This window comes from Methanobrevibacter millerae, from assembly GCF_900103415.1.
GTDB lineage: Archaea > Methanobacteriota > Methanobacteria > Methanobacteriales > Methanobacteriaceae > Methanocatella > Methanocatella millerae.
This window is the reverse complement of sequence record NZ_FMXB01000013.1, coordinates 1-57671: the sequence shown is the minus strand read 5'-3', so window position 1 is coordinate 57671 and position 57671 is coordinate 1. Positions and strand designations below refer to the sequence as shown.

At 36.0% G+C, this 57671-nt stretch carries 47 protein-coding genes; 12 read left to right on the top strand and 35 right to left on the bottom strand.

The window, feature by feature from the left end; genetic code table 11:
• Nucleotides 1-71: 71 nt before the first annotated feature.
• Nucleotides 72-857 (top strand): acyltransferase, encoded by a 786-nt coding sequence (locus F3G70_RS08255; RefSeq protein WP_149732234.1) that lies wholly within the window; start codon nt 72-74, stop codon nt 855-857.
• Here F3G70_RS08255 and F3G70_RS08250 read toward each other — a convergent pair.
• Both F3G70_RS08250 and F3G70_RS08245 read right to left on the bottom strand, forming a co-directional pair.
• Nucleotides 854-1660: an acyltransferase gene (locus F3G70_RS08250; RefSeq protein ID WP_149732233.1), complete on the bottom strand. Its 807-nt coding sequence runs from the start codon at nt 1658-1660 to the stop codon at nt 854-856. The genes F3G70_RS08255 and F3G70_RS08250 overlap by 4 nt on opposite strands.
• 44 nt (nt 1661-1704) lie before the next feature.
• Nucleotides 1705-2793, bottom strand: a complete 1089-nt coding sequence (locus F3G70_RS08245; RefSeq protein ID WP_149732232.1) for an FkbM family methyltransferase — start codon at nt 2791-2793, stop codon at nt 1705-1707.
• Nucleotides 2794-2977: 184 nt separating this feature from the next.
• Between F3G70_RS08245 and F3G70_RS08240 the strand changes: the two genes are divergently transcribed.
• Nucleotides 2978-4444, top strand: a complete 1467-nt coding sequence (locus F3G70_RS08240; RefSeq protein ID WP_149732231.1) for a glycosyltransferase family 39 protein — start codon at nt 2978-2980, stop codon at nt 4442-4444.
• Nucleotides 4445-4696: 252 nt separating this feature from the next.
• On the opposite strand, the gene F3G70_RS08235 is transcribed toward F3G70_RS08240, so the two are convergent.
• Nucleotides 4697-5155 (bottom strand): hypothetical protein, encoded by a 459-nt coding sequence (locus F3G70_RS08235; RefSeq protein ID WP_149732230.1) that lies wholly within the window; start codon nt 5153-5155, stop codon nt 4697-4699.
• 211 nt (nt 5156-5366) lie between these two features.
• Between F3G70_RS08235 and F3G70_RS08230 the strand changes: the two genes are divergently transcribed.
• Nucleotides 5367-5867, top strand: coding sequence for a hypothetical protein (locus F3G70_RS08230; protein ID WP_149732229.1), 501 nt, complete (start codon nt 5367-5369; stop codon nt 5865-5867).
• Between the two features lie 5 nt (nt 5868-5872).
• Here F3G70_RS08230 and F3G70_RS08225 read toward each other — a convergent pair whose 3' ends face one another.
• The 6 genes from F3G70_RS08225 to rplJ all read right to left on the bottom strand — a co-directional run bounded on the left by F3G70_RS08225 (nt 5873) and on the right by rplJ (nt 16764).
• Nucleotides 5873-6889, bottom strand: coding sequence for a glycosyltransferase family 2 protein (locus F3G70_RS08225; RefSeq protein WP_149732228.1), 1017 nt, complete (start codon nt 6887-6889; stop codon nt 5873-5875).
• Between the two features lie 16 nt (nt 6890-6905).
• Nucleotides 6906-9539 carry a CDP-glycerol:glycerophosphate glycerophosphotransferase gene (locus F3G70_RS08220; protein WP_149732227.1) on the bottom strand — a complete coding sequence of 878 codons (2634 nt, stop codon included), beginning with the start codon at nt 9537-9539 and terminating at the stop codon, nt 6906-6908.
• 13 nt (nt 9540-9552) lie between these two features.
• Entirely contained in the window at nt 9553-13695 is a 4143-nt protein-coding gene (locus F3G70_RS08215) for a glycosyltransferase (RefSeq protein WP_149732226.1), read from the bottom strand.
• 10 nt (nt 13696-13705) lie between these two features.
• Entirely contained in the window at nt 13706-15424 is a 1719-nt protein-coding gene (locus tag F3G70_RS08210) for an ABC transporter ATP-binding protein (RefSeq protein ID WP_223166046.1), read from the bottom strand.
• A 13-nt stretch (nt 15425-15437) separates the two neighbouring features.
• The gene (locus F3G70_RS08205) at nt 15438-16205 is read right to left on the bottom strand and encodes an ABC transporter permease (RefSeq protein ID WP_149732225.1); all 768 of its coding nucleotides are present in this window, start codon (nt 16203-16205) and stop codon (nt 15438-15440) included.
• Between the two features lie 76 nt (nt 16206-16281).
• The gene (gene rplJ / locus F3G70_RS08200; protein WP_149732224.1) at nt 16282-16764 is read right to left on the bottom strand and encodes a 50S ribosomal protein L16; all 483 of its coding nucleotides are present in this window, start codon (nt 16762-16764) and stop codon (nt 16282-16284) included.
• A gap of 172 nt (nt 16765-16936) precedes the next feature.
• Between rplJ and F3G70_RS08195 the strand changes: the two genes are divergently transcribed.
• From F3G70_RS08195 to F3G70_RS08175, 5 genes are all read left to right on the top strand, one after another.
• Nucleotides 16937-20206, top strand: coding sequence for a right-handed parallel beta-helix repeat-containing protein (locus F3G70_RS08195; protein ID WP_149732223.1), 3270 nt, complete (start codon nt 16937-16939; stop codon nt 20204-20206).
• Between the two features lie 171 nt (nt 20207-20377).
• Nucleotides 20378-28600, top strand: a complete 8223-nt coding sequence (locus F3G70_RS08190; RefSeq protein WP_149732222.1) for an Ig-like domain repeat protein — start codon at nt 20378-20380, stop codon at nt 28598-28600.
• 203 nt (nt 28601-28803) lie between these two features.
• Nucleotides 28804-30021 (top strand): class I SAM-dependent methyltransferase, encoded by a 1218-nt coding sequence (locus F3G70_RS08185; RefSeq protein WP_149732221.1) that lies wholly within the window; start codon nt 28804-28806, stop codon nt 30019-30021.
• A gap of 116 nt (nt 30022-30137) precedes the next feature.
• On the top strand, nt 30138-30371 hold the full coding sequence (locus F3G70_RS08180; protein WP_149732220.1) for a KEOPS complex subunit Pcc1: 234 nt from the start codon (nt 30138-30140) through the stop codon (nt 30369-30371).
• A 68-nt stretch (nt 30372-30439) separates the two neighbouring features.
• Nucleotides 30440-31465: an ATPase gene (locus F3G70_RS08175; protein ID WP_149732219.1), complete on the top strand. Its 1026-nt coding sequence runs from the start codon at nt 30440-30442 to the stop codon at nt 31463-31465.
• On the opposite strand, the gene F3G70_RS08170 is transcribed toward F3G70_RS08175, so the two are convergent.
• Nucleotides 31454-32521: a nucleotidyltransferase family protein gene (locus F3G70_RS08170; RefSeq protein WP_149732218.1), complete on the bottom strand. Its 1068-nt coding sequence runs from the start codon at nt 32519-32521 to the stop codon at nt 31454-31456. The two genes, F3G70_RS08175 and F3G70_RS08170, sit on opposite strands and share 12 nt — an antisense overlap.
• Before the next feature lie 40 nt (nt 32522-32561).
• On the opposite strand from F3G70_RS08170, the gene F3G70_RS08165 reads away from it, so the two are divergent.
• Nucleotides 32562-33803: a dihydroorotase gene (locus F3G70_RS08165; protein WP_149732217.1), complete on the top strand. Its 1242-nt coding sequence runs from the start codon at nt 32562-32564 to the stop codon at nt 33801-33803.
• Between the two features lie 136 nt (nt 33804-33939).
• Here the strand turns inward: F3G70_RS08165 and F3G70_RS08160 are convergent, their stop codons facing one another.
• From F3G70_RS08160 to mcrB, 22 genes are all read right to left on the bottom strand, one after another.
• Complete coding sequence (locus tag F3G70_RS08160) at nt 33940-35178, bottom strand: 4Fe-4S binding protein (RefSeq protein ID WP_149732216.1); 1239 nt, start codon at nt 35176-35178, stop codon at nt 33940-33942.
• 20 nt (nt 35179-35198) lie between these two features.
• Complete coding sequence (locus F3G70_RS08155) at nt 35199-36626, bottom strand: Ni/Fe hydrogenase subunit alpha (RefSeq protein WP_149732215.1); 1428 nt, start codon at nt 36624-36626, stop codon at nt 35199-35201.
• A gap of 1 nt (nt 36627) precedes the next feature.
• A complete protein-coding gene (locus tag F3G70_RS08150; RefSeq protein WP_149732214.1) occupies nt 36628-37554 on the bottom strand; it encodes an NADH-quinone oxidoreductase subunit B family protein in 927 nt (308 codons plus the stop codon).
• 16 nt (nt 37555-37570) lie between these two features.
• Complete coding sequence (locus F3G70_RS08145; RefSeq protein ID WP_149732213.1) at nt 37571-37996, bottom strand: hydrogenase iron-sulfur subunit; 426 nt, start codon at nt 37994-37996, stop codon at nt 37571-37573.
• A gap of 310 nt (nt 37997-38306) precedes the next feature.
• Nucleotides 38307-39557 (bottom strand): SufB/SufD family protein, encoded by a 1251-nt coding sequence (locus tag F3G70_RS08140; RefSeq protein WP_149732212.1) that lies wholly within the window; start codon nt 39555-39557, stop codon nt 38307-38309.
• On the bottom strand, nt 39526-40281 hold the full coding sequence (locus F3G70_RS08135) for an ABC transporter ATP-binding protein (RefSeq protein ID WP_149732211.1): 756 nt from the start codon (nt 40279-40281) through the stop codon (nt 39526-39528). The genes F3G70_RS08140 and F3G70_RS08135 overlap by 32 nt, the downstream gene beginning before the upstream one ends.
• Nucleotides 40282-40389: 108 nt before the next feature.
• A complete protein-coding gene (locus F3G70_RS08130) occupies nt 40390-40656 on the bottom strand; it encodes a PRC-barrel domain-containing protein (protein WP_058739988.1) in 267 nt (88 codons plus the stop codon).
• Between the two features lie 41 nt (nt 40657-40697).
• Nucleotides 40698-41306 (bottom strand): NTP transferase domain-containing protein, encoded by a 609-nt coding sequence (locus tag F3G70_RS08125; RefSeq protein ID WP_149732210.1) that lies wholly within the window; start codon nt 41304-41306, stop codon nt 40698-40700.
• 10 nt (nt 41307-41316) lie between these two features.
• The gene (locus F3G70_RS08120) at nt 41317-42786 is read right to left on the bottom strand and encodes a methanogenesis marker 14 protein (protein ID WP_149732209.1); all 1470 of its coding nucleotides are present in this window, start codon (nt 42784-42786) and stop codon (nt 41317-41319) included.
• A 135-nt stretch (nt 42787-42921) separates the two neighbouring features.
• Nucleotides 42922-43854, bottom strand: coding sequence for a tetrahydromethanopterin S-methyltransferase subunit H (gene mtrH / locus F3G70_RS08115; protein ID WP_149732208.1), 933 nt, complete (start codon nt 43852-43854; stop codon nt 42922-42924).
• A 12-nt stretch (nt 43855-43866) separates the two neighbouring features.
• Nucleotides 43867-44121 (bottom strand): tetrahydromethanopterin S-methyltransferase subunit MtrG, encoded by a 255-nt coding sequence (mtrG, locus tag F3G70_RS08110; protein ID WP_149732207.1) that lies wholly within the window; start codon nt 44119-44121, stop codon nt 43867-43869.
• Nucleotides 44122-44132: 11 nt separating this feature from the next.
• Complete coding sequence (locus F3G70_RS08105) at nt 44133-44339, bottom strand: tetrahydromethanopterin S-methyltransferase subunit F (protein ID WP_149732206.1); 207 nt, start codon at nt 44337-44339, stop codon at nt 44133-44135.
• A gap of 13 nt (nt 44340-44352) precedes the next feature.
• Nucleotides 44353-45066, bottom strand: coding sequence for a tetrahydromethanopterin S-methyltransferase subunit A (mtrA, locus tag F3G70_RS08100; RefSeq protein WP_149732205.1), 714 nt, complete (start codon nt 45064-45066; stop codon nt 44353-44355).
• Complete coding sequence (gene mtrB / locus F3G70_RS08095) at nt 45067-45384, bottom strand: tetrahydromethanopterin S-methyltransferase subunit MtrB (protein ID WP_149732204.1); 318 nt, start codon at nt 45382-45384, stop codon at nt 45067-45069. It lies immediately after the preceding gene.
• 12 nt (nt 45385-45396) lie between these two features.
• On the bottom strand, nt 45397-46212 hold the full coding sequence (gene mtrC, locus F3G70_RS08090) for a tetrahydromethanopterin S-methyltransferase subunit MtrC (RefSeq protein WP_149732203.1): 816 nt from the start codon (nt 46210-46212) through the stop codon (nt 45397-45399).
• A gap of 1 nt (nt 46213) precedes the next feature.
• Nucleotides 46214-46915, bottom strand: a complete 702-nt coding sequence (gene mtrD / locus F3G70_RS08085) for a tetrahydromethanopterin S-methyltransferase subunit D (protein WP_149732202.1) — start codon at nt 46913-46915, stop codon at nt 46214-46216.
• Between the two features lie 12 nt (nt 46916-46927).
• Nucleotides 46928-47944, bottom strand: coding sequence for a tetrahydromethanopterin S-methyltransferase subunit E (gene mtrE, locus F3G70_RS08080; protein ID WP_149732201.1), 1017 nt, complete (start codon nt 47942-47944; stop codon nt 46928-46930).
• Between the two features lie 271 nt (nt 47945-48215).
• Nucleotides 48216-49871, bottom strand: a complete 1656-nt coding sequence (gene mcrA, locus F3G70_RS08075) for a coenzyme-B sulfoethylthiotransferase subunit alpha (RefSeq protein WP_149732200.1) — start codon at nt 49869-49871, stop codon at nt 48216-48218.
• 6 nt (nt 49872-49877) lie between these two features.
• Nucleotides 49878-50636, bottom strand: a complete 759-nt coding sequence (gene mcrG, locus F3G70_RS08070; protein ID WP_149732199.1) for a coenzyme-B sulfoethylthiotransferase subunit gamma — start codon at nt 50634-50636, stop codon at nt 49878-49880.
• Between the two features lie 2 nt (nt 50637-50638).
• Nucleotides 50639-51238: a methyl-coenzyme M reductase I operon protein C gene (gene mcrC, locus F3G70_RS08065; RefSeq protein WP_149732198.1), complete on the bottom strand. Its 600-nt coding sequence runs from the start codon at nt 51236-51238 to the stop codon at nt 50639-50641.
• A 6-nt stretch (nt 51239-51244) separates the two neighbouring features.
• The gene (gene mcrD, locus F3G70_RS08060) at nt 51245-51694 is read right to left on the bottom strand and encodes a methyl-coenzyme M reductase operon protein D (RefSeq protein WP_149732197.1); all 450 of its coding nucleotides are present in this window, start codon (nt 51692-51694) and stop codon (nt 51245-51247) included.
• A gap of 33 nt (nt 51695-51727) precedes the next feature.
• Nucleotides 51728-53059: a coenzyme-B sulfoethylthiotransferase subunit beta gene (gene mcrB / locus F3G70_RS08055; RefSeq protein ID WP_149732196.1), complete on the bottom strand. Its 1332-nt coding sequence runs from the start codon at nt 53057-53059 to the stop codon at nt 51728-51730.
• 471 nt (nt 53060-53530) lie between these two features.
• Here mcrB and mmp10 point away from each other — a divergent pair, with 471 nt between their 5' ends.
• Nucleotides 53531-54775: a methyl coenzyme M reductase-arginine methyltransferase Mmp10 gene (gene mmp10 / locus F3G70_RS08050; RefSeq protein WP_149732195.1), complete on the top strand. Its 1245-nt coding sequence runs from the start codon at nt 53531-53533 to the stop codon at nt 54773-54775.
• A gap of 14 nt (nt 54776-54789) precedes the next feature.
• On the opposite strand, the gene F3G70_RS08045 is transcribed toward mmp10, so the two are convergent.
• Both F3G70_RS08045 and F3G70_RS08040 read right to left on the bottom strand, forming a co-directional pair.
• Nucleotides 54790-55707, bottom strand: coding sequence for a methanogenesis marker 7 protein (locus F3G70_RS08045; protein WP_149732194.1), 918 nt, complete (start codon nt 55705-55707; stop codon nt 54790-54792).
• A gap of 50 nt (nt 55708-55757) precedes the next feature.
• Entirely contained in the window at nt 55758-56279 is a 522-nt protein-coding gene (locus F3G70_RS08040; protein WP_149732193.1) for a hypothetical protein, read from the bottom strand.
• 35 nt (nt 56280-56314) lie between these two features.
• Between F3G70_RS08040 and comB the strand changes: the two genes are divergently transcribed.
• On the top strand, nt 56315-57001 hold the full coding sequence (gene comB / locus F3G70_RS08035) for a 2-phosphosulfolactate phosphatase (RefSeq protein WP_149732192.1): 687 nt from the start codon (nt 56315-56317) through the stop codon (nt 56999-57001).
• Nucleotides 56998-57381 (top strand): HAD family hydrolase, encoded by a 384-nt coding sequence (locus F3G70_RS08030; RefSeq protein WP_149732191.1) that lies wholly within the window; start codon nt 56998-57000, stop codon nt 57379-57381. Before comB ends, F3G70_RS08030 begins: the two co-directional genes overlap by 4 nt.
• A gap of 22 nt (nt 57382-57403) precedes the next feature.
• On the opposite strand, the gene F3G70_RS08025 is transcribed toward F3G70_RS08030, so the two are convergent.
• On the bottom strand, nt 57404-57671 hold a 268-nt coding region (locus F3G70_RS08025; protein WP_149732190.1), incomplete at its 5' end, for a zinc ribbon domain-containing protein.

Here is a 57671-nt window from a genome sequence, read left to right as displayed (position 1 = left end):
TCTTAATTCGTTGAATGATTATATTAATTTCTTAAGAGTAAAAAAAATAATAATATTAAGAAGGGGAAAAAATGAAAATAATAAAAGAAGATGAAAAAAATAACAAAATTTTTTATAACTCACCTGAATTAATAAATAGTGAAATTATATTTAATGGAGAAAATAATATTTTAATATGTGAAGAAAATGTTGTTTTAAATGGAAGTACTTTACTTTTTAATGGGAATAACTCAATTGTATACCTTTCTTCAAATTATAATCATTATCAGCTATTTGTTAATATTTTTAATAATTCAGTTTTATTCATTGATGAAAATAATTATTTCAATTCAAAATTATATATGATTTTATCTGAAGAAAAAAGCGTATTTATAGGGAAAGATTGTTTATTTGCTCATGGAATCTGGATTCGTTTAGCAGATCCACATTTAATTTACGATATGGCCACAATGGAAAGAATAAATCTAACTGAAGATGTTTACATAGGGGATCATGTTTGGATAGCTCAAGAAGCATTGATTTTAAGAGGAGCAGAAATAGGATCTGGAAGCATCATTGGTGCAAAAAGTGTTATGAGTGGTAAAAAAATAGAATCTAACTCAAGTTGGGCAGGCAATCCTCCACAACAGATTAAAAGAAACATATTTTTCGACGGTAGGACTGTTCATAGATACACAAAAAAAGAAACAGAAGAATCAATGAATTATACTAGCGATCAATGGATTTATTCAAATATAAATTCTGGAAGTGGATTTGAACAAATAAAAGAGATTACTAGTACCGAAAATATGGATTTAAAAATTAATAAAATTTTAGAATTAAGAAATAATAAAAATAAAAATAGGTTTTATATTTAAATTGAAAACCTATTATGTCTTTTATTTTGAATAAACAATTTTTGCACGAAATCTAATTTTTCATTTACATCAAATCTAGATAATAAACCATCTACTTTTTTAATATCTAATGTTTCACCATCAACAACATCATATAAGAAAACCCTACTACTATATGTATCAAAAGTACGTGAATCTTCCTTTGTGAAGTTTGCAACATAATCCTTTGTGAAAAATACATTTTCTTTTATGAGTTTTGCAGGATTTCCTTGATAAATACTATTAGATTTTAATATTGAATTAGATGCAATATAAGAATTATTTTCAATAACAGAACCAGAACCTATAATAACGCCTTTATCAACATAAATTTGGTGGCCTAACCAGACATGATCCCCGATAATAACGCTTGAACCTTTATTAAATCTAGCTTTGCTTTCTTCATCATAAATAATATGTGCATCACCCGTTCGGATATTAGTATTGCTTCCAATACTGCAATCTTCACCAATTATTAAATTCTGATGTTCCTGTACATTAAGATTGATTGGTGGAATCAAATCATTATTTTTACCTATGTAAATTACTGAATCATGAACTACTTGCATATTTAAAGAATAATTCCCTTTACAACTGGATAAATAAATTAACGAATCGTTTCCCTTAAATACTATATTACAATTAACTAAATTAACATTATTTTCGCAGAACAAAATATTATTTTTACCTGCAAAAGTAATTTTGGAGCGTTCCATTTTAGGATTGCCATTGATTTTATTATCATTTAATGATGAAATTTCATCTCTATTACTTACAGTTTCCATAATATCACATTTATAGATTTATCAAATATCATTTATAATTTTTATTAATATGGCCTGCATTCCAAAACGGTATCCGCAAAGAATGTCCATGGCCTTTCTTTTGATATTTTAAAATTATAACCCAAATCTAATTTTTCAATCCAAGGCTTGATTTCAAAAAAATCACTAGGATTATGGTAAATACTTAAAATTAATAGAGGTTTTTGTGATTTAATAGTTTCAATAGCACCTTTTAGCAATCTCTGTTCAGTACCTTCAACATCGACTTTAATAAAACCCACATTTAGATTATTTTCTTCAACATATTTATCAATGGTCAGTGTTTCAACAGTGAATGATTTATCATAACGCCTAAAACTTTCATCTGAAGTTATTCCCTGAACATTATCCCCTGAAAGATATATTTTTTCCTCACCATTTTTATCGCTTAAAGAAGCTTTTACCGGGACAATATTTTTAACATCATTAAGTTTAATATTTTCAAGCATCTTATTAAATGATTCTTCAAATGGCTCAAAAGCATGAACATTAGATATCGTTAATTTAGTAAACGCCAATGATGAATCGCCAATATAAGCACCGGCATCGATGATATCTTTATTTCCAATATATTGCAAATCTTCACCTGTTAAAAAATCATACATAAAGCAATGTTTATTATAGCTTTGATCTGTGAATTTAAAACCGCAAATTTCATTACCTGAAACATTTTTATTTGAAAATTCAATATACTCATCCTGGAGTTTTAATTCTTCATCAGTGAAAAACGTATCAGTATAATTAATTAAATAGGTAGCATTAGCTCTTAAATATAATTGAATAGCTTGTTTTCTAGAATCTTCTGGAAGATTTTTTAAAAAATCATTAAATTTTAATGGGAAATCTTCACGAAATGAATAATTATAAAAACTCCTATTACAAAAACTAGCTGCAAGAGATTCTAAACGCTTTAAATTAGAAAAATATTTATATTCTTCATTTAACTTGTTGTATTCATCTTTTAATTTAGAATTTTCTTTTGAAATAGCTTCATATTTTTGTTTGTACTTTTCATATTCTTCTTTGTAAAAATTATAGCTATTACTTTTTGATAAAATTTTATTTTTAAAAGTCATGAATTTCAAATTTCCCATTAACTAATTATTAATAATATTTGTTATTAAAATTATAAAAGTTATTCGCATACCCAATTAATAATAATCGAATTTATTTAATGAAAATACTCCAAATCATCTATAATATTAGTTCATATATCTAAAAATACTAAAAATCAAAAACAAGAAAAAACTTATATTATATATAAACAAAACTAATAATATGACAATTAATAAAGAATATAAAGATATTATTGGTACAATTTTCCTAGCATTGAGCATCGTAATGCTAGGATATATGTTAATATCGCCATTCAATCAAATGATTATTCATATTGATGAATATTTTACACTTAGTGTTCTTCATTTTCCAATAACTGATTTGGCTTATGTTATTTCTCATGATGTCCATCCACCACTTCATTATTTACTTCTAAAAGTAGTTACAGATATTTTAACAATTTTGGGGCTTGAATCCAATAAAATTTTCATATATAAATTAATGTCAATTGTGCCCTATGCAATAATTCTTATTATATCTGCTACAAAAATAAAAAATGAGTATGGATATTTAACTGCAGGTTTATTTGCTTTTTCAATGGCGGTTATGAGTGAATTTTTAGTGTATTATTCAATAATAAGAATGTACAGTTGGGCGATGTTATTTGTAATCTTAACATTTATCTATTTAAAAGATGTTATGGATAAAAATGACACAAAATCTTGGGCGCTGCTTACAATCTTTTCTGTTTTAGCAGCATACACACATTATTTTGCCGCAATTCCAATTGTATGTATTTATGTATGTTTATTTGTTTATCTATTTATGAACGATAAAGAAAAACTTAAATACTGGATAATTTCAGCAATTGCGGGAATAATTTTATTCACCCCATGGCTCATATCTTTAATAAGCCAAGTATCATTTGTTAGTGAAGGATATTGGATTCCGGAGTTAACCATAAAGAATTTAATAGGCTTTTTGGGATATTTTGTTACTTCTTCTAGAAATCTTATTACTTGCATATTCTCAATAGTGATATTTGCTGTTTTCATACTTTATTCACTAAGAAAATTTGGTGATATGGACAGGACAGATAAGTTTTATATATTATGTGGCATTATAGCATATTTCGGGACAATAGTTATCGGAACAAGTGTTTCAATCGTAAGACCAATAATGGTAGATAGATACTTACTACCTTCCGCAGCCGTATTATGGTTTGTGATTTCATTCATAATAGGTAAAATTGATGCTAAAAAGGAATTCATAATTTCGTTTGCATTGGTTTTATTATTGTTGTTGGCAGGAATATCACAAATAAGTTCATCTAATGAATTTTGGGCCACAAATAATATGGATAAAGAAGCATTTTTTGATCAGATAAGTCAAGACAATAATTCAATTGTAATTAATGATGCACGTAACAGAATGTTTTACATGGAGTATTCAAATTGCACAGAAATGTATCTACTTAATCCACCAAGCGAACTCTACGGATATAATCTGAGTGAACTTCATGACACATATGAGTTTAAAGAGATATCGAAAGATGAAATTCCTAAATTGATTGAAGACAATCAAGATAAGAATATCTACATTATAACTAAAAATTCAAAATTCGATAAACATATTAAAACAAAACCTCTTATAGAGACAAAAAATGTTTGTTTCTTAAAAGTTTTGTGATAAAAAACAATACTCTCAAATATAGGTTATAAACCTATATTCTTTTATTTTTAAATTAGATTTAAAACCATTAATTTGCTCATTTTCTTAATACAATAACTATTAGAAAAACATTATTATATTAACAACAGGTTATTTAGGAATATTCAAAATAGGCCCTATTTTAAACAAAGAATATTTAGGAAACTATTGATTAAGTTAATATAAAATTGAAAATGAAAAAAAATAGAAGATACATCAAATAAAAAAAATTTAATTTTTTACTGATGAATCTATTAAATAATGAGCAATATCATCTATTTTAAATGTTTCTTTCCAAGTGAAAAATGTATATGTTTTGTCGCCATATACAAACCAATAATGGCTTGAATTAGTACTGCTAACAGCTTTATAAACAAAAATATCATTAGTTGTGAAATTTGATACAGCAACAGATCTATTTTTCGAATCACATTCATTCACAAAATCTTTAACATGATTGGAAATATTCGTATCATTATAAAAATCAAAATAAATTGAATCTAATCCATTAGTTGTTTTTGGAAATCCTTGTTTAACAAAACCCACATATTTATAACCTTCAGGAAGTTTAAAATTAATTTCACCTACTTGAAGAGACTCTTCTTGATTAAAAATACCTGCATATGTCAAAAATACAAAAGAAAATACAATTATGCAAACAATAATCAAAATTAAAGATTTCTTTTCCATAAAGTCACCTCATATAAATATTATTAATTAACTTCTATTTAAATAATGTGGAGAACATCAATTAAATAATTTAACTGATTTAAAATTTTTTATAAAGGAAAATTTTTGAAAATAGGAAAGAATAGAAATATTAAATAATCTAAAAATAAAAAATTATAATTAAAATCGTATCATATAAATAAATATAACTTTTTTATAAATAGGTGTTTCAATGAAAGAATCAACTTATAGTGATAAAACAAACAATTCAAAAGAGAATATCCTTAAAGAATATATAATAAATCTTGAGTCACTAATTAAAAAAGAAAAAGAAGATAAAACCAGAATAAATAAACAATTAAACAAATACCAATCAATAAATGAAAGATTGGATAAAGAAAATAAAAAAATTGAAAAAAAAATTATTGAAACAGAATCAAAATTAACTAATTTAAAAAAAGATTATGATATTTTATTAAATGAAAGAGATGACCTTAATAAAAAAGTAATAGATAAAACTCAAGAAAATACTGCATTAAACACGAAACTCAATCAGCTTAAAACACAACAACATGAAACAAATATAAAATATGATATGTTAAAATGCTCATACAAAAATCTAAAAGAAAATAATAATACTCTAAAAAATAAAGAAAAAGAAATTTTATCTTCTAAAAGTTGGAAAATTACATCACCCCTAAGGAAAATCAGCAATATGAATAAAAAGAAATAATCATATTAGATAGAAATATTTTTTCCATCAAAAACAATATTCATTTTATTAAATTCTCCATAATCATCAGAACATAAAACATGCACATAATATGTTTGATATAGAAAAATCAAAGATTTAAATTCATCAATAGATAAATCAAAAGACTCATAAAAATATTTTATTTTTTCAAAAAACTCTTCTTTATATTTTTCATCTGTGCCCCTAAGTTTTCTTTCAAAACTAACAAATGAATAATTGATAAATGTCATTTTAAATTCATCCATCAAATTATTTTTCAACAAAAATTCACGAACTTCCATCATTACATTAAACCATGTTGATTCATATTTACCCCAGCGATAAGATGTTTGTAATGACGGCTGGCCTACTTTAATATAATGATAGAAAACATGAGGATAGTATGCAATTTTATTGGCAGACAATATTGTTTTAAAATGAAAAACAACGTCATTATAAATTTTATATGTGGAAAACTTTATATTATTATCCTTTAAAAAGGAAGTTTTGTAAAATTTAGACCAAATTACGCCCAAACTTGGATCCACAACTTTTTCATGAATAAATTTTCTATCAAACACAAAAGAATTATAATCCTGATTAAACTCATCCTCAGAGAAATACTTAAATAACTCTTTTTTATTGTCTTTATGATACCAAATTACATCAAATAGAACCAAATCCACATCCAAGTGTTTTGCATGATTATACAATTTTTCACACATGTCCTTTTCAATCCAATCATCAGAATCTAAGAAAACAATATATTCGCCATTAGCATTTTCAATGCCTTTATTTCTTGCAGCACCAGCACCAAGATTTTCCTGATGAAATATCTTAAATCTTTCATCATTTTTTGAATATTTTTCTAAAAGGTTAATTGAATCATCTGTAGATCCATCATCGATACAAATAATCTCAATATCAGTTAATGTTTGATTAATAGCCGAATCTAAACATTTGACGAAATATTCTCCAGGATTATAAATCGGAATAATAATCGAAACTTTCGGTAAAACCATTTAAACCACATATAAATTATAATTTTTTAATTTCTTCATAAACACGTTTACAATTATTTTTATCTTTAAATTTATAAAAGTTATCGACACGATTTTTATATTCTTCTTTCATTTCACAATCATTTATTATATATTTATCAACAAGGTTGATTAATTCATCTTCATCTGAAATTACTTCTCCAAAACCCATTGTTTCATAATCAAAGAAGGTTTCCTCAAAATGATAGTCATCTGCGTATTGATAATAAATTACTGGCTTTTTGATGTATGCAAAATCAAATGCAACACTTGAATAATCTGTGATTAATAAAGAAGAATTATTGAATAAATCTTGATAACCGCTCGTCTTATCTATATATACATAATCATTTGTATCAAATAAGTTGATGATATCAATAATTTTAGGATGAGGTTTGATTATAATATCATAATCATTGTCTTGTGCCAATTTAATGAATCGTTCATTGTTAAATAATGAATTCATTTTTTGGAAATAAAGTGATTTGATAATTTGTTCATTCTTGAGATGGTCAATACTTCTCCTCCAAGTAGGCATTATCAAAATCTGCTTTTTATCAGAAGCATCAGTCAAATCATCAAATCTTGGAAATCCCAATACTTTTATTACGTCTTTATCATAATTATATTCATATTCTAAAAAGGATTGTGCTTCCATTTCAGAAACCGTGACTAACATGTCTAAATTCTTATCATATTTTCTAAGCCATAATGACACATTATCTTTTGTAATTCCATGCTGCAGGAATATTTTTTTAGAATTAATGAGACCAGAATATAATTTTGAATTTTTCCCCCAAAATGGATTTAAAACAAACTCGTCAGGATGTGATGAAATAATCATATCAGAAAACAAATATAAAATCCTTTGTTTTATTGAATAAAAAGAAATTATATTTTTTAGTGATGAAGATAATCTCTTGAAATCTTTTGAATCTTTAAATAAAGTGAAATATTTATTAATGCCATCATCAATGTTGCTACAATATCTATAAAGATGTTCTGCATTATCATCAGCACTTTCACGACGATCCATGAACATCCAAATCTTTTTATCCTTAAAAAAAGGGAATAGAATCAAATAAATAAATCTGATAAACAATGTGGAAAACCAATTATATGGAATATGTCTTAAAATCACCAATAAAATTCTAATTTCCCATTTAAACATTTTAGAATAAGAGTACTGCATGATAAAAATAGTGTTATTTTTAAAATGAATCATATAGTTATCCCAAACTGCATAATTACTCACTTCAGACAATCGAGCATAATTTAAAAAACTAATCGGAAGCTCAAATGAATCACCAAATTCTTTAGATTTAACTTGAATATTAAACTCATATTCCTCATTAATTGATAAAGGGACTTTAAAATCAAAATTAATATATGATTCAGATATTTTACTTTCTTTTCTATTAAAATAGTTAAAAGTTTTTGATGAAAATATTTCCTCACCATTAGAACTTTTACTAACTAGTATGATATCAACATCAGAACTTTTAAAATAGGATTTTAAAAAACCAGAAATAAACAAATAATTATTTTTAATTTCTATTATGTCCAAATAAAATCTATGAATCGATAATTCGTCTAAAATAACATTATTAGTACACAATACAATATCATCATCCTTTTGAAGAATTTCACTTTCACCATACTTTAATTCATAAATACATTTTCTTATTTTCCAAGGGTCTTTTTTTAAATGACAATCAATAACTTCATCATTGATGTATTTAAATACATAATTAACACCATTATTAAATTCAATTAACTCTTCATCATTTAATACATCAAATCTCTCTTCAGACATCAACATCCATTTGATATCATAAACAATAACATATTGAATGAAATTAGGCACATATCCAACTTTATTAAGTGAATAATCAACCAATTCCTTAAAAAAACCATTCAAACGGCCAAGATAAAAGCGCTTATCCAATTTTGATGTATCAATGGTAGAAGTTTCATCAAAACGTTTTCTATAGCATAAACCCCCATTTTCAACTACACCATAAGCTTTTTTCTCCAATAATAATTTATTAACCATTATTGCATCTTCAGAGCTGATTAAATTAGTATCAAATTGAAAATCATTTAAAACTTCTTTTTTAATAAAAGCAGAATTAGTTGCTAATTGAGGATAATTCCATTGTACATTTAAATCAACTACTTTAGTTTCCTCAAATTTATAATTAAGCGGATGGTCACCGGTTTGTCTTTCAAAAAAATACATTGGAACAGAAACCACATCAATTTCAGAGTAATTTTCTTCAAAAAAATCAAAAACATTAGCTAATGTATCTTCCATTAATTTATCATCAGCATCTAAAAAGTTAACATATTTACCTGCCACATGTTTGATTCCAAAATTTCTTGCAGAAGCCTGACCACCATTTTCTTTATAAAAATATTTAATATTATCCGGATATTTTTCAACATATTCTTTACAAATATCTGAAGTTTTATCAAAACTACCATCATCCACTAATATTATTTCAACATGATTCTTAAAATCAAATTTTTGATTAATTACAGAATCTATAGCTTCCCAAACATAATCTTCTACATTATAACATGCCATTACAATAGAAAAATATATTGAATTAAAATCTTTAGATCCCATAAAATCACCAACATTAATGATTTTTTATCCAATCATAGATTCTTTCAGAGTTTTTACCGTCATGATGTTTGAAAAATGTATCTGCTCGATTTTGATATTCCTCTTCCATAATACAACCATTATTTAAATAAAACTCAATTTTATTAATTAGAATATCTTTTTCTGTGATTACATCACCAAATCCCATAGTTTCATAATCAAAATAATCCTCTTCATAATGATAGTCATCATTTGGCTGATAATAAATGAGCGGTTTTTTCAAATAAGTAAAATCAAAGAATACTGATGAAAAATCAGTTATTAAAAGAGATGATTCAGCAAATAATTTCTGATAAGATACCTCATTAACTATTTTAATTCTTTCATCAATTTCAAATAAATCCAAATATCTCTCATCATCATTAACAAATCGTTCTAATTCGGGATGAGGTTTAAAAACAATCTTAAAACCATATTTTTCCACAACATTAATTAATTTTTCATCATGTAAAAGTTCATTTAATGATTTGAAATAATCAGAACCCATAAAAAGACTTTTAGATCCCCTTAAATTTTTTCTCCACGTTGGAGTTATTAAGATTTGCTTTTTATCATCACTCCAAAGATAATCATGACGAGGAAGACCAAATGCTTTTACGATATCCTCATCATAATTATATCCTTCCTGTAAAAATGATTCTCGCTCGGAATCTGCTGAGGTTAACACTAAACGTACATTTTTATCATATTTGGAAAACCAACTTGATAAATCCTCTTTTGCAACCCCGTGTTGAAGGAAATATGAATCTGGTTTTGTTATGCTTGAATATAAATATATTTCCTCATCATCAGTGAAAAATGGATTAATTGTGGATTGATAAGTATGTGAAGATATAACTTTATCTGCAAAAAGATATTTCATTTTATGTCTAAATGAATCATATTTTAATACTTTTCCCACTTTAGAAACTTTAGAGAAATCTTTACTATCTTTAGATAATGCAAAATATTTATTCACATTATCTTTTTGAGATACTGCATATTTGAAAAGATAAAATGCATTATCATCAGCAGATTCAATTCTATCCATAAATATAAATGTAGGATTCTTTTTATGTTTGCGAGAAACAAATGGGTATGAAATTAAGTATAAAAATCTATAAAATACTGCAGATAAGAAATGATTCTGATGTTCTTTAATTATTCTTGCTAAAACATCACATTCATATTTAATCATCCGAGTATATGAATATGGACGTATTAAAAATTTATTGTCTTCAAATAAAGCCATCATAGAATCTTTAATTAAATAATTACTGGTATTTGAAAAACCTGCATGTTTATTGAAATCCAAATTATGAAAAGCCGTTATCACATTTGATTTACTAAAATCAGTTTTATCACCATTTATATGATATGTTGCTTTAACCTTAATATTAGAAACTTCACCTTCTGAAATAGGGACTTTAATATCAAAAGTATGTCTATACTCCCAAGTAATACCCAAATAAGTTAAATCTTGGCGAGAAGTGTAGTTAACATCTTTTCCACCATAATACTGGTATGTCCCATCCAAAGATTCTTTAACAGCACCAATTGAAACATGATTCGTGTTAAAATGAGAATATAATAATCCCGAAATATTAAAAAATCCATTATGAATTTCCACTATATCTAACCAAATATTATGGTCTTGGAAATCATCTAACCCATAATTTTTGGTCTTTATTAATGCAGTATTTTGAGCAATCTCCGTGTAAATATCATCATTTTTAAGATAAATAAAGAATTGTTTTAATAAACGTATATTAATATTTCTATTATTTACAATAACATCATAATCTATGAAATTAATAACATGATTTAAATAATACCAAAATTCACTTATTTTAGTTTCATTTTCCAAAATATCAACATTTGGTTCTTGTAACATCCACTGTAAATCATATGCCAGCATATATTGAATGAATTCAAGAACTTCACCTTCTTTTTCAAGCGAATAATTTATTAATTCCAAATAATAATATTTTAACTTATCCGTGAAAAATTCCTTTTGAGTGGTTACTAAATCTATTGTAGAAGTTAAATCCTCACGTTTCCTATAATAATAAACAGGTTCTTCTAAAACACCATATTTTTTCTTTTCGAATAAAATCTTATTCACCATTATCGCATCTTCTGAAGACACAACATTTGCAGGGAATTTGTATTTATTAAATAAATTATTCTTAAAAAATACTGCATTACAAGCAAGCTGGGGATTATTGGGTTCTTCGATTAAATCTATAATCCTATCCCCTTCATTAAACCTATAATTTAACATGTGTTGACTATCTTTTCTACCAAAATGCTTTTGGCGAATGGATGCAAAATCAATTTCATTTTCATGCTCTTCTAAAAATGCGAATGCTTTTTCCAAGGCATCTTCGGATAAATAATCATCACTATCCAGGAAGTTTACATACTTACCTTGCACATATTTTAATCCATTATTACGTGCAGTTGCCTGGCCCTGATTTTCTTGAGTTAAAAGAATAATATTATTTGGATATTGCTTTTGGTACTCTGAAAGTATATTATTCGTATTATCCGTACTTCCATCATCTATTAAAATTAATTGAATATTATCTTCAAATCCAATACTTTGATTTATGATTGAATCAATAGCTTCACCAACATAGTCTTCAGTATTATAAATAGCCATTACTACTGAAAATTTATATCCCCTTTTAATGAAAAAAGATCTCTCCTCAAAAGATACTCTTAAATCATCTTTAACAAAATTATTTACATAATCAGAAAAGATACAGTTATGGGTAAAGTTACCATCCAAATATGAAAAAGAAATATTGTCCCAATCAAAATCAGTGTTATCACCATTCTTATGGTAATTTACACGAATCCTTATTTTTGAATCGATTAAATCATCAATAGGGATTTTGATATTAAATGGATAAGCATAACTCCAATCAACAGATAAAAATCTAGTATTTTTATGTTTATCATTTTCAATAAATGCTGCTTTAAATAATTCATATCCACCATTTTTTTCTTTAACGGCGACTATTGAAATATCCTCTATGTCAAAATAACTATTAAATACTGCAGAAATATGTAAATTATCATCATCCAGTTCTATTTTATCATACCAAAATTTATGAATATTTAATTCATCTAATGTATAACCCTCAATTTTAGCTATTACATTGAAATCATGAATTTCATAATCAATATCCCCATATTTAAGATATAATATAAAGTATTTCAATTTTTCATCAACATATTCATTGTCAAAGATTACATCATCATCAATAAACTGTAAAAATTCATTTAAAGTCCTAAAAAAATCACATTTATTTTCTGAAATGTTTAATTCTGGTTGTTTAAGAACAGTTAATAAATCATAGAGTAATGAATATTGAATAAATTTAGGAACATTACCATATTCAGCTAAACATCTTTTTGAAAGATTGATATAATATTTTTTAATACGATATGTGTAACATTTATTATTGAATGAAAATTTTTCTAAAATATTTTCTAAATTCTGTCTTTTTCTATTTAATAAAGGAATAAATCCATAAGTTTTTTTGTTTAATAATAATTTATTTAATAACAATAAATCTTCAGAACATATTAAATTATTTTCAAAATAATAATCATTTATCAACTCATATTTAATAAATGAATATGAAATAGAAATCAAAGGATTGTTAGGAAACCTTTCTAAATTCCCGATAAATGATTCATGAAAATTAAGAGTAGTTTCATCAGTATCATTTAATCTACCAATATAATTTTTGGGAATGAAAACAACATCGATTTCATCAAAATTTTCTTCAAAAAAATCAAAAATATCTTTCAAAGCATTTTCAGATAAATGGCCACCAATATCTAAAAAATTAATGTATTTACCTTCAGCATGTTTTAATCCTAAATTCCGTGCATAAGATATTCCCAAATGATTTTGAAATAATAATGTAATATTATTGGGAAACTTTTCCACATATTCATTAGCAATTTGCATCGAATAATCAGTACTTCCATCATTAACCAGAATTAATTGAATATTTTCTTCAAAGCCTATACTTTGGTTAATTATAGATTCAAGAGATTTTTTTATATAATTTTCAGAATTGCGAAAACATGTAATAATAGAAAATTTATACTTGTGCATTATTATTACCTTAATTCAACTGTATATTTTCTAATTGATCTTTAGTAGCATTAGCTGCTGCTTTTATATAAGCATCACAAACTTCATTTACTTCACCATACATTATTAATTTACCTTCATCAATCCAAATTGCTTTATTACATAAATCTCTTATTTGACCAACAGAATGTGAAACAAGTAAAACTGTAATACCAGAATTTATTAAAGAACGTATTTTATCAGAACTTTTCTTTCTAAATTTAATATCTCCTACAGATAGAATCTCATCCAATATTAAAATATCTGGTTCAACAATAGTTGCAATTGAAAAAGCTAATTTTGCCCTCATACCTGAAGAATATGTTTTAACATGATAATTAATTGCATCCCCTAACTCTGAAAATTCTAATATTTCATCATATCTTTCTTTTAGAAAATCTTCAGAATAACCTAAAAATGCACCATATAAAAATATATTATCTTTCCCAGTATAATTAAAATCAAAACCTGCACCTAATTCAAGTAATGGTGCAATTTTTCCTTTAGTTTCAATAGTACCTCCAGTAGCATCATAAACACCTGCTAAAACTTTAAGAAGAGTACTTTTTCCAGCCGCATTAAAACCAATGACTCCCACACGATCCCCTTTAGGAATTTCAAAAGAAATACCATCCAATGCAGTAACAATTTTAGATTCAGATTTATTTCGTTTAATTGTCCTAATAATTAGTTCTTTTAATGTATCAATTTTATCTTTAGAAACTTTAAATTGCATTGATAAATTTTCAACTTTAATCGCTACTTCACTAGAATAATTTTCAATTAAACCATTTAATGCATCATCCACAGATAACTCATCAGAAACATCATCTTCCACATCAACAACAGATAACTCATCAGAAACATCATCTTCCACATCAACAACAGATAACTCATCAGAAACATCATCTTCCACAGAAATAGAATCATCAAAAGAATCTTCAATAACTAAATCATTATTTAATATAGAAGATTCATCATCGACTAACTCATTTAATGCATCATCAACAGATAACTCACCAGATTTTTCATCTAACACCTTCTGTGTTTCAGTTGGTTCCTCTCCCACAACATTAGTTGCTACATCTTCACCAGTAGCATCTTCCAGCACATAATCCGTACCTTCCTCTGGAATTGGTAACTCTTTTTCAATGTTAATCTCCAATGGTTCATCAAATACTTCATCATCAGTAGGAACTTCCTCATCTTCAACATCAACAACAGATAACTCACCAGAAACATCATCTTCCACAGAAATGAAATCCCCAATATATGATTTTTCATTGTTTTTATTATCAATATTCCCCTCCAACAAAGATTTATTCTCAGAATCATTACTTAAAGCCATGGATTCAACATGGGGATTAAAACTATTTTCAGAAGAAGAATATTTCTCAGACATATTTTGATTAACTCTAAAATATGAATTAATTTCATTATCCAAATTTTTAGAAATTAGTGAATCTTTAGATTTTTCATTTGATTGGGATGAATTAAAATGATTTAAAATTAATTCTAGTTCTTGAAATATTTCTTCTTTTTCATCAGGATTTAAATCTATTTTTCCTTCATTTATAGAATTATAAATAAACAATGCTTCTTCTTTAAACTTTTCATCATCAATATTATTAAAATTAAAATGGTGATTAATAATTTTCTTTCCATCCTGTTTTGAATTAAAATATAATCCATAATTATTATTTTTTTTCATATTAACTCCCCAATTAAAGTTGTAAAACTAATTTTTTCTCATGAATTCTAAATAATAAAAATCCTACACCAAATAACATTACTGAAAATACGGCAAGATACATTAATGACAAAATATCTGGAAATACATGATACATAATAGCATCCCTAAAACATGATATTGCAATATATAAAGGATTTAAAGTAAAAATAGCCTGAACATTAGCAGGTACAATTTCAATTGGATAAAATAAAGCAGAAGCATACATTAATATTAAAGCAAATATGGAATAAAAATGTCCAATATCAGAGAAATATGTGTTTAATACTGCTAAAATTAAACCTACACCAAAAATCATTATGATAAGAAAAATAAATGGAATGATTGAAGCAAACATCATTAAATGGAAATGTTCGCCAGTGACTATCATGACCCCAAATAAAATTATTAATGATATTAAAAAATTTATAAATTCATAACAAATGGATGAAATAGCAAACATATATCTTGGAACAAAAATTTTAGTTAAAATTGATCTATTAGCTCTAATAGATCTCATAGCGCCACCAGTAGCATCTACAAAAAATTGATATATGATTCTGGCTGTTAGAAAATAAACTGGAAAATTACGAATTTCCCGCCTAAACAAAACAGAAAATATCACAGTAAAAATAATCATGATTAATAATGGATTTAAAAAACTCCAAATAATACCTAAAAAAGATTCCTTATATTTTGTAGTGAAATCCCTTTTGACTAATTGCTTTAATAAAAACCATTTTTCATCCCAAGTTTCAAACATATAATACACTCTGTTAAAAGATGGTTAAAAACATTACGAAAAAAAATAGTAAAAAATAGAATTAATTAAAATAAATCTATTTTAATAATTCTGCACCTTTGTCAACAACAACTTTACAAGGAACTGGCAATTTCATACCTGCCCTTTTCAATGCAATCTTTGCTTCTTCAAAGTGTTTTGGCTGAATATCAACTGTGATGATTCTTTGATCTTTTTTAACAATAGCTTCAACACTGATAGGTTTACCGAAAGCGTTTCTCATACCGGATTGAACCCTATCTGCACCTGCGCCGGTTGCCATTGGGTTTTCCCTTACGATTTGGTGAGGGTATACTCTTAACTTAAGGTGATAACCTAACCTTCCGGCTGCCCTTTGCATTAACCTGTTTGAAGCAATACGAGCTGCTTCTAAGGAATTGTGTCTAATTTGAGCTGGCTTTTTAACAGCTAAACTGACTGAAACTGGAAATTCTTCTCTTAAATTACCCATATCGTATTGTACGATTCTTGAATTTGGGGTTTTTCTAATATAATCTCTTCTTGTATAAGCACGAACCATAATAAATTCCTCCGAAATAAAAATTATATAATAAATAGAATATTTAAATATTTCACATTAGTCATTAATAAATGTTTCTTATTTTTCAAAATTTTTCATGAATTTTTCCGATTTCAAAAAATTTAATTAATTATTTAAACTCCTAATCTAAAAATTAGATTAAGGTGAAATAATGAAGAGGAAGTTTAATTTCGCAATATTGATTTTTCTAGTATTTTTTATTTCATTATCCATTGTATCAGCGGCAGATAGCGATAATCAAACAATGCTGTCAACTGAAAAGCAAAGTTTTGGAAATCTTCAAAGCGAAATCTGGTCAGCTGAGAACGGAGAGACGATAGTACTGGAATGTGATTATGAATGGAGCGAAGATGATCCAACAAACGGCATTGCAATCTATTCAACAACCAAAAGTGTGACAATAGACGGCAATGGTCACACGATTGATGCAAAAAATTCAGCAAGGATATTTTTCATTAATGAGGGTGCAGACAACATTGTAATTAAAAATCTGAACTTCATCAATGGAAACTCAAACGGCGGAGGAGCCATCCTCTGGAGAGGAAGCAATGGAATTTTAGAAAACAATCAGTTCATCTCAAATACGGGAAGTGAAATCGGTGGTGCCGTATACTGGGATGCTCCGAACGGAATTATAAGAAACAATCAGTTTAATGGAAATTCCGCCACCAAGCAAAGCGGCGGTGGAATCTATGTCAGCGCCAAGTCAACCAACATTATAATAACAGACAACCAATTCACCAACAACAAGGCAAATACCTGCGGAGGTGGAGTTGGCTGGTCCGGAGCTTACGGAACATTATCCAACAACGTCTTTACAGGAAATACCGTAGGTGAAAGCGGAGGAGCACTCTACTTTGACGGAGCGAACAGCAAAGTTTATGGAAACACATTTTCAAATAATCAGGCAACAGGAAGCGGAGGAGCAATATACCTCAAATGTGACGGTGTTGAATTTTACCAGAACACATTGACCAGCAATTATGCAAATACCGGAGGTGCCATGAGATGGAACGGAAACAAGGGAACTGCAACCAATAACGTTTTCTCAAACAACAGAGCAGGCAACAATGCCGGCGCACTCTTTTGGAACGGCCATGATGCAGTTTTAAAATACAATCAGTTTACAGGAAACACCGCACAGACAACATCTTCAGGAGCTTTAATGCTTAACGGTAACAATTTCCAAGTGATTTCAAATTCATTTACAAGAAATTCAGCCCAGGGATACGGTGGAGCAATCTATACAACAGGAAGCGACAATAAGTTAATCGACAATTCATTTACGCAAAATAGCGCTGCCAAAAACGGGGGAGCATTCTACTTTGACGGACCGAACGGACAGGCAACCAACAATCGCTTTGTAGAAAACAGTGCAAGCGGTGCCGGAGCAATCAGATGGGAAGGAAGCGGTGCTTCAATAACCGGAAACATATTCAGCGGGAACAGAGTTACAAGCGGAAATATCATTTACGGTGACGGATCCGGTGCAACCGTAAGTTCAAACACATTCTATAACAGCAAGGAAAGCGACAATTGCATCAGATGGAACAGCGGCGATGCCCGAATCACAAACAATGTCTACAAACAGGGCACACCTATTGATGACAGCGTTGTAACAATTTCATGTAACGGTTTGGATAAATATTATGGAGGCTCTGAAAGACTGGAAATTGCCGTTTTAGACAAAAACAATGTCGGAATAAGCAATGTTGATGTAATCATTTACATTAATGGAGTTTCCAACACCAGAACAACCGACATTGAAGGAAAAATATCAATGGGAATCAACTTGAATCCCGGACAATACCCGACAAAGATTACTGTAAACAAATATAGTAAAGAAAAAGACGTTAGAGTAAACGTTAAATCAACAATTAGCGGAAACGATGCACAGGGAGAGTATAAAAACACCCAATACAGTGCAAGATTTTTAAATACAAACGGCAATCCCTTGCCTGACAGACAGGTTGAATTCAACATTAACGGCAACCCATACAAATCAACGACCAACAGCAACGGTCTTGCAACATTAAATGTTGATTTGGACTGCGGAAATTATATAATCACTGCAATCAATCCTGTAAACAATGAAAAAATATCAAATAATGTTCAAATTAATCCGATTGCTTCACAAACGACAATAAGCGCAACAACCGGTGCGGATGTGGCTGCCATAAAGGCAAAAATCAACTCAACAACCGCTTCAGGAAAAGTCATTTTCACAAAAGACAATGACAATTACGAAGTAGAAGTCAAAAACGGCGAAGCAAATCTTTACATTTATGACCTTCAGCCTGGAAGGTACTTTGCAAGGGCAACCTACCTTGGAGACAAGAACCACTTGGGATCTGATTCCGAGGACATCATATTCAGCGTCATGGAGTATGAAGAGGTATACCTGCTTACAGATAATCTTACAAAATACTATAAAGGTCCTGAAAGGCTGGAAATGCTCATAATTGATGACAACAAGTCCCCCGTGCCTAATGTTAATATTACTATCATCATTAACGGCCAGAAAATGGTCAGGACAACCAACGATAAGGGAGAAGCTTCAATAGCAGTTAACTTGAACTCCGGAAACTATACTGCAAACATTGTCGCTTCAAAATATAACCTGACGGAAAACGTAACTATCGAAATCAAATCCACAATTGAAGGCTCAGACATTACCAAAATCCACAGAAACGGCACACAATACTATGCCACATTCAGAGACACAAATGGAGATTATCTGGAGGAAGGAACAACAATCAAGTTCAACATAAATGGAGTGTTCTATGAAAGGCAAATCCTTAATGATGAAGGTCTGGCAAGGCTAAACATCAATCTGGATCAGGGAGAATATATCCTAACGGCAATCAATCCTGTAAACAATGAACAGCACTCAAACACAATTACAGTCATTCCAAGAATTGTTAACAACAATGATTTGGTCAAATACTACAGAAACGACTCCCAGTATTACGTTACATTGCTTGACGACAAGGGAAATCCTGTAAAGGCAGGTCAGGAAGTAACATTCAACATAAATGGAGTGTTCTATCAGCGAAAGACCAATGAAGATGGAGTTGCAAGGCTTAACATCAATCTAGCTCCAGGAGATTACGTCATCACGGTAAACTACAAAAACTGCCTTGTTTCAAATAAAATCAAGGTATTACCAGTATTATCTGCCAAAAATGTGAAAATGAACTACAAGGACGGCACCAAATTCATAGTTAAGCTTGTTGACGGTACAGGCAATGCTTATGCCAAACAGAACATTGAATTCAATGTGAATGGAGTGTTCTACATAAGAACAACCAATGAAACAGGATTTGCAAGCCTGAACATTAACCTGATGCCCGGCGAATACATCATAACTTCAACTTATAATGGTGCAAGCATTTCAAATAAAATAATTATTAGCCCATAGATGTTTTTAAAACATCTATTTTTCTCTTTTTTCACTGAACAATATTTAATAAAAATATAACTTTACAATTGAAAATAAATTCTTTTCAAAAAAATAATTCACCAAAAGCACCAAATCAAATGAAAATATATTTAAAATTCAAATCAGATAAATAATAATGGTGAATTATATATGAAAAATAAATATAAATTTATTTCAATTCTATTCATAGTATTTTTCTTATCATTATCATTCGTATCGGCGAGTGATTTTGACAATGAAACTATGAGTGCAGAAAATAACGATATAATTAGTGCAAATCCTAATTCTTTGACTTTTAAGGATTTGCAGCAAACGATTAATGACGCAGGAGAAGGAGCTGTCATCGTATTAAATGAAAGTTATACGAATGACGAATCCAACCCCTACTCATTGACAATCAAGAATAGTCTTACTTTAGACGGTAATGGTAAGACTTTAGACGGAAATTATGTGGGAACAATACTCTATATTAATGCAGACAACGTTACCCTAAAGAATCTGAATTTTATAAACGGTAAGGCCGCCAACAGCGGAGCGATTTCATGGGCAGGAAATTACGGTACCATAAATAACTGTACCTTTGAAAACAATGTTGCTACACAGTATATCAGCGGAGCAATCTACTGGACAGGAGATTACGGCACAATAATAGACTCCAAATTTTCCGCCAATACTGCACCAAGCAGCGGCGGAGCAATCCGTATTGACGGTAACAATTTCCAGATAGCCAACAACAACTTTGAAAATAATCGCGCATATAACATCGGCGGAGGAATGTTGATAATAGGTAATGATAATGCCATTACCGGAAACGATTTCATTTCAAACTACGCAAACAGCAGCGGCGGAGGATTCCGTATAGAAGGAAACAGGTCAATTATTACTGGCAATTATTTCTATAACAATGTTGCTGAAGTAAACCTTGGAGGAGGAATGATTTCACTAGGTAACCATACCTACATCTATAACAACGCTTTCTCAAACAACAGAGCAGGAAGAGACGGCGGAGCAATCGATCTTGAAGGATACGTATTTACTGAAGACTACAGTATTCCTGGAATAAACAATACTGTCATAAACAACAGGTTTTATCTTAATAAAGCAACATACGGTGGTGCAATCAGTATCTACTGTAAGGAAACTCAAATCATCGGTAATGAATTCTATGAAAATTACGCATCAGAACTTGGTGGAGCGCTAAGATGGGCAGGAGGCGATTCCGCAGTTTCAGCAGACATCATCAACAACACATTTGGCAGCAATTCCGCTGATGTCAGTGGAGGAGCAATGTTTGTAGCAGCCAACAAAGCTACCATAAGCGGAAACACATTCAGAAGCCATGTGGCAACCAACAAAAATGAACAAACGGGGGGATCCGGAGGAACAATCACCACTCATGGTTCAGATACCGTAATTATAAATAATGAGTTCATAGACAGTACTGCAGCAAGAAGCGGCGGAGCAATCTATGCTGAAGGAAAAAACGCAATAATCTCCAACAACAAATTCCAAAACACAATTGCGCCAACAACCGGTGGAGCAATATACATGGAAGGAGATTATGCGAATATCATCAATAACGAATTTGATAAAACAGAAATTACAAAAGACAATGCAGGCGCAATACGCTTAATTGGTAATAACGCCAAAATAAGTGAAAATACAATTAAAAACACCAAAGCAAAAGGCAGCGGAGGAGCCATGTATATCGACGGTAATTCAAATACCATCAGCAAAAACACCATCGATAATGCAACAGCCAATGACCAATCCGGAGGAGCAATCACAATCAACGGTAACAACAACAAAATAACTGAAAATTCATTCACTAATACCAAATCAAACCGTATCGGTGGAGCGATTTATTCAAACGGAAACGATACAATCATTTCCAAAAACACTTTCGACAGCAATGAAGTGCTGAACGGTAACGGCGGTGCACTCTACCTGATTGGAAACAAAGCATCAATTGATGATAATGAATTTAAAAACGGAAAAGGAAAATACGGTGGCGCAATCTATTTAAGCGGTTCCAATGCTCAAATCACCAACAATAACTTTACAAAAAACACTGCTGCTACCAGCGGTGGAGCAATAAGCATTGAAGGCACCTCAACAATAAAAAACAATGAGTTCATAGAAAACACGGCTACCTCAAACCTGGGCGGTGCGATAAGTTCAAACGGTGATAAAAGCACTATGAGCGACAATAGCTTCAAGTATAACTTCGCAGAAAAAGGTGGAGCGGCCATTTATACAAAAGGATCTGATGTAACAGCCACAAACAACATTTTCATCAATAACAACGGAAGCAATGCAGTCGGAGGATCTTTAAAATGGGAAGGGGCTAACGCAAAAATAACCAAAAATACATTCAGAGGAAATACCGCCAGAACAGGTACTGCAATGTATGGAAGCGGAAATAGTCCAACCATAACAGAAAATAAATTGATTAACAGTAAATCAGGAGACAACTCCATCAGATGGGATGGAGAAAATCAAAACATCAACAATAACATCTACGAAACCGTAGATCCAACCGTTAAACTTACAATGAACGATGTTACAATAACTTATGGTGATTCAGGCAAACTAACAGCAACATTAGTTGACGGCAGTTCCAAAGCCATAAGCGGAGTTCCAATAACAATCAATTTGAATAACGAAGATTATGCCTCAACAAGTGATTCAAAAGGTCAGGTAACTCTTGATTTAGGAGGCGTTGATGCAAATACGTATACTGCAACCGCAACATTCACAGGAAATGCAGAACATGATATGGCAAGTACAACATCAACCGTGAAAATCAACAAGGCAGCAACCAAAACCGAATTAAACCTAGTTAAGGAATTACATACCTTGGAAGACATAATTATTACTGCAAAAGTTAATGTAACCGAAGGTAACGTTACATTCTCCATTGGAACCGACTCAAGAACAAGAGAAGTGGTTGACGGCACAGCAACATTACGCATCCCAATGGGATTCCTTGCAGGAGAATATACTGTCACTGCACAATATAACGAAGGTACCAACTACCTGGGAAGTTCTGCAAGCGATAAATTCACAGTGCTTATAACTCCAACTTCAATAAACACAACGGACATCACAATTAATGTAGGCGAAAAAGGAGAAGTCGTCTTCACCTTGCTTGATTATAACAACACTCCTCTGGAATATTGGGATATTCAAATTTATTCAATCTATGGGAACTTAAACTTAAGCACCGACGAAGAAGGTAAAGTATATGTTGTAGTTGAAAACCTGGATGTTGGCACATGTGAAATTAAAGCGGTATTCCCTGGTTATGACAGACTCCTTCTCAATTCCACTGCCACTGCAACTGTTACAGTCAAATCAAGTATCGAATCCGAAGACTTGACTGCAGACTATGGAGACGTAACCTATTCAGCCAAATTCTTTGACTCACAGGGAAATCCATTGGCTAAAGGAGAATACGTTTCATTTGCAATCGATAACGATGCATACAGAACACAGGTTGGAGAAAACGGTGTTGCAACAATAGACATTAACAAAAATGCCGGAAACTACACTATTATAATTACAAACACTGTAACCGGCGAAAGAAAAGAAAACAAGCTTAAAATCAATCCTGTGGCAACTGTCACAACATTGACCGGCGCTCAAAACGTGACTGCGGGAACTCAAGTCACTTTAATTGCTGAAGTCAATGCGACTGAAGGTTTAGTGATATTTAATGTCAACGGCCAAAATACGACCGTAAACTTAACGGACGGAAAAGCTACAATGAACTTAACCGACCTGACCAAAGGCAATTACACAGTCACTGCAACTTACAATGACCCTAACGGCAACTATATCACAAGCTCTGCAAGCGCAAGCTTTGAAGTGACCAAAACCGCAACAGTCCTGACTGCCAATGATTTAACTTTATATCTTGGCGGAGAGGGAATCTTGACCATAACATTGACAGACAGCTCATCAAAAGCATTAGTTAGAAAAGACATTAAAATTATCCACAGCGTTATAGTTGATACCCAAGCTACAGACGGCAACGGCCAAGTAAACATGACAATATTTGCTAATGCAATAGATACTTATGCCATATATGCATATTATGAAGGCGACGACGAATACGAGCCATCAAACACAACCGCCACAGTCACTGTCAAAAGCACAATTGAAGCAGATGATTTAACCGCAGACTACAACAACGCAACATTCACCGCCAGATTTGTGGACGTAAACGGTGTTCCACTGCCTAAAGACACACCTGTCGTATTTACAATCGGTGACGACACCTACAATGTAAATGTTGATTCAAACGGTGTTGCAACATTAACGATTGATAAAGATCATGGCGAATACACCATAACAAGCGTCAACACAGTTACCCAGGAAACTGAAGACAACAATATCACAATCAATCAGGTTGCAACTGAAACAATATTAAGCGGTATAAGCGATATTGAAATAGGAAACAACCTCACTGCAGTTGCAAGCGTAAACGCAACTGAAGGAAGTGTAATTTTCAGCATTAACGGTGCAGAAACTGTTGTCAATTTAACTCGCGGTGAAGCAACCTTAGAACTGAATGACTTGGAAGAAGGTCCATACACGGTTACTGCAACATACGTTGATGAAAAGGAAAACTACCTCACAAGCAATGCGAGCACATCATTTAAAGTGACCAAGAAAATTGCAGTACTGACCGCAGATAATGTCACAGCATATTTCGCATCAGACAATAACTTTACCGTAACATTGACTGACAGCAAATCAAAAGGCATAGCCGGAAAAGAAATCACTATTTACACGGATTTCGGAAACATTACAAATACTACAGATGAAAACGGCCAAATAATCCTTCCAATTTACGCTACAGTAGTGGGCGCATTTGAAGTGAACATTACATTCGAAGGCGACGACGAATACGAGGCTGCAAACACAACCGCAACAATCACAATCCTAAATACGATTGAAGCTGATAACGTTACTGCAGACTACAACAACACAATATTTACTGCAAGATTCCTCGACAGTGAAGGAAACCCTCTGCCAAAAGGAACAAACGTAAGTTTCCTCATTGAAAACGATTACTATACAGTAAACGTTACAGAAAACGGAATTGCAACGCTAACGATTGATAAAAACCACGGCACATACACAATAACCAGCGGTAACCCGATTACCGGTGAAACAAAAGAAAACACAATCACAATCAGCCAGGTTGAAACCGAAATCATCTTAAGCGGAATTAAAGACATTTATGTTGGAGACAACCTAACAATCGTTGCAAGTGTGAACACAACTGAAGGAATCGTAGTTTTCAACGTTAACGGCCAAGAAAGTGCAGTTAATTTAACCCGTGGAGAAGCAACCTTAGAACTGAATGATTTAAGTGAAGGCCCATACACTGTTACTGCAACATACAAGGACGCTGATGACAACTACCTTACAAGCTCTGCAAACGCAACCTTTAAAGTAAGCAAAAAAGAAACTGTTCTGACTGCTGAAAACATCACAATCTATTTTGCTGGAAGCAAAAACCTGACAGTAACATTGATTGACAGCGAATCAAAAGGCATAGCCAGAAAAGAAATCAAAATTTGCACTGCTTTCGAAAACATTACCAATACTACAGATGAAAACGGCCAAATAATCCTGCCGATTAATTCTTACACTGTAGGAGTGTTTGAAGTAAACATGACCTTCGAAGGCGACGACGAATACAAACCATCAAACACAACCATAACAATCACAGCCAAAACAACAATCGAATCAGACAACCTGACCGCAGACTACAACAACGCAACGTTCACAGCAAGATTCCTCGACACCGAAGGAAACCCACTGGCAAAAGGAACAAACGTCAGCTTCTACATCGAAAACTATGAATATCCAACAAATATTGGAGAAAACGGAATCGCAACACTAACAATTGACAAAAACCACGGCACATACACAGTACTCATCATAAACGATGTCACTTCAGAATACACCAAAAACACAATTACAATCAATCAGGTTGCAACTGAAACGACCTTAACCGGCGCAAAAGACGTTAACGTTAAAGACAACCTCACATTTATAGCTGAGGTCAATGCTACAGAAGGAAGCGTGATCTTTAACATAAACGGCGACGAAACCACCGTAAACCTGACTGAAGGCAAAGCAACCTTAGAATACGCTGTTCCTAAGGAAGGCACATACACGGTTACAGTCACATACAAGGACGCTAACGAAAACTACCTTGAAAGCTCTGCAAACGCAACCTTTGAAGCAACGAAAAAAGCAACCGTATTGACTGCAGAAAACGTCACGATGTATTATGGCGCAATCAAAAACCTGACCATAACACTGACTGACAGCAAATCAAAAGGCATAGCCGGAAAAGAAATCAATTTCACCACCAGCTCAGGAAATGCCACCGACTTTACAGATGAAAAAGGACAAATAACCAAAGAGGTTTACGGATTTGAAGTGGGCATCTTTGAGGTATTCCTATCCTTTGCGGGAGACGACGAATACGAAGCTTCAAACACGACAATAACCGTTACAATTCTAACAACCCTTGAAGCTGAAGATGTTATTGCAGACTACAACAACGCAACGTTCACAGCCAGATTCCTCGACACAGAAGGAAACCCACGGGCAAAAGGAACAAATGTTTCATTCTTCATTGAAAATGAAGTATTCACAGCATTAGTCGGTGATGACGGAGTTGCAACAGCAGTAATCGATGTAGACCACGGCACATACACAATTAGAAGTTACAACCGTGCTTCAGGCCAAATTGTCAAAAACAACATTACAATCAACCAGGTAGCTACCGAAACGAAATTAGACGGAATAGCTGACTTGAATGCAGGCGACAACCTGACGATTACTGCCAGAGTTAACGCAACTGAAGGCGCCGTCACATTCAAAGTAAACGAAGAGGAATTTACCGTTAACTTAACCGACGGCAAGGCAACCCTTGACTTAATCCGGATTCCTGAAGGTTCATACACAGTTACCACAACATATAAAGACGCTAAGGACAACTACCTCGAAAGCTCTGCAAACGCAACGTTCAAAGTGACCAAAAAGGACAACGCAATTACCGTTGAAACGAATAACATCACGGAAGACGAAGATGCTGTATTCAACGTTACCGCAACCGCTCCAAACGGAAAAGTAACTTTAACAATCAACAATAAAACATACACTGAAAACCTGACTGACGGAAAGGCCACATTCACGGTTTCCAATTTAACCGCTGGAGACTATCCATTCAAGGTTACTTTCGAAGATGATTTCTACTACGCATCAAATTCAACAGAAGGAATCATTAACGTCAAATCAGACAATCTGGTCATTTCAGCACCTGATTTAACCAAATACTTCGGAAGCCCTGACAGGTTCCTAGTTACTGTAACCGATAAGGACGGAAATCCATTGGAAAACATTGCAATCCAGATTGTCCTTAACGGAAAAGCATACAACAGAACAACCAATGCAAGCGGTATTGCAGGCATGAACATCAATCTCGGAAGCGGCAACTACACAGCCGAAGTAATTTACGCAGGAGACGCTGAACACAAATCAGTCAACGTGACTTCAAAAATCACCGTTCTTGCAACGGTATTCGGTGATGACGTAACAAAAATCCAGAAAGGCCCAGAACCTTACTACGCCACTTTCCTCGACAGTAAAGGAAACTACCTCCCGGACGGAACTACAGTTCAGTTCAACATCAACGGAGTACTCTATGACCGTAAGGTATCCGGAAACTTAGGTGTAGCAAGACTGAACCTCAATCTGGAAGCAGGCACATACGTGATTACTGCAATGAACCCAATTACAGGCGAAAATGCGGCAAACAACATTACAATCAAACCTAGACTTGTCAACAACAGTGACGTTACCAAGTTCTACAGAAACGGAACACAGTACTACGTTACAGTTTTAGGCGATGACGGAAAGCCTATCGGTGCTGACGTAACCGTAAAATTCAACATCAACGGAGTCTTTTATGAAAGAAAAACCAATGCATCAGGCGTTGCAAGGCTCAACTTAAACCTTGAACCTGGAAAATACATCATTACTGCAGAGTACAACGGATGCAGAGTGTCAAACGACATTACCGTTCTTCCGGTTCTCTCAGCCAAGGACATTGACATGAGATACAAGGACGGAACCAAATTCAAGGCAACCCTTGTTAACGGCACGGGCGCTCCATATCCTGGTGAAACCGTAACCTTCAACATCAACGGTGTGTTCTATGACAGAGTTACCGACAAAGACGGCATAGCTGCATTAAACATTAACTTAATGCCTGGAAAATACATTATAACATCAAGTTATAATGGCGCAAACATTGCAAACACAGTAACAATAAAACCTTAGATGTATTTTAAATACATCTATTTTTTCTTTTTTTAAAACAAAGCTTTAAATGCATAATTCACCATAATAACCTATTTATTCCCAATATTTTTCACGATTATCCTTTTAAGCATCGTTTATGCATTGAAAAACAGATAATTTAAAAAGTTATATATATCCATTAATTATAAAATTACTTTCATTAAATGCTAAAGTGATTAAACATGACCGAAATTGAATTGATAGCTGGAAAAATAAGTGAAGATGACAATACGACACTTGTAGAAATGAGTGAAGATGAAATCTGGTTTTTAAAACATTTCATAGAAACATACAACCCCAAAAAAATCGTTGAAATAGGAGTGGCATCAGGAGGAAACACTGTCAACCTCCTTAAATGGAAAGATAAAGATACAAAGCTCTTTTCAGTGGACATTTCAACATACTGGTGGAAAGACAATACAAAGCTGACGGGTTTTATGGCCTCAGAACTTGACAACACCGAAAACTGGAAACTGTACAACGGATACGATTACCTGGACGTTTACAAAGAAATCGGAGAAGATATCGACTGCATAATAATCGATACGACCCACGTAATGCCCGGCGAATGTTTAACATTTTTAGCAACTCTGCCTCAGCTTAAGGACGGCTGTGTAGTAATTCTTCACGATATCCACTTAAACATGCTGAGATATTCCAGAAAACAATTCAAGAACATCGATTCAGTGCAGTTCTGTACCGGATTACTGTTCGGATCAGTGCGTTCCAACGAAAAATGGATCTTAAAAACCGACAGCATGTCCAATATCGGAGCATTTATAGTTGACGATACCACCAGAGATCATATCAAAGACCTTTTCCATGCATTATGCACTTCCTGGCACATGTTCCCGGCAGGAATCAACTTCTTTGAATACAAAATGTTCATAAAGGAAAATTACTCTCCGGAATGCTCAAAGATTTTCAATGCCTGTGCCGATTTGCATGCAGGATACTTTGACGTGAACATCCACAAGACATCAGACAGCGCAAGGATAGACCTTCTAAACAACAGAAATAGAGATTCCACAGTTGAAATCCTAAATGCACCCGATGAAGTAGATGTTGATTTTCCAGGCTGGTTTGAATGGAAGGAAGGAAAAGGTGCTGTTTTAAGAACGGAAGCCCAATCATTTGACATCAAATTGAAATGCGTCAACGACGGAGAATTAACCGTTTATCTAAGAGGCCCCGATATCCGCAACATATCAGGAAAGCGCGTACCGAGTTACGTTGACTACACAAATTTCAAGATAAACGGCGATGATATCCTTAATGAAAAGACTACGGTATGCCATGACGATTCATACATATATAAAAAGGACGTAAAAGATGGTGAAATCGTGGATTTATCTTTCAAATGGGAATATCACCTCGCTCCAACAATACCATTCGAATAAGTGATGTTTAGCGAATTGCTAAGCATTATTCCTTTTCTATTTTTTAATATTTTATACCCCATCATTTAGAAATTTCTAAAAATTATATTAACCAATAAATACAAAAACTAAAATCAATGAAAGTCAAATCAAAAACACAATTAAAATTCAAAAGCAGTAAAAAAGCAAAAATCATATACGAAACCCTGGAAGTTGACAATGAAAACTTCCTAAGCTCAAAATTAAGCGAAAACACCATCACATACGAAACCGACAACGATTCCCTCAAGACCACCTTGGCAACAATTGACGATTTGATAGCATGTGAAATTTTAGCCGAAAAAATCACCACCATCAAAAAAGACCATTAAAGACAAACATTATATAACTTGAAACTACAAATATTCTATCATATTAACTGTTTAGAGAGAGTAATATTATGGAATGTTATTATCATCCGAGTAGGGAAAGCACAGATACCTGTGCAATTTGCGGTAAATCCATCTGTAAAGAGTGTGGATTAGAGTTAGCTGGAAACGTGTACTGTAAAGAGTGTCTGGAAAAGATTGTGGGAACTGGAATTGTGCAAGAGAGTGAAAAACCTCAAACGGCTGAAGCTCCTAGAGTTGAAACAGAGAGTGAAGACGACCTTGACATGGCAAGCCTCACAAAGGGAACTCCTGAAGAAGTCCAGGTCTCAAACCAGAAGGTTGCCGACGATTCACCTTACAACATCAAGGACAGCATCCAGTATGAAGGCGGAGTGCAGTCCGCATACGCTGAAGAGAAAGTCATCCCGGAGCGTCCTGTTGAAGACGTAAGACAGGAATTCATCCAACCTGAACCTGTCCAGGAAATAAGGCCAGAATATGTCGAAAGACAACCACAACCACAAAACGACGAGTTCATCTATCCTGATCACTCCTACGAGCCTCCGGAAACCTCAGCAAGGCAGGAACTTGAAGACAAGTACGAAAGATACCTTGACGATTTGTACTTTGATGAGGAACCTGAAGTGCCGCTAAACGAACAGCTGGCACGTGACGAAGCAGAATACGGCTCACTTACAAGAAAGGAATACACTCCAAGGCCTCCGCAGCCGGAACCGCAATACCAAGAACCTGTTCAACAATATCAGGAAGTTCCAAGGCAGGCTCCAGCTCAGCAAAGACCTCTTTCACAGGAAGAAGAAATAGAAAGAAGGGTTCGCGAAGAGCTTGCAAGAAGAGAAAACCCTGGCCTTTATAACCAAAGGGAATCAATCCATAATATTGACTACAAGGATGAAAAAGAGCCTTACGGTGCTGTAGACATTCTTTTAACAATAGTTCTGGTTATAGTCATCATTGTCGTGATTTTCTACATACTATACGTATTTAGGTTAAGCGTTACCTATCCAACATTCTTCGATGCTGTAATGGGACTTAAAAATCCTGGCCAGTTCATAAACGCATTAGCACACTGAGACATTCTCAGTGTTTACTTTCTCTTTAAACAAGCTTAAAACGTCACTGTCTTTATATTTAAGTACCCTGATTTGTGAAGGGTATTTGTCTATAAAGAGTGACACGTCTTCTTTTTTTACAGGATTTTCAAGAACGCTTATAATCCTTTCCTTAAAATGGGTTGAAAAGCCCTGGGGAATTGCATTTAAAACATCACTTAAATCATCAAAGGGCCTTAATGATTCAATCTCAATAGCTAATTTTTCATTAAAAAGATTCAACTTCGATAAATCCAAATTATTCACATTCTCAAGAATGGCTGCCTCATCCCTTTTGCCGAATATGATCTTATCCTTGTTTGAAGATAAAACCTCAACGGTTTTAGAAGGCATCATGTCTGCAACATCATCAAAGTTTCCGCTCATTACAGCCTCACGGATTCGGGTTCCGCTTACGCCTTCAATCCTTTCAACGAAAATGAATTTATCCTTATAGTCAAATCCAATTTTAGATAACGAATTTGAAAATGAGGTTATGACATAATTGTCCTCTTTAAGCTTATCCTTTAAAAGAATCTCGCCGGTGGTTTTATCAACGATTTTATAAGGCTTCGGCGCAATGTGATGGCCCATATTAATCCTATTTAAAATTTCAGTAAAGTTCTCGTCGGGATTGTATCCTCGGGGGATAAAGTCAGTGTTCAATGCCTGAAACATCTTGCACAAACACAGGGAATACTGTCCGGAACCCATAACGCCCATCGGAGGACCTTCAACGACAACGTCAGCGCCTAATGAAACCGCAATTTCAGCCCTTAACTCACGAGGCAATATATAGGGAATGCCCCTACCACTCCTCTCAAATAAACCGGGAACAACAGCTACGAATAATGAATCGGGAACTTTGGCCCTTGCAACCTTCATGCAGTGATAATGGCCGTTGTGCAGCGGATTGTACTCGGTAAAGTCCGCCACCAAATCGATATTGCCAGACCCTTCGGTTTTTTTGACATCAGTGTTTAAATATTCATTAAAAAGATTCATATCCCTTTCAAGAATTTCAGATACGCAAGACATAATAGAAAATATAAAAGTCAAGATATTTAAATAATTACTTATGTATGACTTGCTGATTAAAAACTCAAGGTTAAGCGAAAAAAGCGGCGAATACAACATTGCCGTAGATAACGGAAAGATTGTTGAAATAACAAGGGAAAAGGTTAAGGCAGATAAGACAATTGACATCAAGTCAAATTATTTATTGCCGGGCTTCATCGATCCTCACGTTCACTTCAGGGATCCGGGACTTACCCAAAAGGAAGACTTCAGGACAGGAAGCGAAGCTGCAGCACACGGAGGCTTTACCACTGTAATCGACATGCCAAACACCCTTCCCAAAACAAACACATATAATGCGCTAAAGGAAAAAATGGAAATAGCTTCAAAAAAATCAGCCGTCAACTTTTACCTTCAGGCGGGACACAATGAATTAAGTGAAATGAAAAAAATGATGGAATTGAACCCCATTTCATTTAAGGTTTTCATGGACCTTGAAACGGACGAGTCATTGGCCGAGATTTTCCACAACCTGGGAGTTTTAATGCAGGAAAGCGACTATAACGGCCTTGTTGCAACCCACTGCGAGAAAAGAAGCATTGTGCAGGAAGAAAGTAAAAGACTTGAAGATTCAAATGAGCCAATTGACTATTCTTATGCCAGACCATATACCTCAGAAGATAAATCAGTTAAGCAAACGATTGAGCTTGCAAGGAAAAACAACCTACGTTTACACATTTGCCACTTGTCAAGCAAAAGTGCCCTAAATATTGCACGTCAAAACAATATAAGCTATGAGTTTACACCCCACCATCTGCTCCTTGACAATTCGGCATTCGAAAAGTATGGAACAATGGTAAAAACCAACCCGCCTTTAAGACCCATAGACAAAAGTGTAAGAATTAAAGACATCGATGAAAATTCAATCATCGGAACCGATCATGCGCCCCACACTTTAGAGGATAAACAGAAAGGAGTCTTCACCTCATCACCGGGAATTCCTAACCTTGAAACCGTTGCAAGCCTGCTGTTAACGCAAGTAAATAAAGGAAATCTAAAATTCGAGTTGATTGAAAAGATTTTATCAGCAAACGCCGCCAAAGTATTCGGTTTAAAAAGCAAAGGAGAAATAAAAGTAGGAAACGATGCCGACTTTACCGTCGTTGACTTGAAAAAAACAGGAAAATTCGACATTTCAACGTTTAAAACCAAAGCCGAGTACTCACCCTTTGACGGATGGGAATATGAAGGCGCTCCCGTCATGACGATTGTAAATGGAAACGTCGTTTATGACGATTTATAATCAAAAACAACTAAAAAACCATCACTTTAATTAACCGTCCCTTAAAGAATCAATAATACCATTAAAAAAGAGAAGATTTACATCAAAAATAGCTAAGATTTTTAAAAAAAAGAAAAAGCAATAGGTGTTAATACACCTATTTGTAACATAATGCGTCTTCAGGACATGCTTCGATACATTGACCACAAAGGGTACAGAATCCTGCAATTGGTAATTTAGGATTTTCTGTTTCGTGGAGCATGTCGTAAGGACAGGCACTTATACAGTCACCGCATGCGTCACATTTGGATGGGTTGAATTCTATTCTGTCTCTCATGACAGCTTCGCCGTCAATCGTGATTTCAATAGAGCCCACATTCAATGCGTTGTTGGAACAAACTGATGCACAGGCACCACATCTGATACAGCTGACAAAAGATGGGTCCCCGCCGGTTTCTTCCAATGCAGGACAGAGCATACCTGTTTTGGTTACAACGCGAATAGCTTCAGTTGGACATTTGTTTGCACATGCACCGATGAAGTCACATTTTTCAACGTCACGGCCGATTCCTTCAGCGTCTACAGGTGCGCCTTCACCCCATTCGACTTCAATATCCAATGCGTCAACAGGACAGAGGTTTACACAGAGACTGCATGCTGCACATGCTTCAGGAATCTGAACGGTCAAGTCCTTGCCGACTGGTTTGATGAAGTCACCAGGACAAGCTTCGATACAGGTGTTACATCCGATACACTTGGAAGCAGCGAAATTAAATGATTTGATTTCTTTTTCACGTTTGACCGGTTTTTTCTCGGAGATGAAGATTTTGTTCCAAGGACATGTCTGTGAACATAATCCGCATCTGATACATTTGTCGTCGTCTACGGTAATAGGAGTTCCGTAAGCTTCGAGAGTGATTGCGCCGACCGGACATGGGTCTACACAGGATCCGCATCCTACACAATCAGCGATGTATACAGGACCTTTACCGGAGAGGTCTAAATCGTATTCTTTAGGTTCGACAACGCCTGGAATACCGATTACATCTACCGGACAGATATCAACACATTTCTGACACATTACACAGAAACCTTTTACTTCTTTCAATTTTTCTTCTGTGACAACGAGAGTTTCCTGAGGACAGACTTCTGCACATTTACCGCATGAGTCGCATAAAATTGAGTTGAATACTAATCTTGCTTGCTCGACACCATCAGCAATTTCGTAATCTTCCACTTTCAGCGCTGCGTTAGGGCAGACATCTGCACATTTAGGTTCTCCGCCACAAAGGTCACAGTGAATAATTGTAGTAGGCGTTAATTCAATAGCTGCGGTAGGACATGTGCCTTCACATGCACCACATTTGATACAGCCATCATCGTTAATTATAATCATTTACTAAAACCCCCTTAAATCTAGAATCTTTTAATGAGGTTTCCTTCACTGTCTACAATATTTACTTCAGCTAATCTCATTTGACTATCCATTGTGTGGGTAGCACATGATAAACATGGGTCGTAAGCTCTGATAACCATTTCCATTAAGTTGAAGATGCTGTCATCCACTTCTACACCAGGTTTGATGTAGTCTTTAGCTACTTGGTGAATACCCATTTCCATAGCTGGGTTGTTTTGGATTGTAGCAACAACAATGTTTGCGTAGTTACATAATCCGTTGTCATCAGACTCGTAGTGGTGGATTAAAGTACCACGAGGAGCTTCTACAATACCTACACCTTTACCTTCGGTTCTTTCTAATTCATCAGGGAATTTTTTGCCTGATAAATCTTCTTCGAGTGCTGCAACAGCACATTCAGCTGATGCTAAAAGTTCGATGAGTCTAGCGTAGTTGAATAATAAAGGTGCCTGTGCATAACCGAAAGCATCACGGAATGCTTTGAGAGCTTCTTGTGCTAAAGGTGCTTCTTTAGGCATTTGATCACAGACGTTGATTCTTGATAACGGTGCTACTCTGTAAATACCTTCAGGGTATCCCATGTCTTTGATGTATGGGAATTTCAACCAGGAGTAAGGTTTTACGTGTTCTGCAACGTAATCAGTGTACTCTTCGTTTCTGTATTCAAACATTTCGCTTCCGTCTTTGTCTCTGAATCTGATGTTTCCGTTATATACATCCCAAGTTCCATCAGGTTTTACGGTACCACAGTGTCTTGTGTCGCCGAAGTTACCTAATGAAGCAACTAAGTCGATGTTTTCTTCAAATACAGGAATAGCTAAGTCTAAAGTAGCTTGTGCTAATTCTACGTTTTGTTTTGCTCTTTCAAGCAAGTCTTTTTGAGTGTCAGCGTCAAGTTCGGTTGAGATACCACCAGGGGTGGATGAGGTAGGGTGAATAGGACGTCCGCCTATTTTTCTGACCATTTCTAAACCGTTTCTTCTGATGTTGATTGCTTGAAGCGCAATTTCAGGCATGTCTTTAATGACTTGGAAAACGTTTCTGGTTTTTCTGGTTCCGTTAGGAATGATTAAATCCGGAGCAGCCAGGAAGTAGAAGTGAAGTGCGTGGGAGTGCATGTATGAACCCCAGTTCATGATTTCCCTCATCCTGTAAGCGGTAGGTAAAATTTCGTAATCGTCGAATCCGAAAATCTGGTCGACCGCTTTTGCAGCTGCCAAGTGGTGCTGTACATCACAGATACCACAGATACGAGGTACTAATCTAGGCAATTCTTCTACAGGACGGCCTGTTAAGAATTTTTCAAAACCTCTGAATTCCATAACGTGTAATCTTGTTTCTTCAACATTTCCTGCGTCATCAAGATGGACAGTGATTTTTGCGTGTCCTTCAATACGAGTGACAGGTTCCATAGTAAGTTTAACCATTTTATTCTCCTCCTTTTTGCATTTTCATTGGTACTAATGCTGCAGGTAATGTGTAAGAGTAGAAAGTACCTACAATATCATCCAATTGGTCAGCAACAGTTTCAGGATCTACTGTTTTATCTTCGTTTACACCGTAGTCAGATGCGATAGCACTGATCATTTTAGCACCCTGGTCTAATACTTTTGAGGTAGGTCCGTAACATCCTCTACATGGGACGTTAATGGAAGGACATTCTGCACCACATAAGGATACGGTTGCAGGACCCATACATACGAGACCTTGGGAAATCAGACATAAATCAGGTTCTGGAAGACCTACTTCGAATTGTCTTTTAATGAAGTCCATAGCAAGACCTGCCGGTGGTTTTTCTCTAGGACATACTTCACATAAGTTGGTTGCAGGCAATTCAATTGTTTCGCCGTTTAATAAAGCAAGAACTGCTTCAGCTACAACGTCGGAACGTGGTGGGCATCCTGGAATGATCAAGTCAATGTCCATAGCTTCACCGATTGGCCTTACTCTGCTTTCCAGGTGAGGTACGTCTTCGTGAGGAATGACACCTTCTGGGTTTACAGTAGATACGGAGTTAACATATGCTTCTTGGGTTAAGTCATCAACGGTCCATAAGTTACCGAGACCTGGAATACCACCGTAACATGCGCAAGTTCCGTAAGCAATAACCATGTTAGCTTTTTCGTTTAACATTTCAGCTAATTCTCTGTTTTCGTCGTTTCTTATTCCACCTTCTACGATGATGATGTCCAATTCAGGAACTTCATCGTATTTTGTATCCATGAGTACTGGAGAGAATTCAAATTCTGCTAATTCCATTACGTCAATCAAGGATTCGTGGAAATCTGCAATTGATAAGTGGCAACCGGAACAACCGCCAAACCACATAGTTCCTATTTTTACTTTATCTGCCATATTTAACTCCTCCAATCTATCCTTCAGCGTTTAATTGGTCTTTTAATGGAGCTGGACCTAAGTCTTTAATTCTGTTAACCATCATGTTAACGGATTTAGAGAACTTTTCACCTTCGGATGCGGAAATCCAGTCGTGGTGAACTCTTTCTTTTCCAATTCCCATATCTTCAACCAATTTATAAATTAATCTCATTCTACGATCCAATTTGTAGTTACCAGCGTCATAGTGGCAGTCACCCATGTGACATCCTGCTACAAATACACCGTCAGCACCCTCTTTAAATGCTTTTAAGATAAATTGTGGGTCAATTCTTCCTGAACACATTACACGAATAACTCTGATATTCGGTGGGTATTGCATACGTGCAGTACCTGCTGTGTCCGCTCCTCCATAGGAACACCAGTTGCAACAAAACATTACAATTTTTACATCATCAGCCATAGAGTTTTTCCTCCTCTATCAAATTTTTTTATTGTTTTTTCAGTTCCAAAAAAGACATTCCCTAGATATCTTTTCCGAAACACCAATTTTAGAATTTTTTAAAAAATTTTAAAATCGTTTTTTTAAGGCAAAATGTTTAGGCTTGCCTTAATTTCACAATTTATGTACTTTAATGAGCTAGCTCAGCATAACATTAAATGTACTGATAATATATTACTTATTTATAATTAATATAAAGGTTACTTAGAAAAAAAAGTCAAAAAGTTTATATAGTATGAAACAAGTTTTAAAAAAAGAATTGTAAATGGAATTACATTCCATCTACGCTCATATCAATCATCATTTGGGTTTGAGCTGCCAGTTCATCCGGCAAACCGGTAATGTCCATGTTTAAAAAGCCCCTTACAATCATGGACTCCGCATCCTCTTCTGAGATTCCCCTTGAGGTGAGATAGTTGATTTCGTCTTCTGAAATCTTTCCTACGGCCGCTTCGTGAGACATTTCAAGGTTGGCTGAGCTTGCTTCTAACTCAGGAACAGCGTAAATCATGCTGTCGTCGGATAATACCAATCCGTGACATTCGAGGTGTCCCTTGACTCCGGGAACCGTTCCGGAAAGGTGTCCCCTTGAATAGATTTTGGACTCATCCTGTGAGACTGCCCTTGATATGACCTCGCCCTTTGCGTTAGGAGCGTTTAAAAGTACACGTGATCCCACATCAATAATTGAGTCCTTTTTACCGCCCTGAATTGACTGGAAAATAGCCCTTGAGTTTTTACCGTCACAGTATGCTGTAGGATAGGACTGAATGGTTGAAACCGGACTGGTCAGGATGTAGTTGTTGATGTAGGTTGAATCATCCATCAGTTTAACTCCGGTTCTTGGCCTTACTTCAACCTGCTCTGCCCAGTTGTGAACCATGGTAAAAGTGATTTTTGAATTTGGCTTTAAATACATCTCGGAGACTCCGACGTGCATTGCTGATGCGATATCGTCACCCGTTGCACAGCCTGTGATTAAATGTAATTCAGAGTTTTCCTCTGCAATTATGACATTATGTGCAGTCTGCATTACCGCTTCGTCGCCTATGAACATGCAGGCCTGAACCGGCATTACCTCTTTGGTTCCCGGAAGTGATCTTACAAAGTATCCGCTTACGGTTTCTGTTTCCTTTTCCCTTAATGCGGTTTTGGCAGTGTACTTGTCAGCGTCAGGCTTTACAACCTTCCACAGGTAGTCTTCAAGCCATTTGTACTTGTCCATTGCAACTGCCATTCCCATGACCTCGATGGAGTCGGAAATGGAGTTGTTGGTAAAGACGTTGGTCTGATCTACTTGGAGAAAAGAACCTGAACGGTTATTTTCTTCGGTATCGACACCTACTTTTAAAAGAGTATTTTTGGTCTTTTTGTCAACGTCATCCAAATCATCAAGCAAGTCCAAAGCGTTAACAGCTTCATCTGAGAAGTTTTCAATAGTGACATCTGCCCCGATGGCAGCTTTCTTATTTATAGCCCTTTCGGCATCCTCATAAACATTGCGCACACTCAACACATCCATTAAATCCATTTTTCCTAATATCTTCAAGAATCTCTGTAGGGTTACCTGAACAGGAAATGACGCCGTTCATCAGAACGTGAGCCTTATCGGCACTTACGAAGTTTAAAATATATCCCAGGTGAGTAATTAAAAGTCCGCTTCTTTTCCTGCTTCTCGGAGGCTTGTCCTTGTCTAAAAGAGTTCCGATTTCAGAAGCTAACAATTCTACGTTTTCAATGTCAACGCCTGAGTCCGGCTCGTCAAACATAGTAAAGTCAGGCATCTGTGCCAGAAGCTGTAAAATCTCAGACCTTTTGACTTCCCCTCCTGAAAATCCGAAGTTGACATCTCTGTCTAAAAACTCGTCGCTGAACTTTAATTGCTTTGCAAGTTCCTGCATCCTAGGGTTTAAATCCTCATCCATGTCCTGATGGGATTCGATTTTTAATAAATCCCTTACAGAAACACCCCTTATTGAAGGAGGGGACTGGAAGCTTACGCCGATTCCCAGCTGAACCCTTTCGGCAGTTGTAAGACCGGTAATGTCCTGGCCTTTAAATTTTATGCTTCCCTTTACGACATCGTATTGCGGGAAACCTAGAATAGTTAAGAATAAGGTACTTTTTCCTGCGCCGTTCGGGCCTAGAAGAACATGGGTTTCACCTTCAGCAATTGAAAGGTTAATATCATTTAAAATTCTTTTTCCGCCTACCTCAACGGCTAAATTTTCAATTTCAAGTAACATCATTATCACCAAATCTTTTTAATTAATTTTTATAAATCAAACTATAAATAAGTTAATATAACATTGTTTTATCAATGCTTGAAAAAAATAAGAGTATAACTGAAAGGATTATTCAGTTACGATAATGAACTCGCCGACTTTTTCCACTTTTGCGAAAGGAACAAGCAACAGGTCTCCGTTTCTTTTGGCGCCTTTTACGTGGATATTGCGGTCAGCTTCTACACGGATAGCGATATCAACGATTTTACCGGTTTTTTCGTTGATAATGAGTTCATCCAAAACGCCCAGGATACGTGCGTTGTTGGTTGCCACCTGGTAGTTTCTAATTTCGCTCCATAATTTTTCTTCTCTTTTAGGAATCTGTTTGTTTTCCATTAAATCACCTGATAAAAATATTAAATTTAATTATATATTATCTATATGCATTCATTATATTTAAAAGTATATTTGTCAGCAACACTTGCATCCTGAAGGGTATTGATATTAAATGCCAATTCCTCTTTTTCAATTACGAGCTGCGTCTCATCCTGAATCCTGTCAATGCTTTTAAGGACGTTGACGCCGACGGGAACGAGACCCTGGTATTCGTATTCGTATTTAAGACCCAAATCGTTGAAGACAGTTACCGGTATTAAGGTTGACAATGCCTCCTTTCCGCTTTTAAAATACTGCTTCAGGATGTAGTCGATGCATTCACCTTTGATGAATGGCAAATCGGCGTTTATGAAAAGCAGAATGTCTTCAGTGGATTTTTTTTCGAAACTTTTAAGTATTAAGGACAAATCATTCAGATAGTCGACGCCCGGAGTATCGAGAATTTCATAGTTTAACTTCTTAACGTATTCCTCGGTTTCGGGAGCGTTTGGACTCGTTGCAATAATCGTTTTTTCGATCAATTTAGATGAATTTATATTGTCAAGTACGTATTTAATCAATGGTTTATTGTGTAATTTAAAAAGAGGTTTTTCGACTGGAGTTTCAAGGCGTGTTCCTCTACCTCCAGCCATCACAACAGCATAAATCATGAAAAAACCACTAGGCGAATTTTCCTCCGGCCATTTTCATACGGTCTTTAAGGATGCATCTTCCGCCCTGTTTTCCTCCGATAGGAACTTTTGGAGTACCCATGGAATTCATACATCTGGCCATGATTGCAGAACCTAAAGCGAGACCGTCTTCAACGAAAACTACGCTTTCGAACTTGTCCTGAACGGCTTCTAAAATGAGTTCAGGCTTGCGTCCGGTGATTCCTGCACGTCCTGTAATTCCCAAAGCAGATCCTGGGATGATTACGTTTTCGGCAAATGCAACGTCAAGAACTCTAGTTACGATATTGGTACTTACGTAGTCTAGAGTAGATAATAAGGTACCCAATCCGTCCTCGTCATAGAACTGCTTACCGAGTTCAGTGAGTTCAGGCAGCTTGTCACCGTTGAAACCGACATCACATCCGATTAGAGTGGTTCCGGCATTAGCTGCGGCTTCAGGATTGACCGGAACGGTTCCGAACCTTTCAACGTCCATCGGTACTTTTTGAATGTTGATTAATTTGTGAGCTTCAAGTGCGTTTGCTTCGGCTTTCTTCTTGTCAGCCTTTTTGGCGGCCTTTTCATTATAGATATCAATGGCTGCACCGTTTTTCATGTCAATTTTACCGGTACCACGTGCCAATGCGTCGCTTACAACACCAGCAAGACCTAAAAAGTTTCCGACAGTGTTTGCGTAAGGCTCATTGTCATTGACGATACGGCCTGCGAGTGTTGAACCGAAATCCAGTGAAACGCAAGGGTTTCTGTAGTCGACATCAGTCCATTTTGCACCCAGCTTGATACCTGCAGTAACGAGCTCCCCTTCCATTTCGTTTGCAACGGTTTCCTTACCTTCCGGAGGAACTACACTTACAACAGCACCGTCAAATAATATATTTTCCAGAAGTGAGTGCTTTTGAAGTCTTTCAGGAAGCTGTGAGATGCTCATTGCAGGAGACATCTTACGAGGTGGAATGTCGGCTTCAAGACATCCGTCAGCAAGTGCGATAATTAACTGACCGGCTTCCTCAGCGGTTGCAAAACCTGCGGTTACCCCGGTTGACCTTACGACGAAATCAAGATCCTCATCCTTGTCAACGTTACATTTCTTCAATGCTTCTAAAACAGTATCTCTGATCAGTTCGGTTACGGCCTCTTTAGACAATTCAATGCCCCATACAGTCTTACCGAAAACATCTTCATTTGCCTTTGGCTTTCTGATGTCACGTGTCATCTTGACCGTTTTATTTAAAAGATAGGACTCGCTCGTATTCAGATTGGTGGCCATTACAATACATTTGGTTGTAGTGTTACCCAGTTCAACTGAAGCAGTTACATAAAAAACATCAGGCTTTTTTACAGCTCCGGGAGCTGCAGGACCTGCCCTCTGCGCCCTCAACATATCCAGGTTTCCCTCTTTGGAATGGGCAATGATAGGCTTTGGACCTTTGCTAAAAATTTTACTTAAAAAAGACATTATTCAACCTCTCCAAAATTTAAAGTTAAATAATAATCTATTGTTAAGATAATATAAATCTTGTTAAAAAAAGTTAGAAAAAAATAAAAAAAGTGGATTAGATGATAAGAATCATCTAACCGGGACCCTATATATCTATAATAATTTGTTAATTGGGTGGTCTTCGACAGGTTCGGTACCGATATCTTTTGCTGCTTCAGCAATCATGATATCTGCCATACCACATGCTGGGAATGCGATTCTTGCGTTTTCGATAGGTCCGAAAAGAACGAAGTCTCCACCAGCCATTTGCTGAACAATGTTTGAACCGATATCACAAACAGGCCATGCTTCTTTGTGTTCTTTTTTGTATCCTCTTAACCAGTCCCATGCAGATGGAACGTTGTGAATACCGGATCCTACTGGGTAACCCCATTTAGCTTTTACAGCGAAGGAGGTCCTTACTGCAGGTCCTGCACCTTGACCTAATGGAGTAACTGCTACGTCCATCCATGGTTTGGTGATTCCACATTCGTCAGCCATTTCGAGAATACCTTGGTCGATTACAGATCCACCGGTTTCCCAGATTTCGATTTTTCCTTCTACACCAGGAGTCATTGGGTTGAATCCTAAGAGAATGGATGCGTCGATGTCGGAGTTTTTAACTGCTTCAATTTCACCAGGTTCTGCAGCCATACTTAAAGAGTTGTATACAGCCCTTTCAGCTAATCCGACTTCCTGTACGTATTCTACACCTGCGATTTTTGCTGCAGCTGCAGTTGAGTCGATAAGGAAAGGTTTGTCACAGTTGTCCCCTACGAATTCCAGGTATTTTACCATAGCTTCTGCGGTAGCACCGAATGTTTGTACAACACAAGGGTTTCCTGTTACGTCAGACATTTCCTCCATGGTTTTAATTCTTTCATCAGCAGCGTCTTTATCAAAAGTACCTGCTTTTTCATCACTAATAATTTTGTGTCCGCCGTAAAAGATAGTTCCTGCTAAAACGGTAGGGTATTCACCAGGTTGTCCTCCCATTTTTACTCCAGCAATATCTACGACGAGTTGTTCTTTATCAAATCTTAACATGTTATAATCCTCCTATAAAAGACCAGCCAGTAATGTTTGAAACATTGCTATGGCACCAAATTTTATAGATACTATCAATATAAATAATCCAAGTATAATACCGTATAATATTCCAACGTCCCTTCCGCTTTGTTGGCCTAAACGTTGGTAATATTCACCTACTGTGAAATCAACTTTTTCTTCAGCAGCATCTAATTTTGCGAGTAAAGGGTTGAAATCATCAGGAGATACCATTACTTGAGGTACTGAATTTTCTTCGTCACTCATTTAAAACACCTCTATAATCCACAAAACATTGCAATGTAAGGTATAACTACGACTAAAAGGAGTGCAATGCAAATTCCTAAAGCAATTCCTTTTACTCTGGTTGCAAGTAATCCTGCGAAGAGTTTACCTTCTCTTGCGATCAGTTTTGAACTGTATTCAGCATCATCGGAAGCATTTCTAATTCCACTTACAATAGGTTTGTTTGAAATTTCTACCATAATTAATACCTCCTTATATCAAGAATAAAAATCCAATCACTAAAGTGAAGATTAAACCGATCATTATACCTTGGACTTTACCAGCGTAATTTCCGGCCATGTTCCTTTGAACAGCACCGACCATTGCGATTTTGGTATTGATATTTCTGATTCTGGATTCAATAAGTGCGGTTTCAGCAGAAACAACTCTGATAGCTTCACCAGTATCTTCATCATCACCGTCTTCATCTACGGAAATAACCATAGCTTCTTCTTCGAAAGCACCTGGATCTTTTTCTACACATTCATTAATTTTTGATTGAATAGCTCCGATATCTTCAGTGTCGATTAAATCGATGATTTCCAATTGTTGCTGGAATCTTTCAACACCGTCGAGTGGAACGTTTTCTACGAAAGGAATAGCACCGGTTGCACCAATGATCTTTTTCTTTTCCGGGTCAGCACCGTTTTCGTGCAGCGCCTTGAAACTTTGACCGGTAATGTGGCCTTGCACTTCAGCGCCGGCTAAAATCAAGAAACGGATGTTAGGATTAGAAATAATATTAGCAACAACTTTTTCTATACCTAAGTTTTCAGTTTTACATGGGCCTGCAATAGCTGCTCCAGATAATTCAGCTTCAATGTGTGAAGCCAATGTGGTTACTGCAACAGGGCTTTCAGGATCACCTACAATGTAATCCCCACTGATAACCGGCCAGCCGTCTGCAGGAGCTTTTTTATCAGCCATCTAGATACCCCCTATTGATAATGCAGCAAATATAATCAATGAAGCAATCAAGAATCCGTATACCATGTTAGTTAACATACCTGCAGTAATGTAAGAGCCTTCCCTTCCTGGGAAAGATCCGGCAGGGCTTGAATAAGGATCTAAAGATGCCATCAATTCGTCTGCTGCTGCTTCTACTTTATCAACACTTTCAGCAACATCATCCATAGATAGGAGAACAATTCCTGAACCTAAAGATGATCCGATAATCCCAGTAACTGGGTCATAAGCGAAATTCATTTCAGGTACAATCTGTACCATAGGTAACATTTGAGCCATACTCGATTCCTCCTATTCCTCTACATTAGGCCATAATCCAGCCCATCTTGTTGATGCCGCATCATTGCATGAAGCAGTTACGAATGCTCTGAATGAAATTACCCAACCGATTAAACCGACTATTAATACAATAGCCCATCCGAGTCCACCACTGATTGAGGACATGATACCTACAATAGTCATGGATAAGAATGCGGTTGAAGCAGCACATTTTAAAGTTCTGACTTGATCTTCGTTAGGTCCTAAACATGCGTTGAATGGGTGTTGGATAGCCATAGTACATAAGATAAATAATACGGCGATATAACCACTAGCAACAACATTTTCATAAATTGCAGTCATGTCATAACTACCTGCGATAGCAACTGAGAATCCTAAAATGGATAAACATGCAGCGCCGGCAATTTCGATAGTACATTGAAGCATGATTGGGATTTTCATACCGACAATCTTAGTTGCGATGATAGCAATGATTGCACCAATGATAACTGCAATGACAAAAGCAGCTACAGGTCCGAGAATACCCATCTTTAAAATGGATGCTAAACTGATACCTGCGCATGTTGAGATGACACCGACAGATAATGACATGTATCCGATAGATGGTACACCAGTACCTAAACCGTAACTTGCTACTCTACGAATAGCATCTGCTCCCCATACGATTGCGAGAACAGCACCAATACCTGCAATAACTGAACCTATAGTTTCATTTAAAAAGCCTGATACGTATATACAAAGTAATCCTCCGACGATACCTGCGATTAAAAGGTGTGTTGAATTAATTGCACCTGCAGCTGCACCGTCAGCACTTCCACCAGCAGACATTTTAGATACCTCCAGTTAAAATAATACAGAAAATTCCGAGTACAACAGATGCAATACCACAAGCTAATGCACCAGTACCGATTCTTTTGAATTTAGGGTCGTGCATACCTTCGATAGTACCACCAATGTTATATGAAGCGATAACAGAGTTGATAAAGAAGACGCCTACACCTAAAATTGCAGCTAAACCAACGCTTACAGCAGGATCGGAAATAAAAGTACTGTCCTGAACAGCCTGATAGATTCCGTAGTAGACTAATCCACCACCGAAACCACCGAAGAATCCACCGATAAGACCACTTACGAATGAAGTTAATGGTACACCGTGACCTTCAGTACCAGGGGTTTTGTATGCTTCCTGGTTACGTTTGGTAATCCAGTCAACATTTACTTTTGATGCAGCAGGTACGATACCTACACCGAAGATGTAGATGAAGTTTGCAATGAGCATTGTAATACCCATCATGATCATAGCACCTATTGCACCGCCTATACCTACTATATAGAATGGTTCACCAGTCATAGTTGCAGCAGTAATTAAACCTGTTAAACCTGCACCAGCAGCTAACATAGCAGTACCGGTACCTACACCAGTAGCTGTTGCCATAGCTGCAGGAGCACCTCCTACAGGAATAAAGTGCACACCTGCACCAATCATAATACCGCCTATTGCGATGAATAAAATTAAACTAATTGGATCCATAAGAAAACCTCCTTATTCTTCACCAGCTTCTTCAGCTTCAGCTTCTTCTTCAGGAGCTTCTTCTGCTTCTTCTGCAACTTCTTCAGCTGGAGCTTCTTCTGCAGGAGCTGCTTCTGGTTCAGCAGAAGCTTCTAATGCACCTTCATCATATGCTCCGTATTTGTTCCTTGCAAATACTTCTAATCTGTCATCCATGATAATTAATAAGATAATGATGATAATACCTACAATGATTCCGCCGTATAAACCGAATACGACAGTGTTCCAGAAACTGAAGAACACAACGAGACCGAAACAGAAACCTGTTAAAGGTCCACCGAATTTAGCACAGAAGTTTACAACGTCCATAGAGTTTTTAGCACCTAATGGAGCTTTAGTAACAATATCCCCTTGAATAGCTACAGGGGTACCTCCACCAAATTCAAATTTCTGATATTCACTTTCTGCACCGTAGTGAACGTCCCCGGTTGAGGAACCGATAGCTCCTAAAGCAATACCCCAAAGCATAGCTAAGAGAGGTAATGGGAATACGTGTAACGGGTTAGAAGTACCTAGTGGAATAGTCATTAAGTAAGAAATTCCAACTATACAAAAACTAGTTATAAATCCGTGACCAGCGATTGGTCCTAAGGATTGTGTTAAAACATCCATAAACAATGGTTGTTCGAATTGTGATTGACCGACAATCCTACCCATGTGGGATGTAACAGTATAAATAGAGTGAACACAAGCAGCGACAGCAGCACCGATTGCAATAGCAATAACAGGGAATCCTGGAATTGCACCGAACATGGTAATTAATATATATGCAACAGCACCAGCTACACCACACCAAACACCATAAGCGACCGGTTCACCAGAGGCCGCCTTGTTAATCATACGGTGTAAATGTCCCATCTGTGGAGCAAGTTGAACTTGTGAGTTAGGGTTACTTTGAGAACCGATATCGGATTCCAAATCCTCAGCAGCTCCCCCAATAGTTGCAACTGCACCCATCAATGCAACAACACCTAATGTTATAGGGTCCATAATTTTTTTCCTCCATATTTTTTATTAAATTGATCATTTAATAAACGTGAAATGATTTTTGTTCCATACAAAAACCAAGTAATAAATTATTACTCATTATAACCTTTGTTAATATTATGAATATAAATCTTTTGATATTTTTCAAGCAAACTTGAATACTATATATAATAATATCAATATCTCTTTATTTAAATGTTTTGAAAATCAAGTATACTTGATTTTTATAAAAGTGGGATAGGTGAAAAAATCACCTATCGCCGTGTTCAACTATTTATTTTGCTGGGGTAATAGCAGTTCTTTCACCAGCAGGTTCGAATTCTCTTAATGCACCTTTAGCAAATTCTTCACGTACTTTACCGAAGTCAAAGACTAAGTTTTTGTCAGCAAATGCGATTTTTATTAATGGGTTGAAAGCCCAAGCGTCTCCACGAGCGGAGTGAGGTGCTTGTGCGATACCAGCGTATTCACCTTGGTGTCCTACGTTCATTGCGTAGTTAGGGTAGTTAGGTCCTCTCATTTCGAGTGGTAAACCTTCATCGTTTCTGATGGAGAATACGTTAGCTGCACCACATTGATCTTGCAAGTCGAAACCGTAGAATCCTAATCTGGAGTGTTGTTCTTTGTGTAAGTACATAGCTAAGTACCATGCGCTTAAACCAGTTTGAGCGTTACCGGTAGCAAATGCAGTAGATGCACCAGCAGCTGCGGAAATAACGGATGCTCTTTGAGATCCACCGAAGTGAGTTTCGAGTAAAGCTGGGTATTCTTCGTATTGTTCTAATGCGTAGAATGCTACTTCAGTACCTACATCAAGAACGGTGTCCATGTTGTTAGGTGCTGCGCATAAGTCTCCGTATTTGTCTTCGACATAGTCTTTACCGTAGTAGGTGAAGTCGTCTAAAACGTTATCGGTGTATGCTGCGGTAGCATATTGAGTGAATCCTACACCACCAGACATGTAAGAACCTAACCAGATTTGGTCGTATAAAGCAGCACCTAAAGCTACTACTTCTAAGGTTGATCTTACAGGGTCGTCTGGGTATGCTCTGGAACCTTGACAGATATCTGCCATGAATCCGAATGGAACTCCACCAAGTTCGTTTTCTGCTCTTGCCCTTCTTACAGGTAAGTAGGTACCCATGTGGATAACTTCTGCGTGTTTGGATGCATATGCGAAGTCACCGGTAGCACCTTCACCAGCACACTGGTTGTATGCTGAAATCATTGACATACCGATTTGCATAGCAGACCATCTGGAGGTGTTACCTCCGTCACAGACTCTTCCAACGATGGATGGAATTCTTACAGCTTGCCAAATAGCTCCGCCAACTTCAGCTTTTAAAGCTTCAGCTTGTTCTTCAGGGAACTCTTTGTTGATGTCTAAAACGAATGCTGAGTCGATTTCGTCAGCTAATTCGTCGTCACCGGTAAATACTTTTACATAGGAATCTTGTACGATCAGTGGGTCAGTTTCTACCATGTGTTCTTGAACTACTGCTGCACCAGGCATAGCGTGGTTTACAGTTTCTAAGTAGTTTGTAATGGTTTCAGGAGTAACTTCAATACCTAACCTTTTTTCGAGAACGTTGTGTGCGGTGTTTAAACCTACAATAACGGTTCTTCTGATGTCGTCCCATGCTTGTTGGATAGCTGCGTTGTTGATGTAGTGTAAATCGTCACCTTCTACAAAAGTGTCGGTAGTAGATAATTGGTAGGACATTAAAGCTCTTTGTCCTAAAGGAGAACCAATGTCTGGGTTGTACATTGGGATTCCTCTTTTTTCAGCGATTTCTTTTCCTTCATTAACAAATGCAGTTTTTCTTTCGGATTGGGTCCAACCGCCCATGTTATAGAACTGGGTCCTTTTTTCGGTTGGATCTTCAACGAATTTCTTTTTCATTGCATCTAAGAATTTTTTATCAGCCATGTTAATCTACCATCCTGCTTCTGGATTGAATGCACCAAAGGATCTGGACACGTGAATTCTTTGACAGACTTTTACAGCGTCTACGTCGTCTTTGTATGCTTCACCATCTATTCTGTAAATAGTGGTTTTTGCTCTTAAAGTTTCTTCGTCTAATGGTTCACCTAAAATAACAGGTTCGTCCAATTCTTTACCGATTTGGTCTTTAACCATTTCGACTTTTCCGGTTTCTTTGTTGAATACTTGTCTTCTGAGCATATCAAACATTAAACCGTTTTCATCTAATCTTAAGGAGTGACCGTGTACACTTCCACCTCTGATACCGGTTCTTGCGGTATCGAAGTATTCAGTTTCTAATAAGATTTTGGATAATTTTTCAATATCCCTTTCTCTTGCTTCGACTACTTGTCTTCCTGATAAGGTACCGGTATCGATTCCTCTAAATCTGGATAAGTAAGATCTAGCTCTTAAGAAAGGTTGAGCTGGAGCGAAGTACATGGAGTCTACGAATTGAATGTATCTAATTCTGTCTCCTGCTTTTGCACCGTCGATTGGTGCTACTAATTCTCTTACACTGTCATCTGGCTCATCCATTTCGTCTAATGGTGGGTGAACTGATTTGTATTCTTCACCTGGAGCTTTATGACCTAATATTTTTACTACGTCTTCATCAGAGATTTCTCTTAACTTTTCTAACTCGTATTCAGGGTTAGTGAAGTTTCTTCTGTTTTGAGCAACCTGAGAAGTACCTGGATAAATTTGTACCATAATTATGCATCTCCTAATGCTAATTTAACTTTTCTAATAATTTCATCTAATTTTTCCTGTGAAATTGTTTGTCCTCGGATAACACCCGTAACAACGTCATCGATAGTGCCTATGGTCTTAATGTTGTCCTCTGTTGGCATGACCTTGGAAGTCTTAACGCCTATCTTGGCGAAATCTTCGCAGTCAACCGGTGATTCGCATATGATAATGCAGTGTTTGTCAACGTTCCTTAAAATCAACCTTGCCTTGTAAATCAAGTGATTTGCAACTCCTCCCAAGTGGATTACGAGCAACTTGAAGTTTTGCATCTGTTCCACTTCCTTGTCAGTGAGACCGAATAATGTTCCCCCTGAAGCAGGAGCGTCGCTTGGAACACCCGCACCGGCATTCAAAACCATAGTGCTTGTCAAAACATTAGCTTCACGCAGGCCGAAAGTGATTTCGCAAACGGGCTTGGTAATGTGTCTGCGTCCAGGAGACATGGCCACTGCGCATACGTCAGTACCGCATTCGGCAAAAGTGCCCCTTTGAGCAAGGCTTCCGCCTTTTCCCATTCCGCTTGTTTCCCTGCAGTCAACTACGTGAGTACAACGTCCTATCATGTTAATCTAGTCATCCTTTTTAATAATGTTCACATGGTCATCGAATTTTGAATATTGGTCCGTCATTCCTACCAGATCGTCCGGCAGTTCGGAATCTCCATACTTGATTTTGTCAGTGACAGTCTTCTGTTTCCTGATATAGTTGGACCTGTCCTGATTGATGTCAAAACCGTATGGGATGTGTCTTTCACAGATTTCCTCAACGTCCTTGATTGTAGATTCCATCGTTATTTCAAGGAAGATTCTTGCGGTCTTAACCTGCAAGACAACGTCCTCTCCATTAACCTGTATGACTCTACGTTCCCTGTATTTTTCAGGTAAAGTGGCTTCACCCTTAGGGAATCTAGGACCGTGAATAACTGTTCTTTTAACGTCATCCAATGATTCCAAGTCGTTCAACAACTTTTCAGTCGTGTCGCTTCCAAGAACCCTGTAAGGAAAGATTTCAATATCCATGTTCTGACCTACAAATTAGATATTTCAAATTAATTAGATGTCACCTTTAATTTCATCAGCTGCGATTGCAACAGCGTTGATAGGTTCTCTAAATTCATCAATTTTACTGTATACTTCTTTAATTAAACCAGAAGTTGCTTCTGGTGAAAAGAGCTGTGTTCCTGCATCTAAGGACATAGCAGCAGCTACACAAGGGATACAGAATCCTTTACTGTGTCTGGTTACAACGTGGTTACCGTTGAACAAACCAGGACCTCCACCACCGTAAATGGAGTGAGAGAAGAATGAGAATCCTACAGCTACACCTTCTGCTCTACCGTAGTCGAGACCAGGTAAACCGGTTGCGAATTCAAGGTTGTCATTGAAGTATAATAAAGTGGATGGAATACCTTGAGCAGCACGAGCAGCACCGACGTTGACCATGGTTGCAGCTACAGCACCAGCAGCAGCGTATGCGTTCCATTTAGCAGCGTCGTCAGTGTTGTAAATAGCGAAATCGGTTAATTGTTCTTGAGGAGCAATTACGCCGTCAGCTTCTGCACGAGCAATGATTGCTTGTACGATAGTTCCAACAGTACCTTCTGCACCGTTTTCTTTTACTAAGTCATATACTAAGTTATCTGCGTTTAAACCTTGGTAAGCTAAACCTAATAAGTGTAATCTTTCGAATGAACCTAATGCGTCTGCCATTTCAAACATAGCGGTTTGTTCAAAGATTGCAGCTAATGCGGTAGCTTGGAAAGTGTTTTTCAAGGTAGCAGCAGCGAAGTCGTTTGCTTTTACGTTTCTTAAACCGTAACCTGCACCTTCGAGCTTTTGTGGAATGTCTAACATGGTTGCAATGTTGGATCCTTTGTAGTCTACAGATTGTGGGTATCTACCTAATACTGCAGCTTTTACGAAGTTTGCATCGTAGATATCAACATCACAAATGTCGATAACGGATTGTACTAAAGCGGAAGCGGTTGATAATGGAGCTGCGGAGTATTCAGCACCAACGTCGATTCTTTTGGTTGGTACTTGTACTAATAACCTTTTTCCTCCGGAAATAGGTTCTACAACAGTATCATCGCCTTCTGAAACTTGAATAATACCTTTCATTTTGTCTGCGATTGCTTCTGCGTTATCTACAATAGCGAGATCTAATTCTCTACCTAAGATTCTAGATTTGTCTCCACCAACAGATGCTGTTTTAACAGATTTTTCGAGTCCTTCTAAGTTTACTGCAACGGTTCTTTTAACACCTTTTACAATTTTTTGTATTGCAGGGTTCCTTAACGGACTGATAGCTTCGATTGGTACGTCAGATGCAATTTCGTTGCCTCTATCATCGAATAAATCGATTTTATCATCAAACTTTGCCATTTTTTCCCTCCTAAATAAATAGAGTTTAACTAATATACCACTCTCAATGGAGATGCTATCCCCAAATTGAGTAAAGCTACAAAGATAGTCTTTGCATATAGCTAGCCATATGGTATACAAATTTATCTTTAATTAAGATATAATATAAAGATTACCCCTAAGAATTTATAGAAAAGTTTATAAAGTATAATAATAGAATTTGCAATTAAGAAAAATGAGTTCAAAAGTATTACTTTTCAATATTTCAATATAATAATGAAATCCCATAAATTAATTTAAAAAGCTGTTTTATAAAATTCAAATGAAAAAATCAGATATAAATCAAAGTTTCAGGCATTAATTACTTTTCATTTTTAAAACGATTATTTTTCCTTAATTAATACTTTTTATATCCTGAGTAATAAATAATACTTTTTGTAATACTCTAATCAACAATCATATTTATATAAAAAAATAACAAAATTTTAAATCATGCATGTTGTAGCGGATGTTGGAGGAATACCTGGAAAGGACTGTAACGGTTTTTGCAAATACTGTTACTTCAGAAAGGTAAAGGAAATTAAAGTGTTTGGCTGTGCACACTGTCTTCCCAATAAAGTAGGCTGTGAGAGATGTTCAAAAGGAGTTGCGGACTCACAAAGCGAATTCAAAAGCCCCTTTGAAGTCATGAACTCCGTTCAAACCGCAGTGATGATGAACATGGGCGCAGGCGAAGTGATAGCCGACATCAGCGGAGGCGGAGACATAAGCTGCTATCCGCATCTTGAATCATTAACCGCCCAATTAAAGCAGTTCTCGATAAAGTCACACCTCGGGTACAGCTGCGGCAAGGGAATAAGCGACAGGGAAGTTGCAAGCAGATTGATTAATAACGGCGTTGAGGAAGCGACGTTCACCGTCTTTTCAACCGATCCCGTACTTCGCCATAAGTGGGTAAAGGACAAATACACCGAAGAGGCTCTCGGCGCGTGCAAGATATTCTGCGAAAACATAAAGCTTACCGGAGCGGCCGTGATAATCCCTGGCGTCAATGACGGAGATGTCTTAAGACAGACATGCAATGACCTGGAGGAGTGGGGAGCAAAAGGATTTATTTTAATGAGGTTTGCAAACACCTTCAACGAAGGACTTATTTTGGGAAACGAACCCATCTTGAAGGGACATGAATCCCAGCCAATCGATGAATTCGCTCAGATGGTAAAGGATTTAAATAATGAATATAACTTCAGAATTACCGGAACTCCACTGTGCGATCCCGAAACCGGCGGACCGTTTGCAATAGCTAAAGACGAAAACCAGATATTCCTGCAGTTCATAAAGCCGGTAACCGGAGAGGCGACATTAATAACTTCAAAAATAGCCGCACCATACATTCAAAACATTTTCGATAAATTAGAAGTCGACAGCGTCAATGTCGTTGCCGTTGAAAAGGAAATTGCCTGCCTTATAACAAAAGAGGACTTGGAAAACTTGGACCTAAGCGAAATCAAGGATGCCGTAATACTTCCGGGAAGATCATTCGTTCACCAGATTGATGCCGAAAGGATTTTGAGCGCCGACGGAGTTGACCGTTTAGTGGGACGTGGCCCGGACACATTAACTGTGGACGGCGAGCTGAGCATTGACATGACAGACGAGAATGTCATAGAAAGAGAGCTTGAAGACTTCAATGATTTGGTGGATGCAATCAATTTCTACGGAATGAGAATGCTTTAAAAAAAAGAAAGATTTTAGTTCTCGATAAGAGAACTTTCACTATTTATTTTAACCAGAATGTAGTCATACATCTGGGATTTTTTAATGTCTGCGATTTCAGACAGTTTCTTGCCGTCAATTACAACGTTTTCAATTGCTTCATGGTATTTGTCGTAATCGAGCTTTACGCGAACGCCGTCAAGCTGTGAAGTAACCGGTGCAGGAGAGATAACGTCCTTTACTTCAGGAACCTGATTTTCAATTGCGTTTTTAACGACTATTGATGGCACGAGCGGTGGATCCATGCTCATTTCACGTTTTTTATTATTTAAAATCTCTTCAACGGTTTCGACAAGCTTTTCAAGAGCCCTGATGTCCGGACCTCTTCTCAATCTTCTAGGAATCCTTCCGAGGTCTCCGACATATGCGTCAGCTCCCGGAAGCTCCTCGACAGGAATGTCCGGTGAGCCGGTAACGATTACAGGAATGTCAATGTCATCATATAAGAATGATTTTGTTTTAATGCAGGTTTCAAAGCTTCCGAGGGCGAAAATGGCAATGTCATGCTCTTCAATCAATTGCTTTTCCCTTTCTGAAATGCCTGAAGTTCCCTTTCCGTCACCCCTTGCAAGACCTACCATGTTATCTTTTGCACCGTATTCACGCAGATATTCTGATATGTCACATGCGGCGTGAGGCAGGTGGTGCCTTGCAAGCGTCGGGGACACAATGGCTATTTCGGAACCTGCCATTGGCGCTACGCTGATTTTTGCCAAAAGCTCTTTTGCTTTTTCTTCAACTCGAGCAACGTCATTTAAGGGAACGGCCATGCTTAAAACAAGCTCCATCTGCAAAACATTGTCCTGAAGAATGAAACCGCCCAAGTCTTCAATCAGTTCCCTCATTTCATCGCTTCTGTGAACTCCACCGGTAAACGTTAATGTTTCATACATAACTATCTCTCACATAAAGTCTATATTATTAATAATTTATCGGCCTTAATCTATATTAATTTTTCCAAAATGGCGTATCTCACTTCAATCCTTTCAAATGGATTTTTGCTGACGAAGCCGTGGGAAGGGATTTCAATCAATTCAGAGCCTTCTTCGTCGATTTTGTCCTTCACGTAATCCGGATAAATTGCATAGTCGTAATTCCCGTCATCTATCTTAAAGCCGATGTTTAGGATAATGTCTTTTAGGAAATTGGAATAGACCTTAACCCTAACATGAGAATTGTCATGGTCTTCAAGATACTTCAGACACAAGCCATATCCGTTAAAGAACTCTAAAATCTCATCATCTGAGAGTTCATGGCCCGTCAGTTTGGAAACTTCCCTTATGCTTTCAAACAATTGCCTTGGAGTGTTGAGCTTGATGGCCATTGAATCCATTTCAACCTTGCTTTCAGAAAACAAAATAGCCAAGTCACCCTCTTCCATATCGGGGTTTTTGTTGAGCTTATACTCATTAATGCCGGCAAGCCTTACAACTTCCTCACACATCGGTGTCGTAACGATTTTCATAGTATATAATATATTAAAAAGCCTAATATATAACTATGAAAGTTACATTAAGTTTTGAAGAAACTTCATCAAGCGACGTTTCCATAATGGTTGACGTTTTAAGGGCGAGCACCACGATTACGGCCGCCTTGGACAAGTTTTCAAAAATCATTCCCTGCTTTACGCCGGAAGATGCTTTTAAGCTTAAAAGTGAAGTTGGAGGAGTCATTGCGGGCGAAAGAAAGGGCGCTAAAATCGAAGGATTCGACATCGGAAACTCACCGACGGCAATCAATGATTTCAGTACCGATGCTGATACGTTAATATTAACGACGAGCAACGGAACCCGAATACTTGAGAAAATGAACTCAACTGTTTTAATCGGATGTTTGAATAACGCCGAGGCCGTTGCAGAAGCAAGTTTAAAAGTGGCCGAAAGCCATATCGATTTGGTAATGGCTGGTGTGTGGGAGAAATTCGCCATTGAAGACTTTCTGGCTGCAGGTGAAATAATTCATCAAATATCTAAGAAATGTGAGGAATGCGAAATCAGCGAGTATGCAAAATCAGCAGTCCTTGCAAGCAGAGATTTTGAAGAGGTAAAAAAGGCATTTTACGAATCAACCTCAGGAAACAAGCTTAAAGGCCTCGGATATGAAGATGACATTGCCTACAGTTTAGCCAAAAACTCCTCAAAAAATGTTGGAATCTATGAAAATAACATTATCAAGGTTTTATTATGAAAAAGCTGGCAATTTTTGATTTTGACGGAACGATACTGGATTCAGCAGCTGACGTTATATCCTGCTTTAACGAAGCGTTAAGCGTTAACGGTTTTAAAACATTAACGGACGATGAATATCTTGAAAAATTAGGAGGAAACATCGACCAGACAGTATCGCTAATCCTGAAAGATGAAAACACGATTGAAAATATGGAGCTTATCAAAAATACTTATAGGGAAATCTATAACAGCTCAGAAAAGGAAAATACAAAGCCATTTGAAGGCGTTCATGAAACTCTAAAAAGCTTAGAGGAAAAGGGAATTCTTTTGGCAATCGATTCAAACAGATCAACAGAATCATTGAACCTCCCCGACCTTTTAGAGGTCGGGGATTCCTAGATTTTTTTTGCTTAATAGTCTATTAAGTCTGAACTAGGCTATCCCCGTCGCACCAACGGTTCAGTATATTAATTGCGGCATTTACATCCCTATCAAGTATTTTTCCACACTTCGGACACATCCATTCCCGTTCTTTTACATCCAAATCTTCATTGATGTGTTGGCAGTGGTGGCATGTTTTGCTTGTATTTTTTGCGTTTGTGAATTGTACACCGTCTGCTTCGGGTTTGTAGAGTTGGAATTTATCTTTAAGTCTTTGTATGAATCTCGATAGAGGAAATATCATGTTT

Coding starts and splice junctions, on each gene's coding strand:
- F3G70_RS08255 (WP_149732234.1), top strand. CDS start 72: ATGAAAATAATAAAAGAAGATGAAAAAAATAACAAAATTTTTTATAAC.
- F3G70_RS08250 (WP_149732233.1), bottom strand. CDS start 1,660: ATGGAAACTGTAAGTAATAGAGATGAAATTTCATCATTAAATGATAAT.
- F3G70_RS08245 (WP_149732232.1), bottom strand. CDS start 2,793: ATGGGAAATTTGAAATTCATGACTTTTAAAAATAAAATTTTATCAAAA.
- F3G70_RS08240 (WP_149732231.1), top strand. CDS start 2,978: ATGACAATTAATAAAGAATATAAAGATATTATTGGTACAATTTTCCTA.
- F3G70_RS08235 (WP_149732230.1), bottom strand. CDS start 5,155: ATGGAAAAGAAATCTTTAATTTTGATTATTGTTTGCATAATTGTATTT.
- F3G70_RS08230 (WP_149732229.1), top strand. CDS start 5,367: ATGAAAGAATCAACTTATAGTGATAAAACAAACAATTCAAAAGAGAAT.
- F3G70_RS08225 (WP_149732228.1), bottom strand. CDS start 6,889: ATGGTTTTACCGAAAGTTTCGATTATTATTCCGATTTATAATCCTGGA.
- F3G70_RS08220 (WP_149732227.1), bottom strand. CDS start 9,539: ATGGGATCTAAAGATTTTAATTCAATATATTTTTCTATTGTAATGGCA.
- F3G70_RS08215 (WP_149732226.1), bottom strand. CDS start 13,695: ATGCACAAGTATAAATTTTCTATTATTACATGTTTTCGCAATTCTGAA.
- F3G70_RS08210 (WP_223166046.1), bottom strand. CDS start 15,424: ATGAAAAAAAATAATAATTATGGATTATATTTTAATTCAAAACAGGAT.
- F3G70_RS08205 (WP_149732225.1), bottom strand. CDS start 16,205: ATGTTTGAAACTTGGGATGAAAAATGGTTTTTATTAAAGCAATTAGTC.
- rplJ (WP_149732224.1), bottom strand. CDS start 16,764: ATGGTTCGTGCTTATACAAGAAGAGATTATATTAGAAAAACCCCAAAT.
- F3G70_RS08195 (WP_149732223.1), top strand. CDS start 16,937: ATGAAGAGGAAGTTTAATTTCGCAATATTGATTTTTCTAGTATTTTTT.
- F3G70_RS08190 (WP_149732222.1), top strand. CDS start 20,378: ATGAAAAATAAATATAAATTTATTTCAATTCTATTCATAGTATTTTTC.
- F3G70_RS08185 (WP_149732221.1), top strand. CDS start 28,804: ATGACCGAAATTGAATTGATAGCTGGAAAAATAAGTGAAGATGACAAT.
- F3G70_RS08180 (WP_149732220.1), top strand. CDS start 30,138: ATGAAAGTCAAATCAAAAACACAATTAAAATTCAAAAGCAGTAAAAAA.
- F3G70_RS08175 (WP_149732219.1), top strand. CDS start 30,440: ATGGAATGTTATTATCATCCGAGTAGGGAAAGCACAGATACCTGTGCA.
- F3G70_RS08170 (WP_149732218.1), bottom strand. CDS start 32,521: ATGTCTTGCGTATCTGAAATTCTTGAAAGGGATATGAATCTTTTTAAT.
- F3G70_RS08165 (WP_149732217.1), top strand. CDS start 32,562: ATGTATGACTTGCTGATTAAAAACTCAAGGTTAAGCGAAAAAAGCGGC.
- F3G70_RS08160 (WP_149732216.1), bottom strand. CDS start 35,178: ATGATTATAATTAACGATGATGGCTGTATCAAATGTGGTGCATGTGAA.
- F3G70_RS08155 (WP_149732215.1), bottom strand. CDS start 36,626: ATGGTTAAACTTACTATGGAACCTGTCACTCGTATTGAAGGACACGCA.
- F3G70_RS08150 (WP_149732214.1), bottom strand. CDS start 37,554: ATGGCAGATAAAGTAAAAATAGGAACTATGTGGTTTGGCGGTTGTTCC.
- F3G70_RS08145 (WP_149732213.1), bottom strand. CDS start 37,996: ATGGCTGATGATGTAAAAATTGTAATGTTTTGTTGCAACTGGTGTTCC.
- F3G70_RS08140 (WP_149732212.1), bottom strand. CDS start 39,557: ATGGATGTGTTGAGTGTGCGCAATGTTTATGAGGATGCCGAAAGGGCT.
- F3G70_RS08135 (WP_149732211.1), bottom strand. CDS start 40,281: ATGTTACTTGAAATTGAAAATTTAGCCGTTGAGGTAGGCGGAAAAAGA.
- F3G70_RS08130 (WP_058739988.1), bottom strand. CDS start 40,656: ATGGAAAACAAACAGATTCCTAAAAGAGAAGAAAAATTATGGAGCGAA.
- F3G70_RS08125 (WP_149732210.1), bottom strand. CDS start 41,306: ATGATTTATGCTGTTGTGATGGCTGGAGGTAGAGGAACACGCCTTGAA.
- F3G70_RS08120 (WP_149732209.1), bottom strand. CDS start 42,786: ATGTCTTTTTTAAGTAAAATTTTTAGCAAAGGTCCAAAGCCTATCATT.
- mtrH (WP_149732208.1), bottom strand. CDS start 43,854: ATGTTAAGATTTGATAAAGAACAACTCGTCGTAGATATTGCTGGAGTA.
- mtrG (WP_149732207.1), bottom strand. CDS start 44,121: ATGAGTGACGAAGAAAATTCAGTACCTCAAGTAATGGTATCTCCTGAT.
- F3G70_RS08105 (WP_149732206.1), bottom strand. CDS start 44,339: ATGGTAGAAATTTCAAACAAACCTATTGTAAGTGGAATTAGAAATGCT.
- mtrA (WP_149732205.1), bottom strand. CDS start 45,066: ATGGCTGATAAAAAAGCTCCTGCAGACGGCTGGCCGGTTATCAGTGGG.
- mtrB (WP_149732204.1), bottom strand. CDS start 45,384: ATGGCTCAAATGTTACCTATGGTACAGATTGTACCTGAAATGAATTTC.
- mtrC (WP_149732203.1), bottom strand. CDS start 46,212: ATGTCTGCTGGTGGAAGTGCTGACGGTGCAGCTGCAGGTGCAATTAAT.
- mtrD (WP_149732202.1), bottom strand. CDS start 46,915: ATGGATCCAATTAGTTTAATTTTATTCATCGCAATAGGCGGTATTATG.
- mtrE (WP_149732201.1), bottom strand. CDS start 47,944: ATGGACCCTATAACATTAGGTGTTGTTGCATTGATGGGTGCAGTTGCA.
- mcrA (WP_149732200.1), bottom strand. CDS start 49,871: ATGGCTGATAAAAAATTCTTAGATGCAATGAAAAAGAAATTCGTTGAA.
- mcrG (WP_149732199.1), bottom strand. CDS start 50,636: ATGGTACAAATTTATCCAGGTACTTCTCAGGTTGCTCAAAACAGAAGA.
- mcrC (WP_149732198.1), bottom strand. CDS start 51,238: ATGATAGGACGTTGTACTCACGTAGTTGACTGCAGGGAAACAAGCGGA.
- mcrD (WP_149732197.1), bottom strand. CDS start 51,694: ATGGATATTGAAATCTTTCCTTACAGGGTTCTTGGAAGCGACACGACT.
- mcrB (WP_149732196.1), bottom strand. CDS start 53,059: ATGGCAAAGTTTGATGATAAAATCGATTTATTCGATGATAGAGGCAAC.
- mmp10 (WP_149732195.1), top strand. CDS start 53,531: ATGCATGTTGTAGCGGATGTTGGAGGAATACCTGGAAAGGACTGTAAC.
- F3G70_RS08045 (WP_149732194.1), bottom strand. CDS start 55,707: ATGTATGAAACATTAACGTTTACCGGTGGAGTTCACAGAAGCGATGAA.
- F3G70_RS08040 (WP_149732193.1), bottom strand. CDS start 56,279: ATGAAAATCGTTACGACACCGATGTGTGAGGAAGTTGTAAGGCTTGCC.
- comB (WP_149732192.1), top strand. CDS start 56,315: ATGAAAGTTACATTAAGTTTTGAAGAAACTTCATCAAGCGACGTTTCC.
- F3G70_RS08030 (WP_149732191.1), top strand. CDS start 56,998: ATGAAAAAGCTGGCAATTTTTGATTTTGACGGAACGATACTGGATTCA.